This window comes from Vibrio sp. MarTm2 (assembly GCF_027587055.1).
Lineage (GTDB): Bacteria > Pseudomonadota > Gammaproteobacteria > Enterobacterales > Vibrionaceae > Vibrio > Vibrio sinaloensis_D.
Genome location: NZ_JAPPTK010000010.1, coordinates 57672 through 115342, shown reverse-complemented (window position 1 = coordinate 115342; position 57671 = coordinate 57672). Strand labels below are relative to the sequence as shown.

The following is a 57671-nucleotide window of genomic DNA, read 5'->3' as shown; positions in this document are numbered from 1 at the left end:
ACCGGATGTGGGTGACATGGAGACCACCGAGTTCGATAAAATGCCCGAAGCCTTTCGCAAAGGCTACCAAGCCGCCATGCAAAATCGTGACTTGATTAAGCGCTACAGTTTATCTTCAGCAGACTATCAAAAATATGTGGATGACAAAGAAGATGCGCGCAGAAATCTTCGTTATGGCGATGAAATAGCCGTCGAAGATATCGTCATTAATAACAACAGTCACTATAGCAAAAAGTTATTGGAAAACCGCTTGGCATTGGAGCCTGGCAACACTTATTCAACGAAAGAGATTGAGCAAAGTGTGCAGGATTTGTATGCGCTCGATCGCTTTGAACTTGTCTCGTATCGTTATGATGAGGTAGACGGTAATGACACTCTGGTCATTGATGTGGATGAAAAATCCTGGGGACCAAACTACGTCAACTTCCGCTTTTTCCTTGAAGATGATTTTAGTACCGACAGTCAGTACTCAATTGGTATGTCGACTAATTTTACCGATTTGAATGTGCATGGGGCCGAGCTTCGAACCAACCTTGAAATGGGTACTGACAAGATGATCGAGGGAGAGTTGTACAGCCCGTTTCTCTCTGGACAGAAGACGTTTACCACATTTAAGTTGGCCTACACCAAAGAAAAGCGCAATGCCCCTTTCACAGGGTTTGAAGACACCTCGTTAGAAGCAACTGAAAACTATTTGCCCGTTTCTTACACCGAATGGGTAGCAGAAGCGGCCATCGGCTATCAGCAAACGCTATGGCGAGAACTAAAGTTTGGTGTCCGATACACCGATGGTGACGGTGAGCTGTCCAGTTTACCTTTATTAGGAGATGTAGAGTTTAAGCGGTTGGGGGCATTTGCCAATTATCGTATAGACACCTTAGACAGCTTTAGTTTGCCCACAGAAGGGATCTATTTAGATCTCAATTATCTGATATCTCGCGATAAAAGTGTTGGAACAACAGAGTTGGTGACCGATCAAACAGTCGAAGACACATCGTATGAGATGAGTGGTGTATTGAAGGCGGCGCGCAGCTTTTCGAGACATACTTTGGTCGCAAATTTGGACATTGGTGTTGTCACCAGTAAAAACTCATCAGTACCGATTGATCCGCGAGAAATCGGCGGTTTCCTGCATTTGTCTGGTATTCCTCGTAATAGTTTGATCGGCCAAAACAAAGCCTTTGGTAGCGTGGTCTATCGATATCGATGGTTTGACAACGATTTTGGCTTGTTTACCTCACCGTTTTATATTGGCGCTTCCGCCGAATACGGTGGTGTCTGGTCTGATCCAGACTTGGACTACAATGACCTGCCTTTGTATATGGCAGGGTCTGTCTTTGCTGGTGTTGACTCACCCGTAGGACCCATTATGTTTGGTTATGGTCGAACCGAAAGAAACTATGATTCTTTCTACCTAATAATTGGCACAACATTTAAGTAAAAACGGGCTAAAGAGATGCACAATTGCGATTCTTAACTTGTGAGAATCAAAGAATTTAGTGCATAAAAATCATAAAACTTTAGTCTTAAGTTGCTATGTTGGTCAAAATGATGAGATTTTAATTTAACGTTAAATTTGCTATTCTACCGCCCACAGTTTGGCCTCTCTGGCGCTGTTTCTCACTCAGAACTGAATGAAAAATATGGCAAGGAGAGCCAAGTTTCCAAGGATGTTCACTCCCTTATATTTTTGAATAAATAGTAATAAGAGGGAGGAACCGCAATGAGAGGAAAAAGTCGTGCTTGAAGCCTACCGTAAACACGTCGCAGAGCGTGCTGCCGAAGGAGTTGTTCCTAAACCACTAGATGCCGAGCAAGTTGCAGGCCTTGTGGAACTTCTTAAAAATCCCCCACAAGGTGAAGAAGCGTTCATTCTTGACCTACTTGAGAATCGCATCCCACCAGGTGTTGACGAAGCGGCTTACGTAAAAGCTGGCTTTCTGACTGCAATCACAAAAGGTGAGGTATCGTCACCACTTGTGAGCAAAGAAAAAGCAGCCGAACTATTAGGCACAATGCAAGGTGGTTACAACATTGAGCCACTCATCGCTCTGTTGGACGATGCAGCCCTAGCACCTATCGCTGTGAAAGCACTATCTCACACGCTACTGATGTTTGATGCCTTCTATGACGTAGAAGAAAAAGCCAAAGCAGGTAATGAATTTGCTCAGCAAGTCCTACAATCTTGGGCAGACGCTGAGTGGTTTACCGCGAAAGAGAAAGTTGCTGAGAAGATCACGGTTAAAGTATTCAAGGTGACCGGTGAAACGAACACCGATGACCTATCGCCTGCACCAGATGCGTGGTCTCGCCCTGATATTCCAGTACACGCGAAAGCGATGCTGAAGATGGAGCGTGAGGGTATTAACCCAGACCAACCAGGCAGTGTTGGCCCAATTAAACAAATTGAAGAACTACAAAAAGACGGCATTCCATTGGCTTACGTTGGTGATGTTGTAGGTACAGGTTCTTCTCGTAAATCTGCGACTAACTCAGTGCTTTGGTTTATGGGTGAAGATATCCCATTCGTACCAAACAAGCGCACTGGTGGTATCTGTCTCGGCGGTAAAATTGCTCCTATCTTCTACAATACAATGGAAGATTCAGGTGCATTACCTATTGAACTGAACGTCCAAGAGATGAACATGGGTGACGTGATCGACATCTACCCATATGAAGGTGTTGTCCGTAAAAATGGCGAAGAAATCTCTAGCTTTGAACTGAGCAAAGTACTGCTTGATGAAGTTCGTGCTGGTGGCCGTATTCCACTGATCATCGGTCGTGGTCTAACAAGCCGTGCTCGTGCATCACTGGGCCTAGAAGAAACAGACTTGTTTGCTAAGCCGGTTGATCCATCTGCATCTGACAAAGGTTACACGCTTGCTCAGAAAATGGTGGGTAAAGCATGTGGTGTTGAAGGCGTGCGTGCAGGTCAGTACTGTGAGCCTAAGATGACAACAGTAGGCTCTCAAGATACAACCGGTCCTATGACTCGTGATGAGCTTAAAGACCTTGCGTGTCTGGGCTTCTCCGCTGATCTTGTAATGCAGTCTTTCTGTCACACGTCTGCGTATCCAAAGCCAGTCGATGTAAACACGCACCACACACTACCTGATTTCATTATGAACCGTGGCGGTGTATCGCTTCGCCCAGGTGATGGTGTGATCCACTCATGGCTAAACCGTATGCTTCTACCGGATACGGTAGGTACCGGTGGTGACTCGCATACTCGTTTCCCTCTCGGTATCTCATTCCCAGCAGGTTCTGGCTTGGTTGCATTCGCAGCGGCGACAGGTGTAATGCCATTGGATATGCCTGAGTCAATTTTGGTGCGCTTTAAAGGTGAAATGCAGCCGGGTATCACGCTACGTGACCTTGTACATGCGATTCCTTACTACGCAATCCAACAAGGTCTATTGACGGTTGAGAAAGCAGGTAAGATCAACGAATTCTCTGGTCGCGTACTGGAAATCGAAGGTGTTGAGCACCTAACCGTAGAGCAAGCATTCGAGCTGTCTGATGCATCAGCAGAGCGTTCTGCAGCTGGCTGTACAGTGAAATTGTCTCAAGAGTCTATTGAAGAATATCTAAACTCAAACATCACTATGCTGAAGTGGATGATCTCGGAAGGTTACGGTGACCGTCGTACTATCGAGCGTCGTATCACGGCGATGGAAGAGTGGTTGGCTAACCCAGAGTTGATGGAAGCAGATGCGGATGCAGAATATGCACACATCATTGAAATCGACTTGGCAGAGATTGATCAGCCGATCCTATGTGCGCCAAACGATCCAGATGACGCTCGTCTTCTGTCTGAGGTTCAAGGCACACAAATTGATGAAGTCTTCATCGGTTCTTGTATGACTAACATTGGTCACTTCCGTGCCGCGGGTAAACTGCTAGAGCAGTGGGGTGGTTCACTCGATACACGTCTATGGGTCGCGCCACCAACGAAGATGGACCGCGATCAATTGACAGAAGAAGGTTACTACGGGATTTACGGCCGCGCTGGTGTTCGTATTGAAACTCCAGGGTGTTCGCTATGTATGGGTAACCAAGCGCGCGTGGCAGACAAAGCAACAGTAATGTCGACATCAACGCGTAACTTCCCGAACCGTTTAGGTACAGGTGCCAATGTTTACCTAGCATCCGCTGAGCTGTCAGCAGTAGGCGCAATTCTAGGTAAGATTCCAACGAAGGAAGAGTACTTGGAATACGCGAAGCAAATCGATGCGACAGCAGCCGACACATACCGCTACTTAAACTTCCACAAAATGGAACAGTACACTAAGAAAGCGGCACAAGTGATCTTCCAAGAGCCAGCATAAATTGAGCTAGCCTTGTAAGTGATTGATAAAAAGCGCTCACCTATCGGTGGGCGTTTTTTATGTTGGGTTCGGTTGCGTCTCTATCGCGTCATCGTTCAGTAGTCTGTATACTGCCGCCCATTATGCAGGCAAGAAGGCAAAAGGCGTGTTATGGAGTTTGAATTCATTCGTAATACTTTAATGGGAGAGTATTACGTTAAGTCGAGCATGGGGCATGAAATTGTCGGTCGTTGGTTGCAAGAAGAAGTTGGCAAGGATTGGGACAAGATAGCTCAAGTTGAACAGTTAACGGACCAAGCTCGGATGGAACCGCAAAAAGAACATCTACTTCTTGGTACTGAGATCAGCGTCAACATTCAGGGAGACGAGGTGATCGTTCAAGAGAATGTACTGACTCATGGTGATGAGATGGAGTCGGGGAGTGAGTTCGATTTTTATGACAGCGAAAGCACAGCAAGTTGTGGTTTGGAAGACTTTGAAGCACTCATCGAACAATGGAAAGAGTTTCTAACCACAAAGTAAATGCACAGCATTGGTGAGGTTTGACCACCTTGCTTTAATATTGGGAAAAGGGCGCACCATATCGGTGCGCCCTTTTTGTATTTCAGCAGCTGATTAAAGTTAAATTTTATAGTAATCAATAAGTTAAAAAGTTGGCACATACCTTGGATTGTATAAGACAAAAGGAAGACAGCTTCAGAGAGGATGCGATGAAACTTATAAATGCGATTATCAAACCGTTCAAATTAGACGATGTACGAGAGGCATTGGCCGATGTCGGTATCGAAGGGATGACAGTATCAGAGGTTAAAGGCTTTGGTCGTCAAAAAGGGCATACAGAGCTCTACCGAGGTGCTGAATATCAAGTGGATTTCTTACCAAAAGTAAAACTCGAGATAGCAACTCAAGCAGAGAATGTCGATCGCGTTATCGAAGCGATATCTAAAGCGGCGCACACTGGAAAAATCGGTGATGGAAAAATCTTTGTATACGACTTGAGCCAAGCGGTACGAATTCGTACTGGCGAAATGGATGCAGAAGCGCTTTAACAGCGACAAGAATTCGAAGGACTGGAGACAATAAGATGGAATTAACGACAACAGTAACGGAACTGCGTTACGCACTAGACACTTTTTTCTTCCTCATTTCAGGTGCGTTGGTCATGTGGATGGCCGCTGGCTTTGCCATGTTAGAAGCAGGCTTAGTACGTTCAAAAAACACCACAGAAATTTTAACTAAGAACATCTGCTTATACGCTATTGCTTGTACCATGTTCTTGCTCGTTGGCTACAACATCATGTACGTTGACAATGGTGAAGGCGGCTGGTTGCCATCGTTTGGTGCATTAATTGGCACTCAAGGTGAAGGGGCGGATCACTCACTAGAATCTGACTTCTTCTTCCAAGTGGTATTCGTTGCGACAGCCATGTCAGTTGTGTCAGGTGCGGTTGCCGAGCGCATGAAGCTTTGGTCATTCCTTATCTTCTCGGCAGTGCTAACGGCATTTATCTACCCAATGGAAGGTTACTGGACTTGGGGCGGTGGTTTCCTATCAGAGGCTGGCTTTAGTGACTTTGCTGGTTCGGGTATTGTTCATATGGCGGGTGCAGCAGCAGCGTTAGCCGGTGTTCTATTGCTAGGAGCTCGTAAAGGTAAATATGGTAAAAACGGTGAAATCTACCCGATTCCTGGTTCAAACATGCCGCTTGCGACTTTGGGTACCTTCATCCTTTGGTTCGGTTGGTTTGGTTTCAACGGCGGCTCTCAACTGATGGTGTCAGACTTCGAGAACGCAACAGCAGTCGGTCAAATCTTCTTGAACACTAATGCAGCCGCCGCAGCCGGTGCCATTGCAGCACTACTTGTCTGTAAAACGACTTGGGGTAAAGCTGATCTCACAATGATTCTTAACGGTGCGTTGGCGGGTCTTGTGGCTATCACAGCAGACCCTCTATCGCCTTCACCGCTGTACGCAGTGGCAATTGGTGCGGTATCTGGTGCACTCGTGGTGTTTAGCATCATCGCTCTTGATAAGCTTAAGATTGACGATCCAGTAGGTGCTATCTCTGTGCACGGTGTCTGTGGTTTCTTCGGCTTAATGGTAGTTCCACTCAGCAATAGCGATGCTACTTTCGGAGCTCAACTATTCGGTGCGGCAGTTATTTTTGCTTGGGTATTCGGTGCGAGCCTTGCGGTTTGGGCGGTACTAAAATCGACCATCGGTATCCGTGTTTCAGAAGATGAAGAGATGGAAGGTATGGATATGCATGACTGTGGTGTTGGCGCTTACCCAGAATTTGTCACGGTTAAGTAAGAGCTCTAAATGTGAAGTAACAAATACTTACAAATAAAACTATCAAAAACCTGCTCTGATGAGCAGGTTTTTTTGTTACGTATCATTGTTTTCTAAATTATGATGAATATAATAACGCAACTGATAAACGTTATCATTACGAATACTAAAGGATTGAACCGATGAAAAAACTGCTAACTCTTTCAGCATTAGCATGTGCAACAATTGCACCTTCAGCAGCAATGGCAGCAGAAGAAGTGAACGTATACTCTTACCGTCAGCCGTTCCTAGTTGAGCCGATGTTCAACGAGTTCACGAAAGAGACTGGTATCAAAGTAAACGTGAAGTTTGCTAAGAAAGGTCTAGCAGAGAAATTGGTTCAAGAAGGCGAGTACAGCCCTGCTGACGTTATTCTTACGGTTGATATCAGCCGCCTAGCGGAGCTAACTAAAAAAGATCTTGTTCAAGCAGTGCAAAGTGACGTTCTAGAAAAGAACATTCCTGCACAATACCAAGACACTGAAAACGAGTGGTTCGCACTGACAACTCGTACGCGCAGCGTCTACTCTTCACGTGACCGTGTTGGTCGACTAGGTGAAGAGTTCAACTATTCAGATCTAGCTAAGCCTGAATTCAAAGGTAAAATCTGTACTCGTAGCGGTAAGCACCCATACAATGTATCTCTAGTGTCTTCAATGATTGCTCACAAAGGTGAAGCGGAGACAAAAGAGTGGCTAGAAGGCGTTAAAGCAAACTTAGCACGTAAGCCTCAAGGTAATGACCGTGCACAAGTTAAAGCTATCAAAGAAGGTCTATGTGACGTTTCTCTTGGTAACAGCTACTACCTAGGTAAGATGGTGAATGACGCTGAGCAAAAAGCGTGGGCAGATGCAGTTTACATCAACTTCCCGAACCAGAAGACAACAGGCACTCACGTAAACATCTCTGGTATGGCGATGGCTAAGTACTCTCCAAATAAAGAGAACGCAGTGAAGCTGATGGAATTCCTATCTGGTGACAAAGCGCAAAGCATGTACGCAGAAGTAAACTACGAGTACCCAGTTAAAGAAGGTGTTAAACGCTCTGAGCTAGTAGCATCTTGGGGTGACTTCAAAGCAGATACAATTTCTCTAGACGAGATCGCTGATCATCACGAAGCAGCAATCAAACTTCTAGACGAAGTTAAATTCGACCTTTAATAGTCATTTAGCGGGTCAATAAATCTCGCTAGAATACAGCCTCAAGTCGCTCTTTTATCAGGGTTACTTGAGGTTGTTTGTTTTTATGGGTATAACTACCCCTAAACTATTAAAGGGATATGAGATGTATTTGCAACTGCATTTATGTTTCATACGGCCTCGTTGTAATTAGGCGATGAAAGAAAAAAATTACCTATGGAAAACCAGTAGTGGAGTGCTTGCTTTGCTACTGGTTTTGCCGATCTTGGCAATATTCACAACCGCAGTCGGTGAGACAAACGAACTGTTTTCTCACTTGATGTCGACGGTGATGCCCACTTATGCCTTTAACACGATTGTCTTAGTGTTAGGGACGATGACATTGTCTTTGTTACTTGGCATCCCTTCTGCTTGGTTTATGGCAATGTGTCGCCTACCGAGCGAACGAGTTCTCCAATGGGCATTGGTACTGCCACTGGCGATGCCTGGCTATATCGTTGGTTATATTTTTACCGATTGGTTTGATTTTGCTGGCCCAGTCCAGATCCTATTGCGTGACTTAACAGGATGGGGGCCAGGAGAATATTGGTTTCCAGATATTCGAACTCTAACTGGCGCCATTATCGTCCTTTCGTTAGTTCTTTATCCCTACGTCTATTTGTTGTGCCGAGCGGCATTTATGGAACAAAACGTTTCACTACTCCAATCAGCACGTCTATTGAAATGTTCACCTTGGGAGAGCTTTCGTCGTATATCGCTCCCACTCGTTAGACCATCAATTGCGGTCGGTCTCTCTTTGGTCGCCATGGAAACGATTGGTGACTTTGGCACTGTAAGCTACTTTGCGGTAAATACCCTGACTACGGCGGTGTATGATACTTGGCTTGGCTACTCTAGCTTGACCGCGGCAGCGAAAATCTCTGCCATTATGCTGGTGGTTGTCATTTTACTTCTTAGTGCAGAGCGCTACAGTCGTCGTAAGCAAAAGCTATTTCAAAATCAATTTAGTAGTCGAGAAGATTTCCGTTACCAGCTCTCTGGTTGGAAAAAGTGGTTTGCGTTGGCATGGTGCTGGGGCTTGGTCTCTATCGCGTTTATATTCCCGCTCGGTCAGTTGATTATCTATGCCTACAAATACTTCGCTCAAAGTTGGACCGCTGAGTTTCGTGAGTATGCGTTGAACAGCTTATATGTCTCTTTGACCGCTGCATTTTTTGGTGTTCTCGTCGCATTGATTGTGAATTTCTGTCAGCGTGTAAGCCCAGGAAGAAAAAGTCTTGCTTTCATGCGTTTGTCCTCGATGGGCTACGCTGTTCCGGGTACGGTGCTAGCCATTGGGGTAATGGTTCCTGTGCTATTTATGGATCATTTTGTCAACGATGTGGCTAAAATGATGGATTGGGGACGTCCTGGGCTCATATTCTCAGGCTCTATGTTTGCGATTATCTTTGCTATGGTGGTGCGCTTTTCTGCGGTGGCGATTGGTAGCGTCGAGAGTAGCTTGAGTAAAGTATCCCCGTCGCTGGATATGGCATCGAGAACCATGGGGTGCAATGCCAACACCATGTTATGGCGCGTGCATTTTCCACTCGTGCGCCGTGGCGCCTTGATTGCGGCATTACTGGTGTTTATTGAGTCCATGAAAGAGCTAAACGCTGCACTGTTGTTGCGTCCCTTCAATTTTGAAACACTCGCCACCTATGTTTATAACTTTGCCTCTGATGAGCATTTAGAGCTAGCGGCGTTGCCGGCTGTGCTGCTCGTTTTGGTGGGTTTAGTCCCGTTAGTTATAGTTAACCGTTCACTGGAGCATTCACACTGATGAGCTGCGCATTATCGATTCTAAACCTCACGTGCAAATATGACGAACAAACCACGGTGTTGGAGTCCTTGTCGCTGGAAGTAGAGCAAGGCGAAATCGTCTGTTTGCTGGGTGCTAGTGGTTGTGGGAAGACAACATTATTGAAAGCCATTGCCGGTTTGTTGCCATTAAGCTCGGGAACCATGAGCTTAAACTGCATGCTGATCGATGATGGAAAAAACTGGCTTCCACCAGAGCAGCGTAACATTGGCATGATCTTTCAAGATTACGCGTTGTTTCCCCATTTAACGGTATCGCAAAATGTTGCCTTTGGCCTGCGTGATTTGCCGCATGATCAGCAACAGTCAAAAGTGAATGAGATGTTAGAGCTGGTTCATCTTGATGGTTATGCTGAACGCTACCCACACCAACTTTCTGGCGGCCAGCAACAGCGTGTGGCTATCGCTCGTTCGCTAGCGTACAAACCGGATCTGCTCTTACTCGATGAGCCATTTTCAAACATTGATACTCAAGTGCGTCATGAGCTGATTGGCGAGATCCGCAAAATCTTCAAAAAGCAGGGCGTAACGGCCATTTTTGTGACTCACAGTCGTGAGGAGGCGTTTGCTTTTGCTGACAAGATGGCGGTGATGAATCACGGTGTGATTGAGCAATATGGCACAGCGAGTGAGCTCTACTATCAACCCTCTAGCAAGTTCGTTGCTGATTTCTTGGGTGGTGGAAGCTACCTATCTGCGACTCGTGCATCAGAGTCTGAGTACGAAACGCAGTTGGGTTTGGTAGAAGCGATGGCGCAACAAGACATCTCTATCGGTGAGCATTGCGAACTATTACTTCGTCCGCAACATGTACAAATCAGTGCAGCAGAAGAGAGCAGTGTCACAGTGCTTGAGCAGCAATTTATGGGCGATCATTGTCGTTATGTAATTGATGCAAGCGGCCAGAAATTGATCGCCAGCTCTGCAGAACCACTCACTATCGGTCAACAGGTCTCAGTGAAGGTTGAAACGCAGGGGGTCCTTGCTTTTTAGTTGCCCAGATAAAAAAGCCCAGCTCGAAAGCTGGGCAAGTGTTCTTCACCTATAGGGACGGAGTTGACACTCCGTTAAAGTTGCAAGAAGTTTTTCACTTGCTGAAGAACACATTCTGCAGTTTCTTTATCTTCCATTTCGGCAAAGATACGCAGTAAAGGCTCTGTGCCTGAGAAGCGAGCAATGACCCAACCGCCATTCTTGAAGTAGACTTTTGCACCGTCTTCATAGCTGACTTTGTCGATCTCAAAGTCAAACTCAGGCAGCTGTTTCTCAACGTAGATTTTGTTGTACAGTGCCTCTTTCTCTGCTGGTTTGAATTTACAGTCTCCCTCTGCGGTATAGGCATAGCCGTACTTGCCGTAAATTTCGTCAAGCAACTCAGACAGTTTCTTGCCTGTAACAGAAATCATTTCGACCAATAAGCTCGATGCAAATACGCCATCTTTGCCCTTGATATGCCCACGAATAGTTAAACCGCCCGAGCTTTCGCCACCAATCAGTGAATCGTCAGCTTCCATTTGTGAACTGATGTGTTTAAACCCAACGGGAACTTCGAACGATTTTTCACCGTGATCTGCAGCGATTTTATCTAAAATATGCGTCGTAGCGATGTTACGAACCACCGAGCCCGTCCAGCCTTTGTACTCTAACAAGTAGTAGTACAACAGAAGGAGCACTTCATTTGGGTGAATAAAGTTGCCCTTTTCATCAATGATTCCGAGTCGGTCAGCATCACCATCGGTGCCGATACCAATATCGTAGCCTTCGGCGGCGACAAGATGTTTGAGACGATAAAGCGTTGCTGCACTTGGTGATGGCATTAAGCCACCGAAGTCTGGGTTTTTACCGTCATTGATTACGTCAACATCACAGCGGCCGTTGATCAGTACCGTCTGCAGTGCGTTTTTCGCGACGCCGAACATAGGATCGATAAGAACACGTAAGTTGGCCTTCTTGATCGCTTCAATGTCGATAAAGTCGATGATCGAGTCTACAAACTCGTTCATTGGGTTGATGACTTGAATCAGTTTGTCTTCAACCGCCTGTTCAAAATCAACGCTTTTTACCTCTTGCGCAGTTAGCGTAGCGATTTGTGACTCGATTTTTTGGGTGATGATTTCATCTGCGTCACGACCACCTTCAATGAAGACTTTAATGCCGTTGTAATCGGCAGGGTTGTGCGATGCGGTAATACATGCCGAGTACGCGCAGCCCATTTCCTTCGCTTTAAACATTACGATAGGCGTTGGGACAAATTTGTCGATAAAGCTAACGACAATGCCGTTTGCTGCTAGAACTTCAGCGAACCAACGACCGGCTTTATCGGAAAGAAAACGACGGTCATAGCCAATCACAAAACCGCGATCAGCAACCGATTCGTTATTCGTGATGTTTGCAACTGCTTGAGCGACCAAACGTACATTATCTTTAGTGAACTCCTCACCGATAAATGCACGCCAGCCGCCTGTACCAAATTTGATCATGATTCGATCCTCGATAAGAGCGGCATCCCACCGCCTCTTAAATCTTTGCTAGCGAACCGATGCACTCATCAAACTCAGTGCATCGGATAAATCAAAAGGGGAGAAGCTCTCCCCTAAAAGATGATTAACCTAGAGTAACGATAACTTCGTTTACTGAACCTTCCGCTTGAACTGGTACAGAGGCACCATTTACTGCTTCACCGTTCACGGTAATCGACTTAACGCCTTTGCTTACTGAATCAGGGTTAACCACTTTGATGTTGTACGTTGCACCTAGCCATTGGCGAGTCACTTCGAAACCAGGCCAGTTCGTTGGAATACAAGGATCGATAGTTAGACCATCGAAGCCTGTACGCACACCAAGGATAAAGTTTGTTACCGCGAAGTAAGCCCAGCCAGATGTACCAGTTAACCATGGGTGGTTTGCACGACCGTGGTCTTGGTGGTCACGACCCATAATGAACTGAACGTATGAGTATGGTTCTGCAATACGTTTTTCGATGATATCGTTCTGGTTGTATGGGTTGAGTGCATCATAGAACTTCATTGCACGATCACCACGGCCTAACTTCGCTTCAGCTACCCATGCCCATGGGTTTGGATGCGAGAAGATAGCGCCGTTCTCTTTTACGCCTTGGTAAACGCGAGTTACGAAGCCGATGTCATCGTTTGGCGTTGCGAATGATGGCGAGTTTAGGTGTAGGCCGTATTCAGAGAATAGGTTCTCGTCTACTGCGTCCATCGCTTTTTCGCCGCGCTCTTGAGATACCGCACCAGAAAGTACCGCAAGTGTGTTTGACTCAAGGTGTACACGGCCTTCTGCTTGTTGCGCTGTACCGATCTTGTCGCCATTTTTCGTCAGACCACGGATGTACCAACCGCCTTCATCATCCCAAAGGTGTGTTTCACACGCTTCACGAACGTTTGCTGCCATTTCCGTGTATTTCTCAACGTCAGCTTGTTTACCTAGGTATTTTGCTAGGTCGATGAACTCTTGCAGTGCCCAGAAGTGTAGGAACGACACCATTGAAGATTCACCACCACCTAGGTTTAGACAGTCGTTCCAGTCTGCGCGTAGACCTTTACAGATACCGGTTTGACCGACGTATTCAGCTGAGAAGTCTAGCGCTGCTTTCATGTGGTCATAAACGCTTGCATCGCCGCCATCTGCGTAAGGGATCACTTCGTCAAAGAAACTGTGCTCACCCGTTTCCATCACGTACTTACAGATGGTTGGAACTAGCCATAGGTGATCATCAGAACATGTGTCTTCGATGCCGTGAATCTTGTCTTCATCAGAAGGTGTTGGAACCACGGTTGGAGATTTAGATGGTTTTACGTCAGCTTTCTCTGGATCGAACCAATCTGGATCGAATAGGTGTAGACCGTAACCTGCTTTCACCTGACCGCGTAGCAGGTCAACGATACGTTTACGCGTCATTGCAGGGTTAGCATGAGGAACTGAGATTGCATCTTGCGCTGTATCGCGGTAACCAAGACCAGTACGACCACCCACCTCGATGAACGAAGCAAAACGAGACCACACCACACAAGTTTCTGCTTGGTATAAGGTCCAAGCGTTGATCATGGTATCTAGACCTTCGTTTGGTGATTTCACTTGGAACTTGCCACAACGCTCATCCCAGTGTGCTTTGATACCCGCAAACGCATTATCAACTTCAGCAAGGTCTTGGTATTTCGCACGCAGACGCTCACCGTTGCCTTTACCGATACCTAGAATGTAAGCAAAGCGAACTTCTTCACCTGGTTGGATAGTAAATTGCTTGTGCAGAGAGCCACAGTGGTTGTAACAAGTTTGCGCTGTATTGAAACACTTACCTTGTTCTACCGCGAGTGGGTTTGCCTCGTCACGGTAAAGACCTAGGAAGCTATCACGCTGACCGTCGTATGAATCTGGGTCAAACGTTGACGCTAGGTAGTAGAAGCCTTCGAAATCGTTGGTGTTGTAGTACAGGTCGTACTCAATCACGCCTTCGTTGTATGACGTGCCCGCAGAGTAGAGAGACATCTGATGGTTTTGGTTATCTGATTGAATGTGGCTGAATGAGAACTCAACAAATGAGAATGCGCTGATCGTACGTGGTTTATCTGAGGTGTTTTTAATCACCACATCCCAGATTTCTGCGTCTTCGCCTTTTGGTACGAACAGTGTCTTTTCAGCTTCAATACCGTTGTATTCACACTTAAATTTAGAGTAAGACAAGCCATGGCGAACTTCGTAGCTTGCTTCGTCTAGACTTTTCGCTACTGGCTGCCAAGAGATTGACCAGTAGTCACCTGTCTCATCATCACGCAGATAAACGTAGTGTCCTGGGCGATCGAATGTCGCGTTAGGACGGAATTTAGTAACACGGTTATATTCAGGTGAATTGTAGAAAGAGTATCCCCCAGCATTGTGAGAGATGACTGTACAGAACTTCTCTGTGCCCAAGTAGTTTGTCCATGGCGCAGGTACGTCTGGTCGAGTGATGACGTATTCACGATTGTCGTTATCGAAATAGCCGTATTTCATGTTAATTTCCTTTTTACCAAGCTACCACTTTGGTAGCCAAAACTTTAAAGCTAGTGAAAACTGTTAATGACGAGTCATTAATCCAGATGTTATTTCCAAGGTTGGCGATACTGGACGCCTTGTCGCTCAAGAAGTGGCAAGTGTCCTTTTAGCCGGGATAAATAATCTTCCCAATTACGTTGAGGCTTGTTTGTCCAACAGGCTTCTGCCATGGCCGTCAAACGAGGGAAGACCATGTAGTCCATGCGTTGTTGTGTGTTAATGATTTCGCACCAAAGCGCACATTGAATACCGAGAATGCGTTTTCTTATCGGATCGCTGTCCGGGATTTCCGCGAGAGGTTCATATCGATACGCATTTTCTAGAGGGATGACGGCAGCCCAATCGACACCAGGTTCTTCAGGAGAGTAATCTTGGGTCATATCGAGATACGTCGACTGACCTGGTTGGAGAATCACATCGAAGCCCTGTTTCGCACAATTCAGTGCGGCTTCTTCGCTCAACCAAGAGTAAATGACGGTATCTTTGCTCACCTTGTTGCCATGTTGAGCTTCTTCCCAACCCACCATTCGTTTACCTAGAGTGCGCAGTTTTTTCTCTGCATAACGCAGGAGGTGACCTTGCAACTCTTTCGCGCTCTGATAGTCGTGATCGGCCATGAGTTTCTGGCATGCAGGGCTTTCAAGCCACACGCCATCAGGTACCTCATCGGCCCCGATATGGATCCATTGAGAAGGGAATAGCTCCGCGACCTCTTCCAGAACGGTATCTAAAAACTCATAGGTACCCGGTAAACCTGGGTTTAGCACATTGTCTGTGTAGTGCTGTATGCTGCGAAACTGAGAGCGGTCCTCGTTATCTTGCAGTAGATGAGGTAAAGACTTAATCGCGGCTCGACAGTGGCCAGGAATATCTATCTCAGGGATCACCGTGATGCCGCGCTCCGCAGCGTAAGCAATCACTTCTTTCACTTGTTGTTGTGAATAGAACCCGCCATACACACTGTTTAAGTGGCTGTATTGAGGGACGATTGGTGTGCCAGTCCCACGGTAAGCACCAATTTCGGTTAATTGAGGGTAGGCTTTAATTTCTAGTCGCCAGCCTTCATCGTCCGTTAGGTGCCAATGGAAAGTGTTGAACTTGTAATGTGCAAGATGATTGATGAGACGCTTCACTCGCTCTATCGGATGAAAGTGGCGAGCGCAATCGAGCATCATACCGCGGTACTTAAAGCGCGGGGTGTCGCAAATCTTGATATAAGGAATCGATAAACCTTGGTCCTGATTAACTTGAATAAGCTGCAGCAAGGTGGCGCTTGCGTGGACAAAACCGATACTTGAGCCTGCTTCTAGGCGAACGCCAGAACCTGAGACGGTGAGCTGATATTCACCTTCATCCAGCGTTGGGTTATTACGATATAAAATGTCACTCTGACCAATGGTTTGAACCTCAAAGTTAAACAGCTGGGAGAGTTCTTGTTGTAGCCAAGTCGCCGCCGTTTCGGCTAAAGAGGCTTGCAGTGTGATTTGGCTAGAGGCCGATAAATGGAAATGGCCATCATGTTGCTCTATATGATTTGGTTTTGGGATCAAGGCTAGATCGGAGGCAACGGTTTTCGGCAGTTCACTACGCTCTCGGTACGGAGAGGCCAATACGATAGGCGTTAGAGTCGCCGGGTAGGTAACTGTGCCTTCATCTGTAGTAATGAGCGCGTCTTTAAGTCCATCAGTGTAAAAACGCAGTGGCGCAGTTCCAATGCTAAACTCGCAGTAGTAGTGTTGGTTGGCCGTCAAGATAGGTGTGTCGGGAGTAACGCGACAGAAACTGCCGACTTGTTCAACCGAACCATGAGTAAAGCTATCTGGCTGGATATAGCGATCGATGATGAACTGGAGCTGCCAGTTTGTCAGATCTTGATCGGTTAAATTGTGTACCGTTAAGCCAAAGCGGCAGAATTGTTTCTGCTCAGATAAAACGGCGAGTTCGACACGAAAGCTCATAGTTTCGCCCTTAATACAGGTTATGTTCGGGTTTCCCCGCAAACATGAGAGCACCCTCAATCGCATCAAACTGAGGTTCGACAATCCAGCTTTGAACAGGAGGGGAGAGCCACGCTTTAATTCGCTGTGCAATACTACCCATTAGACAGATTCGCGTTGCACCCTTGCGATTAAGCGCGATGAGAAACATCTCTACATCAGCGGCTGTCTGCTTCAACATGCTGATTCCTAGCGAATCGCCTTGGTAGGCGTGTTCAAAAATTGCAGGCGAAAATTGACCGTAATCTCTAGGTAGAGCGCCTTTTGACCATTCAACGATTTGATCGATATCTTGATTGAAGTGATTCAGGACATGTTCTGCCAGCGGTGTTTTCTCGACGATGCCATCGGCTGCAAGCAAGACTTGTTGAATAAGACGTAAGCCCATGACAGCGCCACCGCCTTGATCGGAAATAGGAAATTCTCGGCCACCCACAACATGTTGCTCGCCTTGTGCGAGGTAGATACCGCATGATCCCGTGCCAGCGATCATAATGGCGCCTTCATCGCCATTGTGTGCCCCCACACATGCGCCGTAAGCGTCGGTATTTAATACTAATGAAGCGAATGGATGATTGAGGGCCATAAAGGCTTGCCAAGCTGATTTTTGTTCTGCACCTGCTAAGGCTAAACCCACGTGCATACGAGCAAAGTGAGATTCATCTAACCCGCCTTGTTTTGCCGCTTGAGTAATTGCATCGACAATGGATGCCATTGCAACGTCAATCCCCAGTAGAATATTGGCGCTGCCACTTTTGGCTTCACCGATACAGCTTCCGTTTTCGTCTCGAATTCGAGCTCGGCAAGAGGTGCCTCCGCCATCAATACCAACATAGTAAAGTGTCATCTATTTTTTCTCCTGTTGGCTGAAATGGCTGTACTGGGCGATGATAGCCAACAAGTACCAAGCGCCATGAGGAATCCATTGTTCGCCCCAGCGCCAGTTTTGCAGCATGTCGTCTTTCTGTCCTGGAGGATTGAAGGCGATATCTTCTTCATCCTCAAAGCCGGCAGTAATACCGTTGCAAACTCCACCCTTGGCGTTAAAGAAACCATATTGCGGTAAGTAGTCTGGGTTATTGTGGCCGTGTCCATCCAGCATGCACATGTGATAAGGGTTTAGACCGAGCACCCAGTTGATAGAATCTTGTGAAAAACGAAGCAATTGCTGGCGTGTCTGGATGTCATTGATGTAAGGCAATGCAAATAGGGCCATGGTAGAGAGTGAACCTAAACGAGCGTTTTCACCTTGCCACCAATAGCCCGTCTCGTTGTTGTGGGCCACAAAGAAAGCGTCTCGTTTCGACTCGTTAACCCCTTTGACATATTGGCGCGGATAGCCAAACGGGTTTGCCGTCAAATGAGTAATGTTTAGTTCAAATTGAATACTTTTCGAGATGGTTGTTTGAAGCTGTTGTTTAAGTGCACTATCGGTTTCAACCGCGAGGTAAGCGCAAAGAGCAATAACAGGCAGTCCTGCTTCTGCCGCATGGTAGTAAGGTCGAGATCCATCTTGATTGGCTGACCAGTAGTTGGCGAAGTTTTCATCTGACTGTTGACGCAGCTGAAGTTTCGCTGCCCAGTCTCGACATTCAGTTAGGTACTCAGACTTATTCGTTGTTTTGTAGAGTTCTACAGCGGCGAGCAGCGCGCAGTATTCATCGATGATGTTTTCTTCACCATCGTTGAGGTATTGAAGGTTAAACTCACGTAAGTGCCAGTAGCCTTTTTCGGCTGCTGTAAGGTAGTCTTGCGTCGCAAACTCGCCACTTTCTTCTAAACGAGCGGCAGCCGCCAGCGCTGCGATAGATGCACCACCACCTTGTCTAAATGCCGCTTGGTAATCTTCAGATTTATGTCCTTCCTGAGTTGCATACGCACAAATCTCGCGTTGTTTGATGTCTTTTGACCATTTGTCAAACACCGTCATGTAGAAGAAACCTTGTTCATTTTGCATCCGTACAAGAAAGTCAGCGCCAAATAGGGCTTCTTCCATCATTCGTACTTTGGTGAATAGGGCTACATTCTCATCATGAGCGACCAATTCGAGGCCTTTGAGTAAGTTCCAAACGACGATGGGAGTCTGCTGAGGGTTCAGGTAATTGGCATAAGATAAATGGCTCAGGTACTTACTGACATCGCCTGATGCGTCGTACCAACCACCGTGGACGTCAACATGAGTGTCGCTACCAAGAAGTGGAATGGTGTGGTCTTGCTTGTCAAAACGCCCACCGCAACGTTGGGACTTAAAGTAGTGCAGAACATCCGATAGCGTGGTGTCGAAAAGAACGCCTGTTTCGATCTTAAAGATCTCAGAACGGAGATTATCGACACGCAGGTAGTAGCGTCCTGCCTGAGTAAACTGGGAGAAATCAATGCGAAAAAAATTCCCTTGGTGCCAACGAGCAACCTGCGTTCCGTTCTCAATGCTAAAATTAGCAACTGTTTGATGGCTGTCAGCACACACCAATAGCGCAGTGGTAGTCGATAGGCGCGGCTTTCTGGTCATCAGTACAGCTTGCTTTGGACCAAGGGCTTCATAACCAATATGGTTAGTAAGTAGCAGCATTAAAATCTCCGAGTGGTGAATGAGTTATTATGATGTTATCGAGCCAAGACCTTTCGGGCTTGGCTCGTGGTCTTTAGTTTTCGTATAAGTAACAGCGAACAAAGTGGTTGTCTGAAAGCTGAGTGACTTCAGGTAATTTCTCTTTACACTTGTCTGTCGCATGTTGGCATCGACCTGCAAATGGACAACCAAGGGATTGCGGAGTCCAGAGCGGAATCTCGCCTTTGTTGCCTTTCAATTTCTCGTGAATTGATTTGCTTGGATCGGGTACCGCAGAAACCAATAGCTGTGTATAAGGATGCTGTGGATCGTGGATGATCTCTTCGGTATCTCCCCATTCCACCATATGTCCAACATACATAACCGCTAGGTCTTCGGCGATGTAGCGTGCCGTCGCAATATCATGAGTGATGTAGAGTAGAGACATCTCTTTCTCAAACTTCATCTCTTCCATTAGGTTAAGTACACCCGCACGAATCGATACATCAAGCATTGAGGTAGGCTCATCGGCCAACACAACTTCTGCACCAACCGCAATGTTGCGAGCTAGGTTGACGCGCTGACGTTGACCACCAGAAAGTTGATGAGGGAACTTTTGCGCTGTCTCTTTTGGCGGAATAAGACCCACTTGCTCGAGTAAGTCATAGACACGCTCTTCCTGCTCCTTTTTGTTGCGAGGATCGACTTTTTTGTGGATCAGCAACGGACGCAAGATATGGTGGAAGATGTTATGTGTTGGGTTTAATGAGCCAAACGGGTCTTGCCATACCATCTGGACACCTTCGCGGTACGCCATTAGGTCTGAGCGAGAGTCAATCGTTTGGATGTCACGACCCTTGTACTCAATAATGCCGTCAGTGGGTGCGTACATTTTCGCGATCATTTTGGCTGTCGTGGATTTGCCAGAGCCTGATTCGCCAACGACGGATAGACCGCGGCTTTTATACATTTTGAATGACACATCGTTAATGGCACGCATCATTGGTTGGTTTAAGGAGTTACTGTTGATAGGAAAATCCTTAACTAGGTTTTTTCCTTCCACTAGTAGCTGGCCAAATTCTTTGCTCATAATTGTCTCCAGTAATCTTTTTTATTATTTCTCAGTGAGTTGCTAGAGCTTAGTCTGAGCAATTGGGTCACCGTAAAGATGACAATTAGAGAAACGATTTGGCTCAATCTGTCTAAGTTGAGTTGGAACGCGTGTACATGCTTCATGGACGCGGTCACAACGTGCTTGGAATCGGCAACCTTGAGGCACTTCTAATAAGTTCAAAGGGTTACCTGGGATACCGGTCAACTTCGTTTTAGGGCCAGTTAATGGAGGGAAAGAACTACCCAACCCTTTCGTGTAAGGGTGGTAAGGGCTTTCTAATATCTCTTTTGATGGGGCAACTTCAATCAGTTCGCCTGAGTACATGATGCCGATACGATCAGAGAACTCGACCATCAAAGAAATATCGTGCGTAATAAACAAGATAGAGAAACCAAACTCTTCTTTAAGCGCATAGATTTTTTGCAGGATTTCGCGTTGAACAACCACATCCAGAGCCGTGGTTGGTTCATCCATAATGATCATCTTAGGGTTCAGTGCGAGCGCAATCGCAATCACTAAACGCTGGCGCATACCACCAGAGAACTGGTGTGGGTAATCATTTAGACGGCTCGGGTGAATGTCTACGATCTCCAATAGGCCTTCTGCACGTTTCAGTGCTTGCTCGCGGGTCATGTTCGTGTGACGCATGATTACGTCACAGAACTGATCTGCCATTGTAAGTACTGGGTTTAATGCATTCATGGCACTTTGGAATACCATCGACATTTCACTCCAGCGGAACGCTTGCATGCGCTCATCGCTGTATTTGAGGATATCTTCACCATTGAAGATAACCTCACCACCAGTGATAAACGCGGGCGGTTTATGTAGACGCATCAGTGAGAAGGCAACGGTTGATTTACCACAGCCAGATTCACCAGCTAGGCCAAACACTTCACCAGGGGCGATATCAAAGCTGACATTGTTACAAGCTCGTACATCGCCAGCATCAGTAATGTAATCCACGCAAAGGTTGCGGATAGAAATAAGTGGTGCAGTCATAATTATTTATCTCCGCTCCAAAGTGCATTTTGAGGTGGTAGGTCTGGCGTACGTTCTTTCTTGTCTTGTGCAGCTAGTTTCTTCCAACGCTTCATACCTTTGTGTGAACGAAGTTGCGGGTTAGCAATTTCATCAACTGCGAAGTTAAGCAGAGCTAGACCAGTTACAAGAACAGTAAGAGCCAAACATGGAGCAAGTACTTCCCACCAAGCGCCGATTAGCATTGCTGACGATGTTTGTACGTTGTACAGCATGATGCCCCAGCTGATGGTACTTGGGTCACCAAGACCTAAGAATGAGATAATGGATTCCATACCAATTGCGTACATAACAGAGCCGATGAAGCTTGCACCTACGATAGGGATAAGGTTTGGCAGAATCTCAACAAAGATGATACGGAAAGACGATTCGCCCAACACTTCTGCTGCTTTGACAAACTCTTTCTCTCGTAGGGCGAGAGTTTGCGAGCGTATTACCCTCGCTCCCCATGCCCAGGAGGTACAGCCGATGATAATGGCAATCGTCAGTGGCCCTGCCTCACCGATAAAGGCTGCGAGAACAAATAGGAGTGGGTACTGAGGGATAACCAGCATGATGTTCATTGCTGCCGTGAGCACATCGTCAACACGGCCGCCGAAATAACCTGCTGAAATACCGATTACCGTGGCTAGGAAACAAACCGTAATACCTGCGCCGAAACCAACACCTAGAGAAATACGCGCGCCGTGAAGAAGTTGCGACCAAATGTCGCGGCCCATACGGCTAGTACCCAAAACATGGTCTGCCTTTTTAGACATGATCATGGTACGACGGTCTGTAGCTAGATTTTGTGCGACCCAACCATCAGGGTCCGCTTGTGCTGACTTGACAACAAAGCCTGGGTATTCATGTGGATTACCTGTTCTCTTATCTGGAGCATGCTTTGAAAGCACTGGCGCGAAAATGGCCATCAGTAAGAAAAGAGAAACAATTATTAGACCGATACGAGCGTAGGCATTGCCTAGAATTAGCTGAAATAGTTGTTTCATAATTATTTACCTCCCTTGCGCAGGCGAGGGTCTAGAACGACATAAGCCATATCTGCAATTAAGTTAAATGACAGCATGAACAGCGTCATAATGATTAATTGGCCTTGAAGCACCTGGTAGTCACGAGCATGTATCGCGTTCAGTAGTACGGTACCTAAACCTGGGTAGTTGAAGATGATTTCAACGATAAGTTGACCACCAATTGCCATACCTAGCGACATAGAAAGTGCAGTGACACTTGGAAGCAGTGCGTTTCGTGCTGCGTAGTTAAAGACTACGCGGTTTTCACTGAGGCCCTTACCTTTCGCCATTGTGATGTAGTCTTCAGCGAGAAGGTTGATCATGTTGTTACGCATGTTAACCAAGAAGCCACCAATCTGAACGATAGACGCACAGAACAAAGGAAGAGCGGCGTGGTATGCGACATCTTTAATAAATGCCCAACTTGTCCAATCTGGCACTGTACCTGCGGTGTATGCATAACCGGTCGGGAACCATTTCAAGCCAATTGCGAAAATGAATAGCGCTAGCATTGCAATAACAACTTGAGGAACTGCCTGAACAATCAGCATGCCCGGTGTAACAAATGCATCGTATTTGCTACCACGTTTCCATGCAGCAAAGATACCTAGGATAGAGCCTAGCGAGAATGAAAGAATTACCGCTGTACCAGCTAGGAATAGTGACCAACCAAAGGCACCACCAAGCAGTTTGTTTACTGAAAGCGGGTAAAACTGAATTGACGTACCTAGCTCCCAGCTAAGCACATTTTTCATGTAGGCAATGTACTGAACGAAAAGGCCGCCATCGACAAAACCTAGAAGTTCTTTCATTGCAGCAATACGTTCTGGTGTTACTTGAACTGAAGCGTTCGCAAACATCATGGTGACTGGGTCACCTGGCATTGCTCGAGGAATAATAAAGTTTAATGTCGCAGCAACTAATAATGCGACCAAATAGAACGACAAACGTCTTAAAAAATAACCCATAACTCACACCTTACTCACCCAGATTTTCCCTGTTTCTGGTTTCAGGTCGCTCTAGCGAAAACAAATTTTAGAGCGAACAATCCCCTGACGACTGGCGCCATTTGACAAACTTATGAAAGAGTGGGGGATTTTGCGGCATACGGAATGTATGCCGCATAGTTAGAACAACTACTTATTTAACTGGTTTTAGGTCCAGTACGTGTAGTAGACGCTCTGGGATACCAGCCCAAATGTTTGGACGGCCTTTTGGATTTTCTTCGTTCCACCAACCAGTGAATCGAGTTGTATTGTATTGGTACATGTAAGCACCAGACATTACAGGGATTGTCACTTGGTCAGAAGCAATGATTTGCTGGATGCCGTGAGCGATATCTAGCTGCTCTTGCTTGTCAGCTGTCTTGTAGAAGCTGTTTAGAAGACCATCTAGCTTATCGTTCTTGTAGAAGTGCATCGCGAAACGAGGCATACCATCACCAGACTGAAGTGCTGAGTTGTAAGCACTGTTCCAGTAAGTGTGTGGATCTGCACCGTGGAAGTAGTTTGTGTAAGCTACGTCGTACGTACCTTCAAGCATTGCTTGGTTGTACACAGAGAAGTCTGGAGTACGAGCTTTTGCTTTGATGCCTACTTCTGCGAGTTGCTCAACTGCAAGTTGAACCGTGTTGTTGAAGTCTGTCCAGCCGTTTGGCGATTGGATTAGAAGTTCGAATGACTTACCTGATGGAGTGTCTACGAAGCCGTCTTTGTTGACGTCTTTGAAGCCAGCTTTCTTAAGTAGCTCTTTAGCTCCTTCAGCGTTGTACGTGTTGAAGCCTTTGTACTTGCTGTGAGTCTTTTCATCAGACCAAGTTTCGAATGCGTAACCTAGACCTGAAGCGAAGTCATTCACTGTACCGCCACCGTAGAACGCGATGTCGATGATAGTTTGACGGTCAAGAGCCATAGAGAACGCGCGACGGAAGTCTACGTTAGTTAGCGCTTCGTTCTTCGCTGCATCTGGGTTCTTGAAGTTAACAACGAACGCTTGAGTACCTGCTGGCGGGTACCAGTACTGGTGGTTAGGGCTAGCTGCTGCGTAAGTACGGTCGATGTCAGGAATGAATGATGAAGTCCAGTCCATTTCACCGTTAACAACTTTACCTAGGAATTGGTCGTTGTTCGCGATTTGTGGAACGCGTAGACAGTCAACATCTAGGTTGTCTCCATCCCAGTAGTTCGGGTTTGCACACTGGATGTAAAGTTGTGCTGTAAATGTGTCGATCTCTGTGAAAGGACCAGAACCTACAGGGTTTTCGTTAGTGAATGATGCAGGATCTTTGATGTCTTTCCATACGTGCTCAGGTACTACAGGTACTTTTGCAATTTCGTAAGGAACATTAGAGTTCGCTTCAGTCAGACGGAATTTAACTTGGTAGTCGTTTACTTTTTCTACGCCAGTTACCCAAGAGTTGATACCACTTTGATCAAGTTCTGGTTTTTCCTTAACAAGGTTGAAAGAGAACACTACGTCATTTGCATCAAACGTTTGACCATCAGACCACTTCACGCCTTTACGAATATCGAAAGTTACGCTCATTAGGTCATCAGACATCTTGAAGTTTTCAGCAAGACGGAATACAGGCGTGTTACCGTGCATTTCGTTGAAAACAACAAGCGGCTCGTAGATGAAGTCCGTTGTAGTGTGTAGGTTCGTCGCACCCAAGAATGGGTTAAAGTTACGAACGAAGGTTGTAAACTCTTTAGGGTGTACAGTCAGTTCGCTGCGCTCAGCTGCAGTCGCTACTGAAGCGAATCCAGTTGTTGCTGTTGCAATAATTGCTGTTGCTAGTGCTGTTTTTTTAATGTTGGCAAGCATAGCTGTTCCTTACTATTTGCTTTCATTTCACTTATGGAATGGAATGTCATCAATTGATAAACACTCTCTAAGGCCTACCTCTACTTTGGATTGCAATCCGGAGGAGGTGCACAATCTTTAGAGTGGCCTGTAGGCCTTAGGCACAGTAAGAAAACACCTTAACGTCAATTTTCGCAATTGGATTTCCCGTTAAAAACGTAAAAAGTGCCATGTTTCTCGTCAATAACGTTAATAGTGCTCAAACTAGAAGCACCTTGTACAAATTTTGTTGCGTGATCTGACTCGCAGTGACTTTCCGTATGATATTTGTATGTTAGTGCTTACTTATGTTTTGGGCCTCGGTATTTATGGGTGTCCTACGAGATGTGGCGATGTGAGATCTCAATCACTTATGGTTTGTAGTGTTAATTAATTGGATTAAATAAAATCTGCCGTATTGTTGTGACTGGCTTCTCAATATAGATTGTTTTTACGTCAATTGGGCTTTGAACGCGATAATTTTTATTGGAAACATAAAATAAGCAGCATCAAAATCGCAGAGATTCTGGCTTGTTTCACGGGGCGTAAAAAGAGGTTTTTGTGTGTTTGGACAACGGTTACTAGCAACAAAAAAGCCTGCTAAGTGCAGGCTTTAATCTTATGTGTATCGCTAGGTTAACTCGTCAGTAAGTGTTGTAACTTATTGCGCAGCCCTTCAATATGAGCGCGCTGTGGGCTTTGTTCGTTGCAGTGTTCCAGAATGTAGTCTAGAGAGCTCAATACCGTTCTCCAACGAGGCGTTTTGGGTAGGGTTTCTATACGCAAGTATTTATCAAGCGTTCGAGTCTGAAGCGTACTCCGGTCAAGATAAACGCGCCACAAACCGCTCTTCTCTGCAAAGGCAAACTTGGTTTCTCCTGTAACGCTTTCCCAGTACTCCAGTGCGTTAGTCATTGCATCGACCAATATTTCACGCATCACCTCTTGTTTGGGTTTGCTGTCTGAAGAAACCTTATCCGCGAGACGAGTGAACTCGCCACCGAGCTCTTTGAGCTCTTGCAGCTTGGCTTTATCACCATCGAAAGCATAGCTTGATAGGGCTTCAATCGCCGTTTCAAGGTTATTGATTCGACTGGCATTGATGCTTCCACCGACATTAAATATATAAATGGAGCGCAGTCCAGAGCCTTCTGGCAGCTTGAGAATGTCTGTGGAAAGGTGCTGTCTAACATCTTCAACATACACGTCTATGGTTCCGCAGTAGTGATCCTGAGTGATATTGAGGAATTTCGGTGCGATAAGCTCTTCGGCCGATGAACGCTTGAGTTGCTCCGTCGAACGCTTGAACAGTTTTGAAGCTGCCTCGTTGGCAAAACGTATTTTGTTGTCCTCACGAACACAAATAATGGCTTCTGGCGCAGTTTCAAGCTGTTCGAGAAGTCGCCCTTGTGTTTCAAGCAGACTCGCTTCGACTAGAGCACGCTGTTTGAGTTCTAGTTGTAACTGTTGGTTTTCAATCCTGCGCTGTTCGGCTTTACTCGCGGTTAGGTGCGCGCGAATACGAGCGGCTAGCTCCTGTTTATTGAACGGCTTAGACAAATAGTCGTTCGCGCCCGCCTCGAAGCCACGAAGACGGTCGTCGGCCTGATTTAGCGCGGTTAGCATAATGACAGGCAGCTGTGCGTGATCGTAATCTTGGCGGAGTTTCTCACACACTTGATAGCCACTCATGCCTGGCATCATAATATCGAGTAATACCAGCTCCGGTTTCTCTGCTTCCAGTTTTTCGAAGGCTTCTAAACCATCTTTGGCTGTTTGAACACGGTAACCTTCTAATCTGAGGAAACTATCCAAGACCCGTAAGTTGACAGGTTCATCGTCGACAACCAGTAATAGTGGTCCATCAGGGGTCACTGGCACGTTGGTTACCTCGGCAAGTTCAATGTCTGTGCTTTCTGGTGCTTGGAAATGTGGGCTGTCGAATTGACTCGCTGAAGCAATTTGTTCTTCTGTTGCTATCGGAAGCGTAAAGCTAAACGTGGTTCCAACCATTGGTTGACTGCTCACATACAAAGAGCCTTTCATTAGCTCAATGAGTTGTCTGCTAATCGATAGCCCAAGGCCAGCACCTTGTCGGTAGCGACTGGCATCGTTGCCTGCTTGAATAAGCGGCTCAAAGATGTGGTCGAGCTGGTCTGCGGGAATACCCTGACCAGTATCGACAACTTGAACACGAATGTTGTTGTCAACCACAGTCGCGGAAATAACAATTTTCCCTTCTGAAGTGTATTTGATCGCATTGCCAATCAGGTTGTACAGGACTTGCTCAAGACGCTGAGGGTCTGCACTCACCCAAACCGGTTCTTCTGGCACTTGATTGATAATGCGCAGTGGCTTGTTGCCAAGCAGATGAGAAGAGAGCTCAAGTACCAAGCGGGTTGATCCAGATAGATCGACCGCGCTGGTTTCGATATCTAAGTTGCCATAACGCATTTTATGATAGTCGAGTAAGTCATCGACGAGGGTCGCCAAGCGTTGTCCGCTGCTGATGATAATATCGAGCTGGTACTTGTGATCGGCGGTAATGGGGCCATTAGCGCCTGAAATGAGTGCTTCAGCGATCCCAACCATCCCGTGCAGTGGTGTACGCAGCTCATGAGAGGTTGTGGCGAGAAACTCATCTTTCAGTTTGTTGGCTAACTGCAACTCATCATTCTGTTTTTGGATAAGTTGTAAGTTGCTCTCTAGCTCTTCATTTTGCTGTTTGATCAATTGAATTTTTTCACGAATGGAACGTTGCATCCGTTCAAAGCTTACAGCCAAACGTCCTATTTCATCTTTTCTTTCCATGTTGATCATGTCTGCATCCATATCTCCAGCTGAGACTTTTTCTGCAGCCCACGTCAATTTGAGCAATGGGGAAGTGATAAAGTTGGATAGGTAGTGAGACGCCATGACTACGAGTACTATCGCAATCAGCATGGCAGCAACAAACAGTTTTTCGAGCTGGTGAACACGCGCAAACGCGACACTTTCTGGTACTTCAACAACCAATGCCCAATCAATGCCTTTTAGCGATACTGGGCTGTATGCCGCGATGGTTTCTTCGCCGGCAGTGTTGGTATAAGTTCCAACGTTGGTTAAGCCGTTCAGTGCGAGAGTGACAACTTCGTTACTTAATTCGATATCTTCTTTTTGATAAGCCAATGTTCGTGACTGGTAATCAGGTCCCACCAATAACGTCTTCATTGAGGCAATATTGTTGGTGTCTGAAATCAGTTTGGTGATGCCATTGTTAGGCAATCGGAACATCGCGTAGCTGTGCAAATATCCTTGCTGAATAATCGGTGCTCCCAACCAAGCAACCGACTTTCCTTGTTCTTGAGTGAAGTCGGAAATCAATACTGGGGTGAAGTCTTCATTCGCTTTGCGTTTTTCTGTAACCAAATCACGCAACTTCTTAAATGATTGACCTAAATTGGCATCCTTATAGCGCCCAGTAAGTAGGTTAGTACCGAAATTGTCATATTTGAAGATTGAATAGGTGACATTACCATCTCTATCGACCAACAGAATATCGTCAAAATCGGAGCGCTTCAAAAGCTCTAGATACGCCCAGTGGTAGCGTTTGTGCAGTAGACGATAACGTTCTGTTCCGTTGAAAATGTTTGATTGAGGCAGAATAGACGTTTTGATTTGATCGCCAGATCCTTGAATGTAACGCTTTTGTGCATATTCGCGCGCACTTTCAATATCTAGCCCCAAGCTTTGGAAGGCATTGACTAATCCGTAAAAACGTCCGCCACTGGCATACGCAAGCTCTGAGCGTACAAAGCCCATCACCTCGGATTCTTTAGCATACAGGTAATCCACCACTTGTTGCTGCTTGCTATCGCGCACAGAGACAAGGTGCGACGTGCTCTGCTCTTGTAGATCGGTGGTGTGAGATTGTAAGAAAAAGATAGCTGTAATAGTCAGTGGCGTAATGCTTAGCGCAAGAAACGCGAACATCAGCGTATTCTGAAGACGCTTGAATCTTTGTTTGCGATACAACTTAAACATGATGAAAATAGACTTTCCGTGGCAATGCGGCTCTCAAGCAGAGAAGGGTCTAGGTGTGCAGGGACCATGCTGCCTGAAGAGCAAAGTGAAAAACGTTGATTCCTAATCTGACAAAATTAACGAGTTTTTTTACTTTGACAAGTAAGTCGCATTTAAAGCGTGGAGAAAGGCGCAAATTTATCGGTAATTATTTATAAAAGCCCCAGTTATGGTCGAGTAACTGGGTCTTAGAGACTATTTTTGGGCGTGGTAAATAGTGAACTTGTTGGTCTTATTTAGCGTCTCGCAATTACCATACGCTTGTTCAATAATGGGCGGGTATTTCAAGAAACTGTTGGCAACGATAAAGAGCTCACCTTGTTTCGTTTGTTGTTTCGGCGCTGTCGCGAGTAAGGTTTCGGTTGCACTGTAGCTAGTGTCCAGACCTGCATGAAAAGGCGGATTACTAACGATAAACTGATAGTCATCGCTGGTATCTGAATACACGTCCGAGGCAAACACCTTACCTGATAGTTGGTTTGCCGCTAAGGTCGCTTTACTCGACTCAACCGCGAGCGCGCTGATGTCACACATTTCGAGCTCGATCTCTGGGTTAAGTGTCGCCATTACTGAACCAATCACACCGGCGCCACAACCGAAATCTAGCACCTTTCCTGTCAACGCTGGCAAAGTATCCAAGAGCAATTGACTGCCCACATCGAATTGGCCATGACTAAATACACCAGGTAGACTTTTTATGGTTAAGTCGTGCGCTTTGTAGCTGACTTGGTAGCTCTTGAACCAGTCAGACATCACAAACGGTTTTACCAGCTCAGTGCATTTTCCCCAATAGAATGAGCATCGACGCGCGGAATCAAACTTGGTTATCGGACCATAAGGCTTAAACATCTTTTCAATGCTTTTTATTCCAGAGCGGTTTTCTCCGACTACGACGATTTCTGTTTCAGTGCCAAGTTTAGCCATCAGCATTGCGAGCAGGTAATCTGCTTCTGCTTTTGCTTTTGGCCAATAAAGCAGCACCATGTCGGCTTGAGTCTCTTGAGTAAACTCTGCACCAAATACACGAGTAATATGATCGTATGGTTCGAGCTGGCGGTAGTAACCATAGTTAGTGGTGAATACACTCACGGATTCACAATGTTTGGCCAGTTCGACAGGAAACAGATCTTCGGCTTCGCCAGCGACAAGCACGTGCTTTCCTGCAAAGTAAGCAAGTTGGCGCTCTGCGATTTGACTCGGTGCGATATAAGCAGACATAGAGGGACTCTACCAAGAATTAAAGACGGGGGATTTTCGCATAATCCCCCGTTGATACCAACTGGTAGCGGTTAGTTTTGATCTTGTCGGTCGAGGAAGTCTTTGAACTCTTCCTCGTAGATATTGAACAAAACCATGGTGACAGCGAAGATCAAAGGGCCATAGATAAGGCCGATTAAGCCAAATAAATGTAAGCCGCCCAACAGTGAGAAGAAGATCATTAGGGTGCTCATGCCTGCATTACCGCTGCCCTGCATCAGTAGCGGGCGAAGTAGATTATCGATTGAGCCTACGATGGCAATGCTCCAAATGGCAAGGAAGATTGCCCAAGTGCTATCACCGGTTAAATAGAGGTAGACAGTTGCAGGGATCCAAATTAGAGCGGTCCCGACCACAGGGATGAAAGACGCAAAGCCCATCATGGTGCCCCAGAATAGTCCTGGGAAACCGGCTAGCCACATCCCGATCCCCCCCGCAATACCCTGCGCGATAGCGGTTAAAAATGAACCCATCACGGCCGACTTTGACACTTGCTCAACTTCATCAAGCAGCTTGTCTTCTTGGCTTCGAGAGAGTGGCAAGATATGACGAATGGCGCTGATGATCTTATCGTGGTCGCGGAGCAAGAAGAAAAGAACGAACAACATCAAGAAAAAATCCATCAAGAAGTTGGTTGCATCGCCCAAAATTTTTGCACTGATACCGACGAGGTTACTGCCGAATGTCGTGGCGAATTGGCCAACTTTTTGGGCAATTTCTTGTGGTTCAACGGTATCAAATGGCAAGTAGGTGTTGACCAACGATAGACCTTTTACCACCCAAGGGTGTTCAAAGAGGGTTTGGATTCCACCATGCGTAACCCATTGGTACACATTTTGCGAAAAAGCCGAGCCTTGCTGCACGATTGCGGCAAACACAAACAAAAGTGGCACAACAATAATGAAGGTTAAAACCACACATGAGAGTAAGGACGAGATATTAGGATGGTTTGGTAGCTTCTTTTCGATCCACTCATGAATAGGAAACATGAGTAGAGAGATAATGAATGCCATAACGATAGAGTTGATATACGGTTCGACCAATAGAAAACAGGCAAAACCAGCAGCCAAAAGAGCGGTAATGAGAACCCAATGGCTGGAGGTGATTTTCACTTTATCTGACACGATTTTGTCCAAAGGTTTGACGTTGTATCAGTATAATGGCTTTAAAACAGACAGTTATCAACGAAGAATCAAATGAGTATCAGAGGTGAGTCAAACTATGGGGTGCTGTAACAATGATAAAGGTTGTGAAAAGCAGCAAAAAGCGAGGCGGGTGATTCCTTGGTTTCGCATCGTTTTACTCGGCTTAATTGTGCTGGTTGTTGTTCACTGGCAATAAAAAAGGCTGCAAAACGCAGCCTTCATAATTTGCTTATTGCGACTACGCTTCTTTCGCTAGAATAGCAAAACAGCGATCTGCGGCTTCTAATGTTGCTTCAATCTCTTTGCTGCCATGTGCAAGAGACGTAAAACTTGCTTCGAAAGCAGAAGGTGCCAGATAAACACCGTGGTCTAGCATCAGGTGGAAGAAGCGCTTAAAGCGTTCGATATCACACTTAGTCACGTCTTCGTAACTGGTAATGGTTTCTTGGTCGGTAAAGAAGAAACCGAACATGCCACCAACTTGGTTAACCACCAGTGGGATACCATGGTTATCGGCTAGCTCTTTAAAACCGTCAGCCAGCTGTTTCGTTTTAGAAGCAAGACGCTTTTCGTTGCCTTCTTCTTTTAGAAGGTTCAGACAAGCAAAACCAGCAGCCATAGCGACCGGGTTACCTGATAGTGTACCTGCTTGGTATACTGGACCAGTTGGTGCAATATATTGCATCACTTCTTTGCGACCGCCAAAGGCGCCAACAGGCATACCGCCACCAATGACCTTACCGAGTGTTGTTAGGTCTGGCTTGATGTTGTAGTAACCTTGAGCACCGCCTAATGCAACGCGAAAGCCCGTCATGACTTCATCAAAGATCAGCAGTGCACCTTCTTCATCACAGATTTGACGTAAACCTTCATGGAAGCCTTCTACAGGAGGGATACAGTTCATGTTGCCAGCAACCGGTTCAACGATGATACATGCGATCTCGCCTTTGTTAGCCGCAAACAGCTCACGCACCGAATCTTGGTCGTTGAAAGTAGCGGTAAGTGTGTGTTTAGCAAAATCTGCAGGTACACCCGGAGAGCTTGGTTGACCTAGTGTTAGGGCTCCAGACCCCGCTTTTACTAGCAAGCTGTCGGCATGGCCGTGGTAACAGCCTTCGAATTTCATGATTTTGTCTCGACCAGTGAAGCCACGAGCAAGACGAATCGCACTCATGGTCGCTTCTGTACCAGAGCTCACCATGCGGATTTGCTCCATTGACGGTACTAGCTCAGACACAAGCTCAGCCATCGCAATTTCCATTTCAGTCGGTGCGCCAAAGCTAAGGCCACGCTGAGCGGCATCAATCACGGCTTCACGGATGACCGCATGGTTATGACCGAGAATCATTGGTCCCCAAGAACCAACGTAGTCGATATACGCTTTACCATCAGCATCGAAAATAAGAGGGCCATCTGCGCGCTCGACAAAAATTGGAGCGCCGCCAACGCCGTTAAAAGCACGCACTGGAGAGTTGACACCGCCAGGAATGGTTTGCTGTGCTTTCTCGAATAAGTCTGCTGATTTGGTCATGGGATATCCTCTTTTGATTGCTCGGACCAATTTGGCTCGCATTGTACCTGTCGATTCCCGTTCAATAAAACGCTTTGCAGCACATTCTGAGCACTTTGACACCAAATAGCAGGTAATTTGGCTAAAAAAACGCTTCCCATGTGGCGAATACTTGAACGCTTCACTCAGGTATTAGATAATCCCGGTATTAATACTAAAGATGATGTTCCAGATAGTGGCAGAAGATGCGCTCTGGAAATTCACCACTGAGAGAGGTCATCGTGAGCGAAGTAAACATACCACTAACATTTTCAGATGCCGCCGCTAAGCGTGTGGGGGCGTTGATTGCTGAAGAAGAAAACCCAAACTTAAAACTGCGAGTTTATATTACTGGTGGCGGTTGTAGCGGTTTTCAGTACGGATTTACATTTGATGAGAGTGTCAATGAAGGTGACACCACGATCGTTAATAGCGGAGTTACCCTAGTGGTTGATCCGATGAGCCTGCAATACTTAGTTGGCGGTCAAGTTGATTACACCGAAGGGCTAGAGGGTTCACGTTTCTTTGTTAATAATCCCAATGCGACGACCACTTGTGGTTGTGGAGCTTCATTCAGCGTTTAAGCTGTTATTGACTTGCGTTTTCTAAAGGCTGCATCTGCAGCCTTTTTTAATTGAGTTATTAATCCAGAAACTGAGATCTAAGCTAAATTACTGTCCAAGTGTAATTTATTTTTAACTGGTTACTTTATATCCTGATTTGAACGCCCCTGATGGTGAAAATAAAAACAAAGGATTGTTATGGCTAGTTTCTCATTTACCCGCTTTATTGCTGCTCGTCCCTATATCGTCTCTATAATCATCGTTCTGATCCTTTCGTTTTGGCTTGGCTTAGGCGCGATAAAGGCCGAAGAATCAGGTCCAGAGAAATCATCACAAGAAGTGCCGCTTGCCAAAGTCGCTTTTCAAACCTTCAATGCTCAAAAAACGTATAAATCTATCGAATTGTATGGGCGCACTGCACCGAATAAAGAGGCTAAGTTAGGCGCTGAGATTGCCGGTAAAATCATCCAGCTAAAAGTGGAAAAAGGGCAAAGTGTCGAACAAGGCCAAGTGATTGCATTGATAGACAAAGGCGATCTTGATATTCAACTAGAGCGCGCCAGAGCAATGCTCAAAGTGCGCGAGAAAGAGTTTAACGCAGCCAAATCTTTAAAAGATAGAGGGTTACAAGGTGAGGTTGCCTATACCAATGCTCAAGCGGCACTCGTAGAAGCCAAAGCAATGGTAAGTAATGCAAAAATTGCGTTGCGAAACACCTCAGTAACCGCTCCTTTTTCCGGAATTGTCGAACACCTATTTATTGAGCGTGGTGACTTTGTTGGCGTGGGCGATCCTGTTGCATCGTTGATCGACCTGAGTCAAATCATCATTGAAGCGGATGTCAGTGAGCGACATATTCAAGATTTAACGCTTGGGCAAAGCGCTCGGGTTCGCTTTATTGCGGGTGAGAATACGGAAGGCCAAGTGCGTTACATTTCTCGAGTCTCTTCACCATCGACCAATACGTTTCCGATTGAAATTGTGCTCTCCAATCCTGACCAGCGTATCCCTGCCGGGATCAGTGCGGAAGTAGAACTGAATCTCAAAGAAAAGCTAGCGATTAAACTCACGCCTGCCATGTTAGCGCTGGACGATTCTGGCAATCTAGGTGTAAAAACTCTTGTTGAAGAAACCGTCCATTTTGTCCCTATCCAACTCGTGAAGGCAGAACAAGATGGGGTTTGGCTGACTGGACTTGGTGAACAGGTGAAGATCATCACCACAGGACAAGGTTTTGTTCGCGAAGGTGATCGCGTCATTGCCGTTGAACAATCGTTGTAACTAGGAGGTCGTTATGTTTGCATTAATTGATGCGGCCTTGTCGCGCACGCGGACTATGTTGGTGTTACTCGTCTTTGTTCTGATCGCCGGCGTGTTAACCTATATTACGATTCCCAAAGAATCGAGCCCAGACATTACCATTCCGATTATCTACGTATCGGTTGGTCACCAAGGTATTTCCCCAACGGATGCAGAGAGATTACTGGTTCGCCCCATTGAACAAGAGCTAAGATCGATTGAAGGTGTCAAAGAGATGACCTCAACAGCATCTGAAGGACACGCGTCTGTGATGCTTGAGTTTAGTGTTGGCGTTGACCTTAACAAAGCGATGGCCGATGTCCGTGAGGCGGTTGATCTGGCTAAACCTAAACTGCCTGCAGATAGTGATGAACCTACCGTTAATGAAGTCACTCTTGCATCGGAAGAGCCCGCGTTAACCGTTGTTCTCTACGGTACGGTCCCAGAGCGAACCATAGTTCAAATTGCCCGAGAACTGCGTGATAAGCTTGAGGGCTATCGTCAAGTCTTAGAAGTGGATATCGCTGGGGATCGAGAAGATATTGTTGAGATCATTGTCGATCCATTGCTCATGGAGAGCTACGGTCTTGATCAAGCTGATATCTATAACTTAATTGCCCTTAATAACCGCGTTGTCGCAGCGGGTTTTGTGGATACCGGTTATGGACGTTTTTCTGTCAAAGTCCCATCTGTTTTCGATTCATTAAAAGATGTCTTAGAGTTGCCCGTCAAAGTGGACGGCAAACAAGTCATTACTTTTGGCGATGTGGCCACGGTGCGCCGAGCGTTTCGTGACCCAGAGAGCTTTGCCCGTTTAGATGGTAAGTCGGCGGTAGTGCTGGATGTTAAAAAGCGGTCCGGTGAAAATATCATCGAGACGGTGGAGCTTATTAAAGCTGTTATGCAGGGCGCTCAGGAGCGAGAAGATTGGCCAAGTAACTTATTGGTTAAATACACGTGGGATCAATCTGATGACGTTAAGATGATGCTTAACGATCTGCAAAACAATATCCTGTCTGCGATCATTTTGGTTGTGATCGTCATTATCGCGATATTGGGTGTCCGCACGGCGCTTTTGGTGGGTATCTCCATTCCGGGCTCATTCTTGACGGGGCTTTTAGTGCTGTCCGTGTTTGGTTTGACGGTCAATATTATCGTGCTTTTCTCGCTGATTATGGCTGTTGGTATGCTGGTGGATGGTGCGATTGTTGTGACGGAGTTTGCCGATAGGCGAATGCAAGAAGGCACGCCAAGGCGAGAGGCGTACCGAGACGCGGCGAAACGAATGGCTTGGCCGATCACCGCTTCCACTGCGACAACACTAGCGGCTTTTGCGCCCTTGCTCTTTTGGCCGGACATCACAGGCGAATTTATGAAGTATTTGCCGCTGACGCTGATTGCTACATTGGCCGCATCCCTTGCGATGGCGTTGTTGTTTGTCCCTGTTCTAGGCAGCTTGATTGGTAAACCGCAAAATGTCACGCGTCAACAGCGCGAAAAAATGCTCGCACTGCATGATGGCGACTACACCAAAGCGACTGGGATAACGAAACTTTACTTCCATACCCTAGATATCGCGATACGACATCCGTTCAAGATTTTGTTGAGTGCAATATTGCTCGCCATCGCGGTTGGTTTTACTTATGCAAAAGCGGGGTTAGGCGCGGAGTTTTTCCCAGAGGTAGACCCGCCATTCTTCACGGTAAAAGTTCGTTCTTATGGCGATCTCTCTATCCATGAGAAAGACGTCATTATGCGTGATATTGAGTCGGTAATGCTTGGTCACGATGAATTTGAAAGCGTCTACACTCGCACCGGAGGGGATGATCAAATTGGTCAAATACAGATCACTCCTGTGGATTGGCAATATCGACGTAAAGTCAAAACCATCATTGACGAATTGAAGCTTACAACCGACCAATATGCAGGTGTCGAAATAGAATACAAGTTCCCAGATGCAGGGCCGCCAGTTGAACATGATCTCGTGATTGAAATGTCTACGCGCGTTCCTGGTGAGTTAGATATTGCCGCGAAACGGGTGCGTCACTGGGCGGACTCTTATGCCGCATTTACCAATATCAGTGATAACTCGAGTAAAGCGGGGATAGATTGGCAAATCGACATTCGTCGTGATGATGCTGCTCGTTTTGCTGCGGACGCGACGTTAGTGGGCAACACGGTCCAGTTTGTCACCAATGGTTTGAAGTTAGGGGATTACTTGCCAGATGATTCAACCGAAGAGGTAGATATCTTGGTGCGTTACCCAGAAGACAAGCGTGATATCGGCCGTTTCGATCAGCTTAAAGTCAAAACAGCCGCAGGCATGGTACCCATCACCAACTTTGCCAGTATTGTGCCTGACCATAAGCAAGATACGATTCGCCGTATTGATGGTCATCGCGTGCTCAACATTTTTGCTGATATCAAAGAGGGGTATAACTTGGCACTTGAGCTGCCGAAGGTTGAGCAAGAGCTTGCCAAGTTAGATCTGCCTGATGGCGTGGAATTTAAGATTCGAGGTCAGAATGAAGAGCAAGAAAACTCGTCGGCGTTTCTGCAAAATGCGTTCTTGGTTGCTTTAGTGGTTATGGCGCTTATTCTGATTACTCAGTTTAATAGTTTCTACCAAGCGTTTCTTATTCTTTCGGCAGTTCTGTTTTCGACAGTTGGGGTGTTTGTTGGTTTATTGGTATTCCAAAAACCGTTTGGCATTATTATGTCGGGCATCGGTGTGATTGCTCTTGCGGGGATTGTGGTCAACAACAACATCGTCTTAATTGATACCTACAACCAATTGCGTCGCCGAGGGCTAGACAAGCGAGATGCGATTTTGAGAACTGGTGTGCAGCGTTTACGACCTGTGATGCTAACTACGGTGACGACCATTCTTGGCCTGTTGCCTATGGTACTTGAGATGAATATTGACCTGGTTAACCAAAAGATAGAATTTGGTGCGCCAAGTACCCAATGGTGGTCCCAACTCGCGACGGCTGTGGCGGGAGGCTTGGCATTTGCGACGGTATTAACCCTAGTTTTAACGCCATGTCTATTGATGTTAGGGCGTGAGCACAAGGTGGAAGATGAGGCCAATACGGTAATTGAAGCGAAATAAGCAAGATAAAAACAAAGCCCCGCGAGTGTGCGGGGCTTTGTTATTTTTACTCCGTTGCCAGTAGCTTACTGTAACGCTCTAGTTTCGCTAACCTTAACTCGGCATTGGCAATGAAGGTTGTTTTTGCTTTACCCGTCAATGATTTGGATTGTGGTAGCTTCACCGTTCTAGGGTTTTTATGCACCCCATTGACCAAGAACTCATAGTGTAGGTGCGGACCGGTTACACGACCTGTGCCACCCAAGGTACCTATGGTTTGCCCTTGCTTGACCCTTTGACCTGTTTTTACCGTTCGTTTGGTCAAATGAAGGTACTTGGTAATGTACGTATTACTGTGTTTGATAAACACGTAGTTACCGTTGAACTGATTGTAGCTAGATTTTAAAACGGTACCATCGCCAGCCGCCCAAATAGGCGTACCAACAGGCGCTGCATAGTCGGTGCCTCTATGAGCACGAACCTTACCTGTCACTGGATGACGACGTGTCGGGTTAAAGTTGGATGTTACGCGGCGAAAGTCGAGTGGTGAGCGTAAAAAGGCCTTCTTCATTGCTCGACCATTTTCGTCGTAGTAGTTCCCCGTTTTGTCATCTAAGATGGCTTTAAATGTATCGCCTTGGTTGGTAAAAATAGCGGCCATGATCTTGCCTCGGCCAACCACTTCACCCTCGACTACTTTCTCTTGATAAAGGATTTCAAACGAATCATTTTTACGAATATCTAACGCAAAATCGATATCCCAGCCAAAAATCCCCGCCAGCTCCATGATTTGGTTTGCAGTTAGCCCTGCACCAACCCCAGCGTTCCAAAAGTTAGAAGTAATGACATTGCTAGCGTAGTTATATTGGTAGTGAACTTCCTTCTTATCAATGCTTGAGGTGAATCCATCACTTGATTTGGTTATTAAGAAGGTTTCGTATGCGCTAAGTTGGCGTTTGATTTGAACAAGTTCATTATCGCCGTCAAACCCAAACAAAAATGAATCTCCAGGACGAACCTTAGTTAACTGATTGGCGATTTCTTTGCTGGTTGATGTGAGTTGATACAGTAGGCGAGACGACAAACCCGCGCGTTGGAATAGCAACGCCATACTGTCTCCTGAACCGACAGTATGTTTATCCCAACGCAGCACTGCAAGATTGGATCGGCGCGTTTCTAACGTGAGTGCCGTTGGGTCGATTGAGAGTGGGTACGCTTTGCCAATTTGATATTGGCGCTCATCTTGGCGTAAGTCTTCAGGCTCGGGCAAAAACAAGGCGATGACGATAATAGCGCTAAAAAGAGCGATAAGGGCACGGTGCATCCATGGAAGCCGAGCGAAAATAGACAACATTTTATTGTTCGTTCTAAAAAATTAAGTAAAAAAGCCTAGCTGTTTAGTCTAACTGGTTTCAAAAAGCATCGCTATTCAAGTAATATGGCAAACTATTAAATTTTTGCCAAATCTGTGGGAGTGAACAAGAATGGCGAGCATTGAAGCTGCACTAGCCGAGATTAAGCGCGGTGTTGACGAACTAATTCCAGAAGAAGAACTGATTGCTAAATTGAAAGAGGGGCGTCCTCTTCGCATCAAATTAGGTGCCGATCCAACTGCACCGGACATCCACCTAGGCCACACAGTTATCCTAAACAAACTGCGTGCTTTCCAAGAGCTAGGTCATGATGTGACATTCCTAATCGGTGACTTCACTGGCATGGTTGGTGACCCAACGGGTAAAAACACAACTCGTCCACCATTGACTCGTGAAGACGTACTGCGTAACGCAGAAACGTATAAAGAGCAGGTGTTTAAGATTCTTGACCCAGCAAAGACGAAGATTCAATTCAACTCTGAGTGGCTTTCTGAGTTAGGTGCAGAAGGCATGATTCGTCTTGCTGCCAACCAGACTGTTGCTCGTATGCTTGAGCGTGATGACTTCAAAAAGCGTTACTCAGGCGGCCAGCCGATTGCTATCCACGAGTTTATGTATCCACTCCTACAAGGCTATGACTCGGTGGCAATGGAAACGGACGTTGAGCTTGGTGGTACGGACCAAAAGTTCAACCTGCTAATGGGCCGTGAACTGCAAAAAGCACATGGTCAGAAGCCACAAGTTGTTCTGACGATGCCACTTCTTGTTGGTCTAGATGGCGAGAAGAAAATGTCTAAGTCAGCGCACAACTACATTGGTATTAGCGAAGCGCCTAGCGAAATGTTCGGTAAGATCATGTCGATCTCGGATGACCTAATGTGGAATTACTATGAGTTGCTTTCATTCCGCCCGCTAGAGGAAATTGCTGAGCTCAAGGCAAGTGTAGAATCTGGCAAGAACCCACGAGATGTGAAAGTCGCCTTAGCGAAAGAGATCATCGCGCGTTTCCATAGTGAAGCTGATGCTGATGCGGCAGAGCAAGAGTTCGTTAATCGTTTTGCTAAAAACCAGATCCCTGATGAAATGCCAGAATTTGCGTTTGATGCGGGTCTTCCAGTCAGCAACCTACTGAAGGAAGCGGGCTTATGTGCCTCGACTTCAGAAGCGATGCGCATGGTTAAGCAAGGTGCTGCGAAGATTGATGGTGAAAAAGTGGCAGACTCTAAGTTTGCCCCAGAAGCGGGCACTTATGTGTTCCAAGTTGGTAAACGCAAGTTTGCACGTGTTACCATCAACTAATTGACAATACTTTGAATTGAAGCGCCTTTTAGGCGCTTTTTTTATATTTAGATGCAGAGTTATAACCATCTCAAATGTTAGGCTTTTTGACTTCAAATTGACTGTTTTTTTGCCTAAGTTTTGTTACTATGCTCGCGCTGTCAGTATGGCAGTTTATTTGGAGACTTTTATGAACAATATCGACCATCCTCCTAGTAGCAAGGGAGAAAAATAAACCACGCCGGTATTGTCGTTTCCGCCTCTACCTGTTTGGTAGAGCAATCCTCTTTTCTTTGATTCCTCATGTTTTTCTCCTCGAAAACTAGAAACTAAATACAGAACATATTTACCTTTCAATACGTTTAGGTTGCTTTTTGTTTCTAAACGTCACCGTTTGTTTACCATTCTGTATTTGATGGTCGTTACCTATTGCCAATCGGGAGATTCGCCATGACGGTAATGAGCAATACGTATATCGAAAACAACACACACTTTTCTCAAGAAGAGATTGGTGCGGCTCGTAATGCATTTTTGCAGTATGAACAAAATCAACAAGTGCATCTGCTAACCGTGATGCCAATAGAAGAGGCGGTGGCGATACTGCATCACTGCTCTGTTGGCTATGTTCAGCAATTACTATCTCTGTTGGAAAATGAAGGGCATGACAAGCGCGCTCGCCATTACGCTCATCAACTCGGGTTTATTCATTCAGAAGTTGAGACGGCTAACGGTTATTTGAGTACCTCTGTCGTAGAGCATGTGAAGCAACGAATTGGTTGGATCATCGCTCTAGCGCTGTTGGGGATTGTCTCAGGGCTTATCATTGCTCAATATGAAGATACACTTAGTCAGCTTGTTTTATTAGCGATCTACATGCCCGTGATCGCCGCAGCTGGTGGTAACACTGGCACGCAAGCGGCAACCTTGGTGATTCGTGCATTGGCGACGGGAGAGCTCAAGAAGCGGCAGTGGGTCAAGGTTTTTTGGAAAGAGAGCCGAGTGGCGCTGTGCTTGGCGTTTGCCATCTCTTTGGTAATGGTCGGTCGCATTCTATTGTTTAGCGACGGATCCACTACGGGAGGCTTTGAGCTTAATACCATTGCAATGGCGATTGCAGTCGCGCTGTTTATTCAAGTGACTATGTCGACAACGTTAGGGGGGCTATTACCTATCCTTGCGAGAGCGTTCAAACTGGACCCTGCGGTGCTTGTGAGTCCAGTGTTGGCGTCTATCGTCGATATCTCGGGCATGTGGATTTACTTCACCGTGGTGAACTATTTCTTGGGTATTGCCTGACTAAATGAGATCACATCCTTGTAAAACAAGGTCTCGAACTGAGTTATTGGAGCGACGGTAGGTTTACCCTCGCTCTTTTCTTTTGCTTGATGGTAATCCGTAACGAATTGGACAAATAGCGTCTTGGGCTCTCCACTGGCATCGGTACCAAAGCCTGCCATATTATAGCTACCATAGAGTGAGCCACTTTTACCGATAATCGCTCCTTTTACAGGACTTTTTCTCATACTTCGACGATATTTCAACGTTCCGCTTTCACCAGACTTGGGCAGCAATGCAACCAAATTGAGCTGCTCATCATTTTGCCAAATGTAGCGCAGTATTTTCGCCATGTCCCCGCTGCTAAAGCGGTTATTGCGTGATAATCCCGAGCCGTCTGCGAGCGGAGTGTCAGACAAGTCGACTCCGGTATGAGCGAAGATGATCTGTTTGATCGCTTTCGTTCCGTTGGAAAAGCTTCCGGGCTGAATGAAGAACTGGCTTCCTATCGTTTTGGTTAGGTTGTCTGCAATCAAGTTGTCGGATCGTTTTAGCATCTCATCCAACATAGGGAGCAGCGACACTGAATGGTGTTCAGCGAGGATTTGGTTATCAAGCTTTGGCTTGCCAACGCGAATATTACCTTCAAGCTCGAGATTGAGCTGAGTGAGCAAGGTGTGAAGCATTCGCTGAGCATATAATTCTGGACTTTGTACCGCGAACTTAAGTGGTAGAGGTTTACTCCGTTCGACCAAGCAGCCTTGCAATTGGTAGTGATTATCTGGCGATGAAATAAGACCTAAATCGCATTGGGTTGCCTCTTGCTCGGTTTTAGTGACGCTGATGGCAGAAGTTGAGGCATAAATAGGAAAATGCTCAGGTACGTAAACGCGAGTCTTTTGGTTTGCCTCTGTGTAAATAGAGGCTTGAACGCAGTTTTCATCCAAGGTGATAGCACTCGCTGGCGCGCTGTAGCAAACCCCCAGTATGTCCCAAGGCCAGCCCACGGCGCGGTCGTAACCAGTAAACGCACTATTATCGAGCCATAGATCGCCTTCGATCTTTTTAAGTCCTTGCTGCTGAGCTGAGATTAATAGTTGTTTGAGAGCGGCGGTGGTCAGGGTTGGATCACCAGAAAACCGAATCACGACATCTTTATCCGCTTTACCTATTGTGGTCGTGAAGCGAAAGTTGTCGCCCAGCTCTAGTTTCGCCGCGAGCGCCGTGACGATTTTTAACGTGCTCGCAGGAGGAAAGTACTGAGTATTGTTGTTTGTGGTCAATAGCACTTGTGGTTTGTCTAACCGCTCGACCAGTAAGCCTGCCCTATGTCCTTTCGGTAGTGACTCTAATGGAGAGTAGGCTAGGCAGGAAAAAGTCGTACAGACGGAAAGTAGAGTGGTAATACACAAGGTTTTCATGATTCAGTTGTCGGCTATTGGATGGGCATGAGTCAGTATAACCAGTAAAAAAAACGCCCGCTATAGAGCGGGCGTCTTAGATTCATGACTGTTAGTCACAAATTAGAAGTCGTAACGTAGACCGATTGCTAGTTCGTCTTCTGCATCCATAGAAGATGCTGTACCGTTGCTACCAACTTTACCTAGCTTGTCGCCTTTGTCGATAAGGTTGAAGTTGTAAGATACATAGCCACGGAAGTTAGGCTTGAAGTAGTAAGTCGCGTCAATTGCTACGTTGTCAGCTGATGTTTCGCCGTTAGTTTCAGCGTTGTTGTACGTAGTGCTGAACACAGTTTGGTTTAGCGTGTAAGCAGCTGCAAATTCGTAACCAGTGTAGTCCGCGTCTTTCTTGTCTAGCTCACCGTTAGTGTATACCGTTGCAAGGTACAGATCTTGGATTGAGTAAGACGCTGCAAGCATGTATTCATTTTGGTCAGCTTGGTCTGCGTAACCTGCACCTAGATTTAGGCCAGTATCAGCAACAGCGTAGATAGCAGATAGAGAGTAACCATCCGCACCGTTGTCACCGTATGCACCTGGGTTAGATGTTGTACCCTCTGTGCGGTCAGCGAAGCGGTAGCTTGCTTTTAGGCTTAGGTCGTTGAATTGGCCTTTGTAAGAAATCATGTTGTCTACACGGTCAGCGGCAGCGATTTTGTGCGCTGCAGAGTTACCGTGGTAAGCCATGATATCTGTGAAATCTGTAATAACGCCTAGAGCACCGTCGTTTTTACCGTAAGTTACTTCACCAAATTTGCCGCCTAGACCTGCGTAGATGTATCGGTGATCGATATCATCTTCGTTTTTGTTGTCTGCAGTGGTGAATTCACCTTCGTAGAAACCAACGCCGTATAGACCGTCAGTGATTTGAGTTGTACCTAGGAAGTTTAGACGTACGCGAGAGTTGTCTTGCGCTTTACCGTCTTTTAGTGAAAGACGTGCTTCAGCACGGCCGCCCATTTCCAGAGTAGTGCCGTCTTGGTTGTAGATTTCTGCCGCGTTTGCGCCAGTAGCCACTGCTGCAGCTGAAACTGCAAGAGCAATCAGAGTTTTGTTCATCTTATAAGTCCTAATTTACTGTCCATAAATAGTTATATGCGAGCGATAACACAGTTTGCATGGGTTATCCTCTAATTATTGCTCCTGTGAATCAATACTCATATTCAAGATTCATGTTAGAAATCTGAAGAAAGTCTTCACTCGATGAGAGCAATCGGTGAGCAATGTTTTAACGTGTAAGTTCCCTGATGGGTTAGTAAAATGATATAAATTTGAATTATGAACACTGTTTTATTTTGTGTTAAAAAACATCAAGCTTATGATTTATATGGTTTTTTATGTGCACTTGACATTGCTCTGACATGGCTATTTTTTACGTTTTTTTAGTTGAATAAGGACGTTTTTACATTTCACGGAAGGTGCTGATTTAAAAATAATCAATACCAATGTGAGCAACCTTTTGATGTGTGGGATTTATGGTGATTTAGTTGCCAAGTTTGTTTACACTAGAATAAATTGATTAGTTAACTCACTACCTAATCCCTGCGGTTAGGTAGTTTTGTTTTGTCCAAAGATAGCTTTGGAATGAGGTAAACAATGGAAAAAGTCCCTATGACGGTACGTGGCGAAAAGCAGCTACGTGAAGAACTCGACCGCCTATTAAAACTTCGCCCACAAATTTCTGAAGCAATTGCTGAAGCTCGTGAGCTAGGTGATCTGAAAGAAAACGCGGAATATCATGCTGCACGTGAAGAGCAAGGTATTTGTGAAGCTCAAATCCGTGATATTGAGTACAAGCTTTCAGTGGCGCAAGTTATCGACGTAACCAAAATGGATAATTCAGGTAAAGTTATCTTTGGTTCGACGGTGACATTGATTGACGTCGATACAGATGAAGAGAAGAGATACCAAATCGTTGGTGATGACGAAGCGGATATCAAATCAGGTCGAATCTCGGTAAGTTCGCCAATTGCGCGTGGTCTTATCGGTAAGATGGAAGGTGATGAGGTTGCAATCTCTACACCTGGTGGCGATCGCGACTTTGAGATCGACCGCGTAGAGTACATCTAAGCGTTAGCGTAAACACCAATACTAAAAAAGGTCGCATAGGCGACCTTTTTTGTTGCTAACGTAACTAGAGTTATTTACGTGGTAGCTCGATTTTGCGCTCATCCGTTTGACGGAAAAGAACTAGCGTTTTACCGATTACTTGTACTTTTTCCGCTTCAGTTTCGCGGATAATTGCATCGATAATCAGGTTTTTAGTCTCACGGTCTTCCGATGCGACTTTTACTTTGATTAGCTCGTGGTGGTTTAGAGCAATTTCAATTTCCGCTAGAACAGCTTCAGTGAGTCCGTTTGCGCCCATAAGCACGACAGGTTTTAGACTGTGCGCTAGGCCTTTTAGATGCTGCTTTTGTTTAGTGCTTAGGTTCATTTCGCGGCCAATTTTCTTTAAAATAAGGGTTGAAAAAAGCTATTTTAACGCCATCTATTGCTGAAGACTATAATTTATTGAGTAATAGGTTCAGCCTATTAAAACAATAGCTCCTATTTGTGCCTTATTGGGATTAAAATGAGTAAACAGAAACATTCAGCTAGCTCAGGCCGCTGGTTGAAAGAACACTTTGATGATAAATACGCGAATGAAGCTCGTAAAAAAGGCTACCGTTCTCGTGCTTATTTCAAGATGGAAGAGATCCAAACTAAAGACAAACTACTAAAACCTGGTATGACGGTTGTCGACTTAGGTGCTGCTCCCGGTGGTTGGTCTCAATATGCTGCTAAGATAATAGGAGACAGTGGTCAGATCATTGCCTGTGACTTACTTCCAATGGATCCGATTGCAGGGGTTAGTTTCCTTCAAGGTGACTTTCGTGACGATGCTGTCTTAGAAGCGCTGCTTGACCGAATCCAACCTTCAATGGTGGATGTGGTCATGTCAGATATGGCACCTAACATCGCGGGTAATAATTCGGTTGATCAGCCGAGAGCAATGTATTTGGTTGAATTGGCTCTAGATATGTGTCGACAAGTTCTAGCCCCTAATGGTAGCTTTGTTGTAAAGGTTTTCCAGGGGGAAGGCTTCGATCAGTTTGTGAAAGAAGTCCGAGACATGTTTAAAGTCGTAAAAATTAGAAAACCTGACTCTTCGCGAGCTCGCTCCCGAGAAGTCTTCGTTGTAGCCACTGGTTACAAAGGTTAACTATTTTGCCTTCTGGGAGGCAAGTTAACACTATAGCTACAGGTTATAAACTGTAGTACCCTACCTTTAATTACAATTAGTTATCGAGAGGCTTACACCTTGAGTGACATGGCAAAAAATTTAATTCTGTGGCTTGTTATCGCTGTCGTATTGATGTCGGTATTCCAGAGCTTTGGCCCTGGAGAGAGCAATGGCAGAGCGGTGGATTACACCACGTTTGTACAGGAAGTTGGCCAAGGCCAGATTCAGGAAGCAACTTTTAAAGACGGTGAGATTACTTTCACTCGTCGTGGCGGCGGCGCGCGTTATGTTACTTACATGCCAGTCTACGACCAGAAGCTCCTTGATGACCTAATTAACCAAAATGTAAAAGTACAAGGCACGCCTCCTGAAGAGCAAAGCTTGCTAGGTACTATCTTCATCTCTTGGTTCCCGATGATTTTGCTAATTGGTGTGTGGATCTTCTTCATGCGTCAAATGCAAGGCGGCGGCGGTAAAGGCGCTATGTCTTTCGGTAAGAGTAAAGCTCGAATGATGAGCGAAGAACAAATTAAGACTACTTTTGCTGACGTCGCAGGTTGTGATGAAGCAAAAGAAGACGTAAAAGAATTGGTGGACTACCTGCGTGATCCAAGCCGCTTCCAGAAACTGGGCGGTAAGATCCCTACGGGTGTTCTGATGGTTGGTCCTCCTGGTACTGGTAAAACGCTACTTGCGAAAGCGATTGCCGGTGAAGCGAAAGTACCGTTCTTTACTATCTCTGGTTCTGACTTCGTAGAAATGTTCGTTGGTGTTGGTGCATCCCGTGTACGTGACATGTTTGAGCAAGCGAAGAAAGCGGCACCTTGTATTATCTTTATCGATGAGATCGATGCAGTAGGTCGTCAGCGTGGTGCTGGTGTTGGTGGTGGCCACGATGAACGTGAACAAACACTGAACCAAATGCTCGTTGAAATGGATGGCTTTGAAGGTAACGAAGGTATCATCGTTATCGCTGCGACTAACCGTCCAGACGTACTTGACCCAGCGCTTCTACGCCCTGGTCGTTTTGACCGTCAAGTGGTGGTTGGTCTACCAGATGTACGTGGTCGTGAGCAGATTCTTAAAGTACACATGCGTAAAGTGCCGCTAGCAGGTGACGTAGAGCCTTCTCTAATCGCACGTGGTACACCAGGCTTCTCAGGTGCAGACCTTGCTAACCTAGTGAACGAAGCGGCATTGTTCGCGGCTCGCGGTAACAAGCGCAACGTTTCTATGGTTGAGTTTGAACTGGCGAAAGACAAGATCATGATGGGTGCAGAGCGCCGCTCTATGGTGATGTCTGAAGAAACTAAAGAGTCAACTGCGTACCACGAAGCAGGCCACGCAATTGTTGGTCGTCTAGTTCCAGAACACGATCCAGTGTACAAGGTATCGATCATTCCACGTGGCCGTGCGCTAGGTGTGACGATGTATCTTCCTGAGCAAGATCGTGTAAGCATGTCTCGCCAACACCTAGAGTCTATGGTTTCAAGTCTTTACGGTGGTCGCTTAGCTGAAGAGCTTATTTACGGTGCAGATAAAGTCTCGACTGGTGCTTCGAACGATATCGAACGTGCAACTGACATTGCTCGTAAGATGGTGACGCAATGGGGCTTCTCTGAAAAACTGGGTCCTCTTCTATACGCTGAAGAAGAAGGCGAAGTATTCCTAGGCCGTAGCGTGACGCAGACTAAACATATGTCTGATGACACTGCAAAGCTTATCGATACTGAAATTCGTCAAATCATTGATCGCAACTACGCTCGTGCGAAGCAGATCCTTGAAGACAACATGGATATCATGCACGCGATGAAAGACGCGTTGATGAAGTACGAGACGATTGATGCCGGTCAGATTGACGATCTAATGGCACGTAAATCTGAAATTCGCGAACCAGCGGGCTGGGGTGACAACCAAAACAACAAGCCGGAAGCGAAAGAAGAAAAAGTAGACGAAAAGCCTGAAGAGACAACCTCTGAAGTAAAAGCTGAAGAGCAACCAACGTCTCAGGAAAGTTCTTCTACTGAAGCGACAGAGAAAAAAGACTCTGAGTAATTGAGTTTGATTAGATAAACCCCGAGGCAACTCGGGGTTTTTGTATTTATTATGATAATCACTGCAAATAACAAAGTCTTAGACTTATCCACTCCTCAAGTCATGGGGATACTTAACGTCACACCTGATTCCTTCTCGGATGGCGGAAAATACAACTCCTTGGACAATGCGCTCCAACAAGCTCAACGCATGATCGATGCCGGTGTCACTATCATTGATATTGGTGGTGAATCTACACGTCCTGGCGCGCCAGACGTTGAACTGACTGAAGAACTCAATCGTGTTATTCCGGTTATTAAAGCGATTCGAGAAAAGCATGATGTTTGGATTTCTGTCGATACGAGTAAAGCTGAAGTGATGCGTCAAGCCGCGCAAGCTGGAGCGGACATCATCAATGATGTTAGAGCATTGCAAGAGCCCGGAGCGCTGCACGTTGCGGCAGAAACGGGTTTACCAGTGTGCTTGATGCACATGCAAGGTCAACCAAGAACGATGCAAGCAAATCCGCATTATGATGACTTGCTTATTGAAGTTGGCCAGTTTCTGGAAGAGCGAGTAGAGGCTTGTGAGGGCGTTGGGATCAAGCGTGAGCAGCTTATATTAGACCCTGGCTTTGGCTTTGGTAAAACGATAGAGCATAACTATCATATGCTGGCCCACTTAGAGCAGTTTCATCAGTTTGGTTTGCCGATTTTAGCGGGTATGTCCCGTAAGTCTATGGTGTTCAAACTCTTGGATAAGACGCCATCAGAGTGTGTTGCTGCGAGTGTCAGTTGCGCTACAATCGCAGCGATGAAAGGCGCGCAAATCATACGCGTGCATGATTTTGAACAAACGCTTGATGCGATGAAAATAGTTTCAATGGTTAGGCAAAACCGTTAAACGCAAAAACGATTATAAAAAGGATTCATTATGTCTGACAAAAGACGTTATTTTGGTACAGATGGTGTTCGTGGCAAAGTTGGGCAATACCCAATTACACCGGATTTTGTACTAAAGCTTGGCTGGGCTGCTGGTCGTGTACTGGCAAAGCAGGGAACAAAGAAAGTCATTATTGGTAAAGATACCCGTATTTCTGGCTACATGCTGGAATCGGCTCTCGAAGCTGGTCTTGCCGCTGCGGGTCTAAAAGCAACGTTTACCGGTCCAATGCCAACGCCTGCAGTAGCTTACTTGACGCAAACTTTCCGTGCCGAAGCGGGCATTGTTATCTCTGCTTCACACAACCCGTACTATGACAACGGCATTAAGTTCTTCTCATCTGAGGGTACTAAACTTCCTGATGATATTGAGCTGGCGATTGAAGCGGAACTGGACAAAGAGATCGAGTGTGTCGAATCGGCAGAACTCGGTAAAGCGACGCGCTTAAATGATGCAGCAGGTCGTTATATCGAGTTTTGTAAGAGTACTTTCCCATCAGAGCTTAGCCTTGCCAATCTTAAGATTGTTGTCGATTGTGCTCATGGTGCGACTTATCACATTGCGCCTAACGTATTCAAAGAACTTGGTGCAGAAGTGGTCGCAATGGGCGTAGAGCCTAACGGCACAAACATTAACCACGAAGTGGGTGCGACTGATGTGCGTGCACTGCAAAAACGCGTGGTTGAAGAGCAGGCACACCTCGGCCTTGCCTTTGATGGTGATGGTGACCGTATCATCATGGTTGACCATTTGGGCAACAAGATTGACGGTGACCAAATCGCTTACATCATCGCACGTGACGCGCTTCGCCGTGGTGAGCTAAAAGGTGGGGTAGTTGGTACGCTAATGACTAACCTTGGTATGGAAAATGGCCTTAAGCAACTTGGTATTCCTTTTGTTCGTGCAGCGGTAGGCGATCGCTATGTGATGGAACAACTCCTTGAAAAAGGCTGGAAGATCGGTGCTGAAAACTCGGGGCACGTGATCCTACTGGACAAAGTCACAACAGGTGATGCGATTGTTGCTGCGCTGCAAGTGATTGCCTCGGTTGTGGGGAGCGATATGACACTTCATGACCTATCACAAGGAATGAAGCTATACCCTCAAGTGCTTGAAAATGTCCGTTTCTCTGGCGACTCTAACCCACTTGAAGCGGCTGCGGTGATTACTGCAACCAAAGAAGTAGAAGCAGAGCTTGGTGAAAAGGGACGCGTGCTACTGCGTAAGTCTGGTACTGAGCCGTTGATTCGAGTGATGGTTGAGGGTGAAGATGCAGAGCTAGTTCAATCGTCGGCACTTAAGATTGCAGAGGCAGTGAAAGCTAGCTTCTAAGCCTCTCTTTCCGAGATCAAAGCGCTACCATCGAGTGGCGCTTTTGTTTTTCTGGAATGCTGAAAGTCGCACTGAAATGGTTGATTCTGTCCGCTAGATTTGTGGTAGCATGGGCGCGATTTAAATGGTGGTGGGTCGGTATGACGCAACAAGAGCAACAGTATTTACATGAGATGGGCATTCAGAGTTATCAGATCGCGCATCCTGAACGATTACTTGGCTACTCGACTCCTGAATGGGTATTGCCCGAGTCATGCCAACTATTGCTAGTCTCTCCTCAGTTACCTCAAGGGGCGACAGCTGTGATGTTTGAGCGCGTTTTAAAAAGCATCAACTTGTCACTTGAGCAGGCATTGCACATCTATCCAGAGCAACTTGGCTTACTTAGCCAACATTCTTTAGAGTGGGTGTGGTTTGCAGGCTGCGAAAAGAATGAGGAAGTGACAGCCAAAACGCTAACCTCTCCGTTGCTCGAAGAGATCGATGGTAATACCCAACACCGCCGCTCGTTGTGGCAGCAAATTTGTACCTACCAATAAACATTATGACTTTACATTGTATTCCACTCGCGCCTGAACACTTAGGCGATGTCTATCGTATCGAATGCTTGGCTCACACTCACCCTTGGTCGCAAACCTTAATCCGTGACATTGATAGTCGAGGAGCTTGTCATCATGTGATGTTCGATGGCGATAAACTTGTTGGCTATTTCTATGCACAGAATATTGTTGGAGAAGTGACTCTACTCAATATTGCTGTCGATCCCAGTTTGCAGGGGCAAGGGTACGGCAAAGCGCTTATTGAGCATCTAATTGCGATATGCCAAGAAGGTGGTGCTGAGAGCATTTGGCTTGAAGTTCGAGAAAGCAATGCGCGCGCCTTTAGCCTATATGAAGCTGTCGGATTTAACGAGGTAGATAGAAGACTCAACTACTATCCAACAGACAAAGGGAAAGAAGATGCACTCATTATGAGTTACATCTTCTTTTAAGATGGGCTATTTCTGGATCGCTTTAATGGGCGAACCGTCTTCAATCGCGTAGTAATTTCTCGTAAAGCGCTCCGTGAGCTCACTCGCTGGCAGAGGCTTATCGAATAAGTAACCTTGGAACTGATCGCAGCCTAACTCTTTGAGGGTATTGAGCTCATTGCAGTCCTCTACGCCCTCGGCAATGACCTCCAAGTTAAGTCGCTTCGCGGTCATGATGATGGTATCAACAATGGCTTGGTCACTCTCATCGAGATGCAGTTGGGTGACAAACGAGCGGTCGATCTTCAACACATCGACAGCCAGATGTTTGAGGTATTTAAGCGATGAGTAACCTGTACCGAAGTCATCGATCGATGTCTTCAAATTGTACTCTTTTAACTTCACCATCTTTTGGATGGCATTTTCCACATTTTCTAGAAGTAGATTCTCTGTAATTTCTAGCTCGATTTGGTCGCCACTGATGTTGGCTTGAGTCAAAGCGTCATGGATGTGTTCGACAAACGAATCCTGAGAGAATTGCAAAGGACTAATGTTGATGGCTAAACGGCGGAAGGTCTCAGGCAGTACGCCTTCTTTTTGCCAAGTAGCATATTGATAACACGCCTTCTCGATAATCCAATTACCGATCTGAAGAATCTGTCCTGTCTCCTCTGCGATGGGCATAAATACCCCAGGTGGCAACAACCCTTTTTCTGGGTGGTTCCAGCGAATGAGCGCTTCTACGCCAATGATTTGATGCTCACTGTTTACTTGAGGTTGGTAGTAAAGTTCAAGGTGACCTTTGTTCAGTGCTTCGTGTAGCCCTTTTTCTATTTCAAGGAAGGACTCAACTTGAGCCTGCATTTCAGGTTCATAGAAGGTGTATTTATTACGACCGCTCACCTTGGCTCTGTATAGCGCAGTATCCGCTTGGCGTAGTACATCAATGTTGGTGTTACCCACAGAAGGGAACAGCGCAATCCCGACGCTCATGGAGCAATAGAGCTGATGATCGTCAATGGAATAGGGGTTCGATATCAATGCTAAAAGTTGCTGCGCCAGTTCATGCGCTTTTTCAGCATTTGTGTTGGGTAACAAGATCGCGAACTCATCACCACCAATGCGTGCGGCGGTGTAATCGTCTTTTAACCACGCCTCAATCCTCATCGAAATCGCTTTTAGTAAGTGATCGCCAATGGTGTGGCCGAGCGAGTCATTAATGGTTTTGAAGCGATCCAAGTCGAGGTAGAAGAGTGCACCAGTTTCACTTCTAACGTTGGAATCATCAATTGCTTTTCCCAATAACTGGAGTAGCAAACTGCGATTGGCGAGCCCAGTTAATGAATCGTAGTAGGCAAGCTGGTTCAACTTAACTTCTGCGGCTTCTCTGTCTTTCCAAAGGCTGTGAAAGGTTTTTGCAAGATGGCCAAGTTCGTCATCTCGATACAGCGTCGGTGGTGGAATGTCGCTTTTGTTGTTCTGCAGTGAACGCACCCAGTCGATCAGCGTGACCAAAGGCTTAGACAGCTTTTGATAGAAAAAGAACAGCAAAATAGACGTAAGAAGTATGTTCCTGAATAAATCAAACAGTAAAATTTTACTGGTTTTGGAAATAAACTCTTTGGCGATATTGGCGCCGTTGACTGAAAAGGCCAGCGTGCCCACCACGACATGTGAATTGGGCTGGTGTAGCTCTGTGGTGTAGACTGGCGTTGTCGGCGTCAAGTAGTTGGAGAGGGCTTCTGTAAAGCCTCCTTGCAGGGATACGCTATTTTCCTTGCGCGTTAGAACATCACCGAAATCATCAATGATCTCCACTCGATAGATTGCATTATCCATCATTAAACTGGATGCGACTTGTTCTGCAAGTAATTGATTTAAATGATACGCAGCTTGACTGGCGTTGGAGTAGTTTTGCAACAGCTTGAACTGATAGTGTTCTTCGATGCGCTTTTGCTCCTGATGAAGATCCACCAAAATATGATAGAAGCTGAAACAGATTCCTAGCAGCACAGAAACTAGAAAGACGGTTTTGGCTTGTCTGAAGGCTAATGAATTTATCTTTTGGCTTTTCGGCATAGTCGTATCAAGTTCCCTCTACTCCTTTAGTTATAGCCTATATTTATTGATATTTTAATTTGTCCCTTCAATGACTCTGATATTGAGCCATTTTCGTCCTTGAAGTTGCCCCTCAAGAGAATATGAGAGAGAATACCGCGCAAAATTGAATCTAACGGCCGGAACAGTCAGAGTAACTGATTTTTAGGCTTCTGGTAACCAGACAAAAGAAGATCTTTTGATGTCAAATACAGCTTTTCTTGGTGAAGTTTCTAAGCGCAGAACGTTCGCCATTATCTCGCACCCAGATGCGGGTAAAACCACCATTACTGAAAAAGTACTACTTTTCGGACGCGCTATTCAAACTGCTGGTACAGTAAAAGGTCGTGGCTCAGCTCAACACGCTAAGTCAGACTGGATGGAAATGGAAAAAGAGCGTGGTATTTCGGTAACGACGTCGGTCATGCAGTTTCCATACAACGATTGTCTGGTCAATCTACTTGATACTCCTGGACACGAAGACTTTTCGGAAGATACCTACCGTACTCTGACGGCTGTTGACTCTTGCTTAATGGTGATTGACGCGGCGAAAGGTGTCGAGGATCGTACGCGCAAGTTGATGGAAGTGACACGTCTGCGTGACACGCCAATCGTCACCTTCATGAACAAATTGGACCGTGATGTACGTGACCCAATGGAAGTGCTTGATGAAGTTGAAAGCGAATTGGGTATGATGTGTGCACCCATCTCTTGGCCAATCGGTTGTGGTAAAGAGTTCAAGGGTGTCTACCATATCCACCGTGATGAAACGATCCTGTACGAATCTGGTCATGGTCATGAAATTCAAGAAGTACGCACAATTAAAGGGTTGGATAACCCTGAGCTTGATGAAGCAGTAGGCGCTGATCTTGCTGAGAGTGTTCGTGAGGAACTTGAGCTGGTAATGGGTGCATGTCCTGAATTTGATTTGGAGCTGTTCCTTAAAGGCGAGTTGACCCCGGTTTACTTCGGTACGGCACTAGGTAACTTCGGTGTTGACCACATGCTAGACGGTCTAACCAAGTGGGCTCCTGCACCTCAAACACGTGAAGCGAATGAACGCTCTGTTGAAGCGACGGAAGAAAACTTCTCAGGATTCGTGTTTAAGATCCAAGCTAACATGGATCCGAAGCACCGCGACCGCATTGCTTTCATGCGCATTGTGTCGGGTACTTATAAGCAAGGCATGAAGATGAACCATGTGCGTATCGGTAAGCAAATCAACATTTCAGATGCGGTTACCTTTATGGCAGGCGATCGTTCGCGAGCTGAAAATGCGTATGCTGGCGACATCATTGGTCTTCACAACCACGGTACAATCCAAATCGGTGATACCTTCACTCAAGGTGAAGCTCTGAAATTCTCAGGTATTCCTAACTTTGCACCTGAATTGTTCCGTCGTATTCGCTTGCGTGATCCACTAAAGCAGAAACAGCTGCTTAAAGGTCTAGTTCAGCTCTCTGAAGAGGGTGCAGTACAGGTGTTCCGTCCACTACAAAACAATGATTTGATTGTTGGTGCTGTGGGTGTGCTTCAGTTTGATGTAGTTGTTGCGCGCCTTAAAGCCGAATACAACGTAGAAGCCATCTACGAGAGTGTTAACGTAGCAACGGCTCGTTGGGTTGAGTGCTCTGATGGTAAAAAACTGGATGAATTCCAGCGTAAGAATCAAACCAACCTAGCATTGGATGGTGGTGATAATCTGACGTACATTGCGCCAACGATGGTAAATCTAAATCTGGCAAAAGAGCGTTTCCCAGAAGTGGAGTTCCGCGCGACTCGCGAACACTAATCTTCTGTGCCTTTGCTGCGATAGCGGCGTTGACAGCGTAAACTCACCTTAGTCACGTAGCGCACTACGCTCCCAAGGCTGAGTTTACTTGTCGCCTTGCTCTCACAACAAATGCTTTGAAGATGGAATGAGAATATGCTCCTGGGGCCGGATTCGTTTGTTGCCTTGCCATCGCTCCAACTATTTTGAGTATCTTCTGTGTTTAAGGTGAGTTTACTTGTCGCCTTGCTTTCACAACAAACGCTTTGAAGAACCGTTTCCGAAATGCCGCCTTACTTAAGGCGGTATTTTTTTAGGTCGTTATTTCTTAGAGCGATGACGGAGTGAGCAAGGAATCTCTCAACGCGATCTGTAAACCAATTTGTAAACCAATTGTTCGTGCATAAAAAAGGGTTGATGCTTTCACATCAACCCTTGCAGTATTATTGAATCAAGACGTTACTTTTTCTTCTTAGCGACTTTCTTCTTACCTTTCGCCGTTACTTTTTTCTTATCGTCTTTCTTTTTGTTCTTTTTCTTAAACACAGGTTTTTTATGTTTAGGGCGCATCTCTTTGATGAAACGCTCTTTGATGTCTTCTTTTACGTAGCGAGCAACGCGATCTAGCATTGGTTGGTCGTGCGCTTCAACAAGAGATACTGCATTACCTTTCTTACCTGCACGAGCAGTACGACCAATACGGTGTAGGTACACATCCGCACTGCGTGGCATGTCATAGTTAATGACATGGCTTACATCAGGAAGGTCGATACCACGAGCCGCAACGTCGGTTGCCAGAAGTACATTTACCGTACCGTCGCGAAAACGCGCGATGGCATTGTTACGACGATCTTGTGGCATTTCACCTTGAATCCATGCACAAGGTATTTGCGCTTTTTCGAGTTCAGTACGCAGCTCGCCAAGACGCTCACGAGTTTTTAAGAACACGATTGAACGCTCAGCTTGATCAGTGATGATCTTCTTCAGCAGCTCAAGTTTGTGGTTCATATCGTCAGCACGATGGTACCACTGGGCGATTTTTTTGCGCTCACGGCGAGATGGTTCCGCATCAATATCTGCTGGATCTTTAAGTAGATCTGCAGTGAAACCTTCAACGCCTTTACCTTCCAGTGTTGCCGAGAACAATAGTGTTTGTTTACGCCAACGACACTCGTTAGACAAACGATCTACTGTTGGGCCAAAGCCCATATCTAGCATGCGATCCGCTTCATCAAGGACCAGCCATTCAATCGCACGACAGTCGAAGCGCTCTGCGTTGATGTACTCCATCAAGCGTCCTGGTGTTGCTACCACGATATCTTGGGTTTTACCTAAGATGTCCGCGTGCTCTTGGTACTGAACTCCGCCGGTTATCGTAAAGATATTCAGCTTAGTATGTTTAGCCAGTGCGCGAGCTTGGTCTGCGACCTGCATTGCTAACTCGCGTGTCGGAGTCAGGATCAGAATACGAGCAGGCCCCGGTTTACGACGAGGAAAGTCTTGTAAATATTGCAGCGCAGGCAAAACAAAAGCGGCTGTTTTACCCGTACCAGTGGGGGCAGAAGCCAAGATATCTCGGCCATCTAACGCTTGCGGAATGGCTTCAGCCTGAATTTGTGTTGGGCGGTCATAACCCATTTCTTCAATGGCGAGGAGTAGGTTAGGGTCTAGCTCCAATTCAG

At 46.1% G+C, this 57671-nt stretch carries 41 protein-coding genes (2 of these 41 cut by a window edge); 21 read left to right on the top strand and 20 right to left on the bottom strand.

Annotated elements, in window-relative coordinates; all coding sequences use genetic code 11:
* From OH458_RS17145 to OH458_RS17110, 8 genes are all read left to right on the top strand, one after another.
* On the top strand, positions 1 to 1441 hold the 3' portion of the coding sequence (locus OH458_RS17145) for a patatin-like phospholipase family protein (protein WP_269979262.1). The gene continues 839 nt to the left of window position 1, outside the view; only the last 1441 of its 2280 coding nucleotides appear in the window; its start codon lies beyond the left edge, outside the window; the stop codon is at positions 1439 to 1441.
* Positions 1442 to 1739: 298 nt separating this feature from the next.
* Entirely contained in the window at positions 1740 to 4328 is a 2589-nt protein-coding gene (acnB, locus tag OH458_RS17140) for a bifunctional aconitate hydratase 2/2-methylisocitrate dehydratase (RefSeq protein WP_269979232.1), read from the top strand.
* A gap of 150 nt (positions 4329 to 4478) precedes the next feature.
* Complete coding sequence (locus tag OH458_RS17135) at positions 4479 to 4850, top strand: YacL family protein (protein WP_038137600.1); 372 nt, start codon at positions 4479 to 4481, stop codon at positions 4848 to 4850.
* 188 nt (positions 4851 to 5038) lie between these two features.
* The gene (gene glnK, locus OH458_RS17130) at positions 5039 to 5377 is read left to right on the top strand and encodes a P-II family nitrogen regulator (RefSeq protein ID WP_038137591.1); all 339 of its coding nucleotides are present in this window, start codon (positions 5039 to 5041) and stop codon (positions 5375 to 5377) included.
* Between the two features lie 35 nt (positions 5378 to 5412).
* Positions 5413 to 6642: an ammonium transporter gene (locus OH458_RS17125; RefSeq protein ID WP_269979231.1), complete on the top strand. Its 1230-nt coding sequence runs from the start codon at positions 5413 to 5415 to the stop codon at positions 6640 to 6642.
* Positions 6643 to 6803: 161 nt separating this feature from the next.
* Positions 6804 to 7820: a Fe(3+) ABC transporter substrate-binding protein gene (locus OH458_RS17120; RefSeq protein ID WP_269979230.1), complete on the top strand. Its 1017-nt coding sequence runs from the start codon at positions 6804 to 6806 to the stop codon at positions 7818 to 7820.
* A 175-nt stretch (positions 7821 to 7995) separates the two neighbouring features.
* The gene (locus OH458_RS17115) at positions 7996 to 9621 is read left to right on the top strand and encodes an ABC transporter permease (protein WP_038137584.1); all 1626 of its coding nucleotides are present in this window, start codon (positions 7996 to 7998) and stop codon (positions 9619 to 9621) included.
* Positions 9621 to 10652, top strand: coding sequence for an ABC transporter ATP-binding protein (locus OH458_RS17110; RefSeq protein ID WP_269979229.1), 1032 nt, complete (start codon positions 9621 to 9623; stop codon positions 10650 to 10652). Before OH458_RS17115 ends, OH458_RS17110 begins: the two co-directional genes overlap by 1 nt.
* Before the next feature lie 74 nt (positions 10653 to 10726).
* Here the strand turns inward: OH458_RS17110 and OH458_RS17105 are convergent, their stop codons facing one another.
* The 14 genes from OH458_RS17105 to hemL form a co-directional block, all read right to left on the bottom strand.
* Complete coding sequence (locus tag OH458_RS17105) at positions 10727 to 12139, bottom strand: phosphoglucomutase/phosphomannomutase family protein (protein WP_269979228.1); 1413 nt, start codon at positions 12137 to 12139, stop codon at positions 10727 to 10729.
* A gap of 124 nt (positions 12140 to 12263) precedes the next feature.
* Positions 12264 to 14672: a GH36-type glycosyl hydrolase domain-containing protein gene (locus OH458_RS17100; protein WP_269979227.1), complete on the bottom strand. Its 2409-nt coding sequence runs from the start codon at positions 14670 to 14672 to the stop codon at positions 12264 to 12266.
* A gap of 89 nt (positions 14673 to 14761) precedes the next feature.
* Positions 14762 to 16672, bottom strand: coding sequence for a beta-N-acetylhexosaminidase (locus tag OH458_RS17095; protein ID WP_269979226.1), 1911 nt, complete (start codon positions 16670 to 16672; stop codon positions 14762 to 14764).
* A gap of 10 nt (positions 16673 to 16682) precedes the next feature.
* On the bottom strand, positions 16683 to 17558 hold the full coding sequence (locus tag OH458_RS17090; protein WP_269979225.1) for an N-acetylglucosamine kinase: 876 nt from the start codon (positions 17556 to 17558) through the stop codon (positions 16683 to 16685).
* Positions 17559 to 19280 (bottom strand): glycoside hydrolase family 9 protein, encoded by a 1722-nt coding sequence (locus tag OH458_RS17085; protein ID WP_269979224.1) that lies wholly within the window; start codon positions 19278 to 19280, stop codon positions 17559 to 17561.
* A gap of 73 nt (positions 19281 to 19353) precedes the next feature.
* On the bottom strand, positions 19354 to 20349 hold the full coding sequence (locus OH458_RS17080) for an ABC transporter ATP-binding protein (protein ID WP_005474333.1): 996 nt from the start codon (positions 20347 to 20349) through the stop codon (positions 19354 to 19356).
* A 42-nt stretch (positions 20350 to 20391) separates the two neighbouring features.
* Entirely contained in the window at positions 20392 to 21375 is a 984-nt protein-coding gene (locus OH458_RS17075; protein ID WP_005474318.1) for an ABC transporter ATP-binding protein, read from the bottom strand.
* Between the two features lie 2 nt (positions 21376 to 21377).
* Positions 21378 to 22403 carry an ABC transporter permease gene (locus OH458_RS17070; protein WP_269979223.1) on the bottom strand — a complete coding sequence of 342 codons (1026 nt, stop codon included), beginning with the start codon at positions 22401 to 22403 and terminating at the stop codon, positions 21378 to 21380.
* Positions 22404 to 22405: 2 nt separating this feature from the next.
* Complete coding sequence (locus OH458_RS17065) at positions 22406 to 23392, bottom strand: ABC transporter permease (RefSeq protein WP_269979222.1); 987 nt, start codon at positions 23390 to 23392, stop codon at positions 22406 to 22408.
* Positions 23393 to 23564: 172 nt separating this feature from the next.
* On the bottom strand, positions 23565 to 25247 hold the full coding sequence (locus OH458_RS17060) for an ABC transporter substrate-binding protein (protein WP_269979221.1): 1683 nt from the start codon (positions 25245 to 25247) through the stop codon (positions 23565 to 23567).
* A gap of 654 nt (positions 25248 to 25901) precedes the next feature.
* Entirely contained in the window at positions 25902 to 29288 is a 3387-nt protein-coding gene (locus OH458_RS17055; RefSeq protein ID WP_269979220.1) for a response regulator, read from the bottom strand.
* Between the two features lie 234 nt (positions 29289 to 29522).
* Entirely contained in the window at positions 29523 to 30545 is a 1023-nt protein-coding gene (gene rsmC, locus OH458_RS17050; protein ID WP_269979219.1) for a 16S rRNA (guanine(1207)-N(2))-methyltransferase RsmC, read from the bottom strand.
* 71 nt (positions 30546 to 30616) lie between these two features.
* Positions 30617 to 31708: an AI-2E family transporter gene (locus OH458_RS17045; protein WP_038137559.1), complete on the bottom strand. Its 1092-nt coding sequence runs from the start codon at positions 31706 to 31708 to the stop codon at positions 30617 to 30619.
* Positions 31709 to 31967: 259 nt separating this feature from the next.
* On the bottom strand, positions 31968 to 33260 hold the full coding sequence (gene hemL, locus OH458_RS17040) for a glutamate-1-semialdehyde 2,1-aminomutase (RefSeq protein WP_269979218.1): 1293 nt from the start codon (positions 33258 to 33260) through the stop codon (positions 31968 to 31970).
* 260 nt (positions 33261 to 33520) lie between these two features.
* Here hemL and erpA point away from each other — a divergent pair, with 260 nt between their 5' ends.
* From erpA to OH458_RS17025, 3 genes are all read left to right on the top strand, one after another.
* A complete protein-coding gene (gene erpA / locus OH458_RS17035) occupies positions 33521 to 33862 on the top strand; it encodes an iron-sulfur cluster insertion protein ErpA (protein ID WP_038137912.1) in 342 nt (113 codons plus the stop codon).
* A 177-nt stretch (positions 33863 to 34039) separates the two neighbouring features.
* Entirely contained in the window at positions 34040 to 35122 is a 1083-nt protein-coding gene (locus OH458_RS17030; RefSeq protein ID WP_269979217.1) for an efflux RND transporter periplasmic adaptor subunit, read from the top strand.
* A 13-nt stretch (positions 35123 to 35135) separates the two neighbouring features.
* Positions 35136 to 38252, top strand: coding sequence for an efflux RND transporter permease subunit (locus tag OH458_RS17025; protein WP_269979216.1), 3117 nt, complete (start codon positions 35136 to 35138; stop codon positions 38250 to 38252).
* A 46-nt stretch (positions 38253 to 38298) separates the two neighbouring features.
* On the opposite strand, the gene OH458_RS17020 is transcribed toward OH458_RS17025, so the two are convergent.
* Positions 38299 to 39585: a peptidoglycan DD-metalloendopeptidase family protein gene (locus tag OH458_RS17020; RefSeq protein ID WP_038191271.1), complete on the bottom strand. Its 1287-nt coding sequence runs from the start codon at positions 39583 to 39585 to the stop codon at positions 38299 to 38301.
* Positions 39586 to 39715: 130 nt separating this feature from the next.
* Between OH458_RS17020 and tyrS the strand changes: the two genes are divergently transcribed.
* Together tyrS and OH458_RS17010 are read left to right on the top strand one after the other, a co-directional pair.
* Positions 39716 to 40903 (top strand): tyrosine--tRNA ligase, encoded by a 1188-nt coding sequence (gene tyrS / locus OH458_RS17015; RefSeq protein WP_269979215.1) that lies wholly within the window; start codon positions 39716 to 39718, stop codon positions 40901 to 40903.
* 429 nt (positions 40904 to 41332) lie between these two features.
* Positions 41333 to 42178, top strand: coding sequence for a magnesium transporter (locus tag OH458_RS17010; protein WP_038137547.1), 846 nt, complete (start codon positions 41333 to 41335; stop codon positions 42176 to 42178).
* On the opposite strand, the gene dacB is transcribed toward OH458_RS17010, so the two are convergent.
* Both dacB and OH458_RS17000 read right to left on the bottom strand, forming a co-directional pair.
* On the bottom strand, positions 42157 to 43578 hold the full coding sequence (dacB, locus tag OH458_RS17005) for a serine-type D-Ala-D-Ala carboxypeptidase (protein ID WP_269979214.1): 1422 nt from the start codon (positions 43576 to 43578) through the stop codon (positions 42157 to 42159). The two genes, OH458_RS17010 and dacB, sit on opposite strands and share 22 nt — an antisense overlap.
* Before the next feature lie 102 nt (positions 43579 to 43680).
* Positions 43681 to 44676, bottom strand: coding sequence for a porin (locus OH458_RS17000; RefSeq protein WP_269979213.1), 996 nt, complete (start codon positions 44674 to 44676; stop codon positions 43681 to 43683).
* A 537-nt stretch (positions 44677 to 45213) separates the two neighbouring features.
* On the opposite strand from OH458_RS17000, the gene greA reads away from it, so the two are divergent.
* The gene (greA, locus tag OH458_RS16995) at positions 45214 to 45687 is read left to right on the top strand and encodes a transcription elongation factor GreA (RefSeq protein WP_005474321.1); all 474 of its coding nucleotides are present in this window, start codon (positions 45214 to 45216) and stop codon (positions 45685 to 45687) included.
* 70 nt (positions 45688 to 45757) lie between these two features.
* On the opposite strand, the gene yhbY is transcribed toward greA, so the two are convergent.
* Positions 45758 to 46054, bottom strand: a complete 297-nt coding sequence (gene yhbY, locus OH458_RS16990; protein WP_005474258.1) for a ribosome assembly RNA-binding protein YhbY — start codon at positions 46052 to 46054, stop codon at positions 45758 to 45760.
* Positions 46055 to 46192: 138 nt separating this feature from the next.
* Here yhbY and rlmE point away from each other — a divergent pair, with 138 nt between their 5' ends.
* The 6 genes from rlmE to rimI all read left to right on the top strand — a co-directional run bounded on the left by rlmE (position 46193) and on the right by rimI (position 52142).
* Positions 46193 to 46822, top strand: coding sequence for a 23S rRNA (uridine(2552)-2'-O)-methyltransferase RlmE (rlmE, locus tag OH458_RS16985; protein ID WP_005474337.1), 630 nt, complete (start codon positions 46193 to 46195; stop codon positions 46820 to 46822).
* Between the two features lie 108 nt (positions 46823 to 46930).
* Positions 46931 to 48898: an ATP-dependent zinc metalloprotease FtsH gene (ftsH, locus tag OH458_RS16980; RefSeq protein ID WP_269979212.1), complete on the top strand. Its 1968-nt coding sequence runs from the start codon at positions 46931 to 46933 to the stop codon at positions 48896 to 48898.
* Between the two features lie 51 nt (positions 48899 to 48949).
* Entirely contained in the window at positions 48950 to 49780 is an 831-nt protein-coding gene (folP, locus tag OH458_RS16975; protein ID WP_269979211.1) for a dihydropteroate synthase, read from the top strand.
* Positions 49781 to 49810: 30 nt separating this feature from the next.
* Entirely contained in the window at positions 49811 to 51151 is a 1341-nt protein-coding gene (gene glmM, locus OH458_RS16970; protein WP_005474251.1) for a phosphoglucosamine mutase, read from the top strand.
* 140 nt (positions 51152 to 51291) lie between these two features.
* The gene (locus tag OH458_RS16965) at positions 51292 to 51690 is read left to right on the top strand and encodes a DNA polymerase III subunit psi (RefSeq protein WP_269979210.1); all 399 of its coding nucleotides are present in this window, start codon (positions 51292 to 51294) and stop codon (positions 51688 to 51690) included.
* A gap of 5 nt (positions 51691 to 51695) precedes the next feature.
* Positions 51696 to 52142, top strand: a complete 447-nt coding sequence (gene rimI / locus OH458_RS16960; RefSeq protein WP_269979209.1) for a ribosomal protein S18-alanine N-acetyltransferase — start codon at positions 51696 to 51698, stop codon at positions 52140 to 52142.
* 6 nt (positions 52143 to 52148) lie between these two features.
* Here rimI and OH458_RS16955 read toward each other — a convergent pair whose 3' ends face one another.
* The gene (locus tag OH458_RS16955; protein WP_269979208.1) at positions 52149 to 54200 is read right to left on the bottom strand and encodes a putative bifunctional diguanylate cyclase/phosphodiesterase; all 2052 of its coding nucleotides are present in this window, start codon (positions 54198 to 54200) and stop codon (positions 52149 to 52151) included.
* Positions 54201 to 54420: 220 nt separating this feature from the next.
* Between OH458_RS16955 and prfC the strand changes: the two genes are divergently transcribed.
* Complete coding sequence (gene prfC, locus OH458_RS16950) at positions 54421 to 56010, top strand: peptide chain release factor 3 (RefSeq protein WP_269979207.1); 1590 nt, start codon at positions 54421 to 54423, stop codon at positions 56008 to 56010.
* 438 nt (positions 56011 to 56448) lie between these two features.
* Here the strand turns inward: prfC and srmB are convergent, their stop codons facing one another.
* Positions 56449 to 57671: the 3' portion of an ATP-dependent RNA helicase SrmB gene (gene srmB, locus OH458_RS16945; protein ID WP_269979206.1), read on the bottom strand. 16 nt of this gene lie beyond the right edge of the window; 1223 of the gene's 1239 nt are visible here — the last part of the coding sequence; its start codon lies beyond the right edge, outside the window; it ends in the stop codon at positions 56449 to 56451.

Excerpts from the sequence above, each read along its gene's own strand:
- OH458_RS17115 (WP_038137584.1), top strand. The coding sequence starts at position 7,996 with ATGAAAGAAAAAAATTACCTATGGAAAACCAGTAGTGGAGTGCTTGCT.
- rimI (WP_269979209.1), top strand. The coding sequence starts at position 51,696 with ATGACTTTACATTGTATTCCACTCGCGCCTGAACACTTAGGCGATGTC.
- folP (WP_269979211.1), top strand. The coding sequence starts at position 48,950 with ATGATAATCACTGCAAATAACAAAGTCTTAGACTTATCCACTCCTCAA.
- OH458_RS17055 (WP_269979220.1), bottom strand. The coding sequence starts at position 29,288 with ATGTTTAAGTTGTATCGCAAACAAAGATTCAAGCGTCTTCAGAATACG.
- OH458_RS17100 (WP_269979227.1), bottom strand. The coding sequence starts at position 14,672 with ATGAAATACGGCTATTTCGATAACGACAATCGTGAATACGTCATCACT.
- OH458_RS17080 (WP_005474333.1), bottom strand. The coding sequence starts at position 20,349 with ATGAGCAAAGAATTTGGCCAGCTACTAGTGGAAGGAAAAAACCTAGTT.
- OH458_RS17025 (WP_269979216.1), top strand. The coding sequence starts at position 35,136 with ATGTTTGCATTAATTGATGCGGCCTTGTCGCGCACGCGGACTATGTTG.
- hemL (WP_269979218.1), bottom strand. The coding sequence starts at position 33,260 with ATGACCAAATCAGCAGACTTATTCGAGAAAGCACAGCAAACCATTCCT.
- OH458_RS16955 (WP_269979208.1), bottom strand. The coding sequence starts at position 54,200 with ATGCCGAAAAGCCAAAAGATAAATTCATTAGCCTTCAGACAAGCCAAA.
- OH458_RS16965 (WP_269979210.1), top strand. The coding sequence starts at position 51,292 with ATGACGCAACAAGAGCAACAGTATTTACATGAGATGGGCATTCAGAGT.
- rlmE (WP_005474337.1), top strand. The coding sequence starts at position 46,193 with ATGAGTAAACAGAAACATTCAGCTAGCTCAGGCCGCTGGTTGAAAGAA.
- OH458_RS17090 (WP_269979225.1), bottom strand. The coding sequence starts at position 17,558 with ATGACACTTTACTATGTTGGTATTGATGGCGGAGGCACCTCTTGCCGA.
- glnK (WP_038137591.1), top strand. The coding sequence starts at position 5,039 with ATGAAACTTATAAATGCGATTATCAAACCGTTCAAATTAGACGATGTA.
- yhbY (WP_005474258.1), bottom strand. The coding sequence starts at position 46,054 with ATGAACCTAAGCACTAAACAAAAGCAGCATCTAAAAGGCCTAGCGCAC.
- OH458_RS17070 (WP_269979223.1), bottom strand. The coding sequence starts at position 22,403 with ATGAAACAACTATTTCAGCTAATTCTAGGCAATGCCTACGCTCGTATC.
- dacB (WP_269979214.1), bottom strand. The coding sequence starts at position 43,578 with ATGAAAACCTTGTGTATTACCACTCTACTTTCCGTCTGTACGACTTTT.
- OH458_RS17105 (WP_269979228.1), bottom strand. The coding sequence starts at position 12,139 with ATGATCAAATTTGGTACAGGCGGCTGGCGTGCATTTATCGGTGAGGAG.
- OH458_RS17030 (WP_269979217.1), top strand. The coding sequence starts at position 34,040 with ATGGCTAGTTTCTCATTTACCCGCTTTATTGCTGCTCGTCCCTATATC.
- OH458_RS17020 (WP_038191271.1), bottom strand. The coding sequence starts at position 39,585 with ATGTTGTCTATTTTCGCTCGGCTTCCATGGATGCACCGTGCCCTTATC.
- OH458_RS17120 (WP_269979230.1), top strand. The coding sequence starts at position 6,804 with ATGAAAAAACTGCTAACTCTTTCAGCATTAGCATGTGCAACAATTGCA.
- tyrS (WP_269979215.1), top strand. The coding sequence starts at position 39,716 with ATGGCGAGCATTGAAGCTGCACTAGCCGAGATTAAGCGCGGTGTTGAC.
- OH458_RS17135 (WP_038137600.1), top strand. The coding sequence starts at position 4,479 with ATGGAGTTTGAATTCATTCGTAATACTTTAATGGGAGAGTATTACGTT.
- OH458_RS17000 (WP_269979213.1), bottom strand. The coding sequence starts at position 44,676 with ATGAACAAAACTCTGATTGCTCTTGCAGTTTCAGCTGCAGCAGTGGCT.
- OH458_RS17085 (WP_269979224.1), bottom strand. The coding sequence starts at position 19,280 with ATGCTGCTACTTACTAACCATATTGGTTATGAAGCCCTTGGTCCAAAG.
- glmM (WP_005474251.1), top strand. The coding sequence starts at position 49,811 with ATGTCTGACAAAAGACGTTATTTTGGTACAGATGGTGTTCGTGGCAAA.
- OH458_RS17010 (WP_038137547.1), top strand. The coding sequence starts at position 41,333 with ATGACGGTAATGAGCAATACGTATATCGAAAACAACACACACTTTTCT.
- OH458_RS17060 (WP_269979221.1), bottom strand. The coding sequence starts at position 25,247 with ATGCTTGCCAACATTAAAAAAACAGCACTAGCAACAGCAATTATTGCA.
- rsmC (WP_269979219.1), bottom strand. The coding sequence starts at position 30,545 with ATGTCTGCTTATATCGCACCGAGTCAAATCGCAGAGCGCCAACTTGCT.
- ftsH (WP_269979212.1), top strand. The coding sequence starts at position 46,931 with ATGGCAAAAAATTTAATTCTGTGGCTTGTTATCGCTGTCGTATTGATG.
- OH458_RS17110 (WP_269979229.1), top strand. The coding sequence starts at position 9,621 with ATGAGCTGCGCATTATCGATTCTAAACCTCACGTGCAAATATGACGAA.
- OH458_RS17125 (WP_269979231.1), top strand. The coding sequence starts at position 5,413 with ATGGAATTAACGACAACAGTAACGGAACTGCGTTACGCACTAGACACT.
- prfC (WP_269979207.1), top strand. The coding sequence starts at position 54,421 with ATGTCAAATACAGCTTTTCTTGGTGAAGTTTCTAAGCGCAGAACGTTC.
- greA (WP_005474321.1), top strand. The coding sequence starts at position 45,214 with ATGGAAAAAGTCCCTATGACGGTACGTGGCGAAAAGCAGCTACGTGAA.
- OH458_RS17095 (WP_269979226.1), bottom strand. The coding sequence starts at position 16,672 with ATGAGCTTTCGTGTCGAACTCGCCGTTTTATCTGAGCAGAAACAATTC.
- OH458_RS17075 (WP_005474318.1), bottom strand. The coding sequence starts at position 21,375 with ATGACTGCACCACTTATTTCTATCCGCAACCTTTGCGTGGATTACATT.
- OH458_RS17065 (WP_269979222.1), bottom strand. The coding sequence starts at position 23,392 with ATGGGTTATTTTTTAAGACGTTTGTCGTTCTATTTGGTCGCATTATTA.